The 57,671-nt window shown below is 29.2% G+C and carries 54 protein-coding genes (1 of these 54 running past the window's edge); 22 read left to right on the plus strand and 32 right to left on the minus strand.

Features of this window, described 5'->3' with window-relative positions; genetic code table 11:
• The 3 genes from IEW75_RS13540 to IEW75_RS13550 all read left to right on the plus strand — a co-directional run.
• Positions 1–441, plus strand: a 441-nt coding sequence (locus IEW75_RS13540) for a response regulator (protein WP_229714466.1), incomplete at its 5' end; no start/stop codon positions are given.
• A 503-nt stretch (positions 442–944) separates the two neighbouring features.
• Positions 945–4,508, plus strand: a complete 3,564-nt coding sequence (locus IEW75_RS13545) for a PAS domain S-box protein (RefSeq protein ID WP_134247165.1) — start codon at positions 945–947, stop codon at positions 4,506–4,508.
• Positions 4,509–4,893: 385 nt separating this feature from the next.
• Complete coding sequence (locus tag IEW75_RS13550; protein ID WP_262711417.1) at positions 4,894–8,238, plus strand: GAF domain-containing protein; 3,345 nt, start codon at positions 4,894–4,896, stop codon at positions 8,236–8,238.
• 367 nt (positions 8,239–8,605) lie between these two features.
• Here the strand turns inward: IEW75_RS13550 and IEW75_RS13555 are convergent, their stop codons facing one another.
• The 6 genes from IEW75_RS13555 to IEW75_RS13580 form a co-directional block, all read right to left on the minus strand.
• Positions 8,606–9,310, minus strand: a complete 705-nt coding sequence (locus IEW75_RS13555; RefSeq protein WP_134247163.1) for a hypothetical protein — start codon at positions 9,308–9,310, stop codon at positions 8,606–8,608.
• A gap of 52 nt (positions 9,311–9,362) precedes the next feature.
• Entirely contained in the window at positions 9,363–10,538 is a 1,176-nt protein-coding gene (locus IEW75_RS13560) for a serine hydrolase domain-containing protein (protein ID WP_134247162.1), read from the minus strand.
• Positions 10,539–10,625: 87 nt separating this feature from the next.
• Positions 10,626–11,420 carry a LytTR family transcriptional regulator DNA-binding domain-containing protein gene (locus IEW75_RS13565; RefSeq protein WP_134247161.1) on the minus strand — a complete coding sequence of 265 codons (795 nt, stop codon included), beginning with the start codon at positions 11,418–11,420 and terminating at the stop codon, positions 10,626–10,628.
• Positions 11,421–12,045: 625 nt separating this feature from the next.
• Positions 12,046–12,285, minus strand: a complete 240-nt coding sequence (locus IEW75_RS13570) for a hypothetical protein (RefSeq protein WP_134247160.1) — start codon at positions 12,283–12,285, stop codon at positions 12,046–12,048.
• Positions 12,286–12,288: 3 nt separating this feature from the next.
• Positions 12,289–12,684: a DUF5675 family protein gene (locus IEW75_RS13575; protein ID WP_134247159.1), complete on the minus strand. Its 396-nt coding sequence runs from the start codon at positions 12,682–12,684 to the stop codon at positions 12,289–12,291.
• Positions 12,684–13,439 carry a hypothetical protein gene (locus IEW75_RS13580; protein ID WP_134247158.1) on the minus strand — a complete coding sequence of 252 codons (756 nt, stop codon included), beginning with the start codon at positions 13,437–13,439 and terminating at the stop codon, positions 12,684–12,686. Before IEW75_RS13580 ends, IEW75_RS13575 begins: the two co-directional genes overlap by 1 nt.
• A 157-nt stretch (positions 13,440–13,596) precedes the next feature.
• Between IEW75_RS13580 and IEW75_RS13585 the strand changes: the two genes are divergently transcribed.
• The 3 genes from IEW75_RS13585 to IEW75_RS13595 all read left to right on the plus strand — a co-directional run bounded on the left by IEW75_RS13585 (position 13,597) and on the right by IEW75_RS13595 (position 14,540).
• Positions 13,597–13,800 carry a hypothetical protein gene (locus IEW75_RS13585; protein WP_134247157.1) on the plus strand — a complete coding sequence of 68 codons (204 nt, stop codon included), beginning with the start codon at positions 13,597–13,599 and terminating at the stop codon, positions 13,798–13,800.
• A 119-nt stretch (positions 13,801–13,919) separates the two neighbouring features.
• Entirely contained in the window at positions 13,920–14,138 is a 219-nt protein-coding gene (locus IEW75_RS13590; RefSeq protein WP_134247156.1) for a helix-turn-helix domain-containing protein, read from the plus strand.
• Positions 14,139–14,141: 3 nt separating this feature from the next.
• On the plus strand, positions 14,142–14,540 hold the full coding sequence (locus tag IEW75_RS13595) for a HipA domain-containing protein (protein ID WP_134247155.1): 399 nt from the start codon (positions 14,142–14,144) through the stop codon (positions 14,538–14,540).
• A 276-nt stretch (positions 14,541–14,816) separates the two neighbouring features.
• Here IEW75_RS13595 and IEW75_RS13600 read toward each other — a convergent pair whose 3' ends face one another.
• From IEW75_RS13600 to IEW75_RS13630, 7 genes are all read right to left on the minus strand, one after another.
• Positions 14,817–15,737 (minus strand): aldose 1-epimerase, encoded by a 921-nt coding sequence (locus IEW75_RS13600; protein ID WP_134247154.1) that lies wholly within the window; start codon positions 15,735–15,737, stop codon positions 14,817–14,819.
• Complete coding sequence (locus tag IEW75_RS13605) at positions 15,737–15,907, minus strand: type II toxin-antitoxin system antitoxin (protein ID WP_134247153.1); 171 nt, start codon at positions 15,905–15,907, stop codon at positions 15,737–15,739. Before IEW75_RS13605 ends, IEW75_RS13600 begins: the two co-directional genes overlap by 1 nt.
• Before the next feature lie 3 nt (positions 15,908–15,910).
• Complete coding sequence (locus tag IEW75_RS13610) at positions 15,911–16,858, minus strand: alpha/beta hydrolase (protein WP_134247152.1); 948 nt, start codon at positions 16,856–16,858, stop codon at positions 15,911–15,913.
• Positions 16,848–17,360: a hypothetical protein gene (locus tag IEW75_RS15835; protein ID WP_229714467.1), complete on the minus strand. Its 513-nt coding sequence runs from the start codon at positions 17,358–17,360 to the stop codon at positions 16,848–16,850. Before IEW75_RS15835 ends, IEW75_RS13610 begins: the two co-directional genes overlap by 11 nt.
• 23 nt (positions 17,361–17,383) lie before the next feature.
• Positions 17,384–17,536 (minus strand): glycine zipper domain-containing protein, encoded by a 153-nt coding sequence (locus IEW75_RS13620; protein WP_158283769.1) that lies wholly within the window; start codon positions 17,534–17,536, stop codon positions 17,384–17,386.
• Positions 17,536–17,706 (minus strand): DUF4177 domain-containing protein, encoded by a 171-nt coding sequence (locus IEW75_RS13625; RefSeq protein ID WP_134247151.1) that lies wholly within the window; start codon positions 17,704–17,706, stop codon positions 17,536–17,538. Before IEW75_RS13625 ends, IEW75_RS13620 begins: the two co-directional genes overlap by 1 nt.
• 80 nt (positions 17,707–17,786) lie before the next feature.
• Positions 17,787–18,647 carry an SPFH domain-containing protein gene (locus IEW75_RS13630; protein WP_134247150.1) on the minus strand — a complete coding sequence of 287 codons (861 nt, stop codon included), beginning with the start codon at positions 18,645–18,647 and terminating at the stop codon, positions 17,787–17,789.
• 113 nt (positions 18,648–18,760) lie between these two features.
• Between IEW75_RS13630 and IEW75_RS13635 the strand changes: the two genes are divergently transcribed.
• The gene (locus tag IEW75_RS13635) at positions 18,761–19,549 is read left to right on the plus strand and encodes a S1/P1 nuclease (RefSeq protein ID WP_134247149.1); all 789 of its coding nucleotides are present in this window, start codon (positions 18,761–18,763) and stop codon (positions 19,547–19,549) included.
• A gap of 6 nt (positions 19,550–19,555) precedes the next feature.
• Positions 19,556–21,247 (plus strand): PNGase F N-terminal domain-containing protein, encoded by a 1,692-nt coding sequence (locus tag IEW75_RS13640; protein ID WP_134247148.1) that lies wholly within the window; start codon positions 19,556–19,558, stop codon positions 21,245–21,247.
• Here IEW75_RS13640 and IEW75_RS13645 read toward each other — a convergent pair.
• The 4 genes from IEW75_RS13645 to htpG all read right to left on the minus strand — a co-directional run bounded on the left by IEW75_RS13645 (position 21,244) and on the right by htpG (position 25,344).
• The gene (locus tag IEW75_RS13645) at positions 21,244–22,170 is read right to left on the minus strand and encodes an RluA family pseudouridine synthase (protein WP_308423350.1); all 927 of its coding nucleotides are present in this window, start codon (positions 22,168–22,170) and stop codon (positions 21,244–21,246) included. The two genes, IEW75_RS13640 and IEW75_RS13645, sit on opposite strands and share 4 nt — an antisense overlap.
• A gap of 84 nt (positions 22,171–22,254) precedes the next feature.
• Positions 22,255–22,638 (minus strand): NUDIX hydrolase, encoded by a 384-nt coding sequence (locus IEW75_RS13650; protein ID WP_158283768.1) that lies wholly within the window; start codon positions 22,636–22,638, stop codon positions 22,255–22,257.
• A gap of 8 nt (positions 22,639–22,646) precedes the next feature.
• Positions 22,647–23,330 carry a hypothetical protein gene (locus IEW75_RS13655; RefSeq protein ID WP_134247145.1) on the minus strand — a complete coding sequence of 228 codons (684 nt, stop codon included), beginning with the start codon at positions 23,328–23,330 and terminating at the stop codon, positions 22,647–22,649.
• 124 nt (positions 23,331–23,454) lie between these two features.
• Entirely contained in the window at positions 23,455–25,344 is a 1,890-nt protein-coding gene (htpG, locus tag IEW75_RS13660) for a molecular chaperone HtpG (RefSeq protein WP_134247144.1), read from the minus strand.
• Between the two features lie 153 nt (positions 25,345–25,497).
• Here htpG and IEW75_RS13665 point away from each other — a divergent pair, with 153 nt between their 5' ends.
• Genes IEW75_RS13665 through IEW75_RS13675 form a run of 3 tightly spaced genes read left to right on the plus strand, consistent with a single transcriptional unit; the run spans position 25,498 to position 28,456 of the window.
• Complete coding sequence (locus tag IEW75_RS13665) at positions 25,498–26,106, plus strand: YkgJ family cysteine cluster protein (RefSeq protein WP_134247143.1); 609 nt, start codon at positions 25,498–25,500, stop codon at positions 26,104–26,106.
• Between the two features lie 49 nt (positions 26,107–26,155).
• Positions 26,156–27,721, plus strand: coding sequence for a GMC oxidoreductase (locus IEW75_RS13670; RefSeq protein WP_134247142.1), 1,566 nt, complete (start codon positions 26,156–26,158; stop codon positions 27,719–27,721).
• A 51-nt stretch (positions 27,722–27,772) separates the two neighbouring features.
• Complete coding sequence (locus IEW75_RS13675) at positions 27,773–28,456, plus strand: nitroreductase family protein (RefSeq protein ID WP_134247141.1); 684 nt, start codon at positions 27,773–27,775, stop codon at positions 28,454–28,456.
• A gap of 83 nt (positions 28,457–28,539) precedes the next feature.
• On the opposite strand, the gene IEW75_RS13680 is transcribed toward IEW75_RS13675, so the two are convergent.
• A complete protein-coding gene (locus tag IEW75_RS13680; protein WP_134247140.1) occupies positions 28,540–30,957 on the minus strand; it encodes an alpha/beta hydrolase family protein in 2,418 nt (805 codons plus the stop codon).
• Positions 30,958–31,223: 266 nt separating this feature from the next.
• Here IEW75_RS13680 and IEW75_RS13685 point away from each other — a divergent pair, with 266 nt between their 5' ends.
• Positions 31,224–32,231, plus strand: coding sequence for a 3-oxoacyl-ACP synthase III family protein (locus IEW75_RS13685; protein WP_134247139.1), 1,008 nt, complete (start codon positions 31,224–31,226; stop codon positions 32,229–32,231).
• 59 nt (positions 32,232–32,290) lie between these two features.
• Here the strand turns inward: IEW75_RS13685 and IEW75_RS13690 are convergent, their stop codons facing one another.
• The 3 genes from IEW75_RS13690 to IEW75_RS13700 all read right to left on the minus strand — a co-directional run bounded on the left by IEW75_RS13690 (position 32,291) and on the right by IEW75_RS13700 (position 36,869).
• Entirely contained in the window at positions 32,291–33,256 is a 966-nt protein-coding gene (locus IEW75_RS13690) for a glycogen-binding domain-containing protein (protein ID WP_134247138.1), read from the minus strand.
• Positions 33,253–34,215, minus strand: coding sequence for a pepsin/retropepsin-like aspartic protease family protein (locus tag IEW75_RS13695; RefSeq protein ID WP_134247137.1), 963 nt, complete (start codon positions 34,213–34,215; stop codon positions 33,253–33,255). The genes IEW75_RS13690 and IEW75_RS13695 overlap by 4 nt, the downstream gene beginning before the upstream one ends.
• Positions 34,216–34,409: 194 nt before the next feature.
• Positions 34,410–36,869, minus strand: a complete 2,460-nt coding sequence (locus IEW75_RS13700; RefSeq protein ID WP_134247136.1) for a TonB-dependent receptor — start codon at positions 36,867–36,869, stop codon at positions 34,410–34,412.
• A 246-nt stretch (positions 36,870–37,115) separates the two neighbouring features.
• On the opposite strand from IEW75_RS13700, the gene IEW75_RS13705 reads away from it, so the two are divergent.
• Positions 37,116–37,478: a CoA-binding protein gene (locus tag IEW75_RS13705; RefSeq protein ID WP_134247135.1), complete on the plus strand. Its 363-nt coding sequence runs from the start codon at positions 37,116–37,118 to the stop codon at positions 37,476–37,478.
• Here IEW75_RS13705 and IEW75_RS13710 read toward each other — a convergent pair.
• The 6 genes from IEW75_RS13710 to pyrR all read right to left on the minus strand — a co-directional run bounded on the left by IEW75_RS13710 (position 37,475) and on the right by pyrR (position 41,887).
• Positions 37,475–38,716 (minus strand): ATP-binding cassette domain-containing protein, encoded by a 1,242-nt coding sequence (locus IEW75_RS13710; protein ID WP_134247134.1) that lies wholly within the window; start codon positions 38,714–38,716, stop codon positions 37,475–37,477. The two genes, IEW75_RS13705 and IEW75_RS13710, sit on opposite strands and share 4 nt — an antisense overlap.
• A 68-nt stretch (positions 38,717–38,784) precedes the next feature.
• Positions 38,785–39,702 (minus strand): ribonuclease Z, encoded by a 918-nt coding sequence (locus tag IEW75_RS13715; protein ID WP_188704069.1) that lies wholly within the window; start codon positions 39,700–39,702, stop codon positions 38,785–38,787.
• Positions 39,699–40,058 (minus strand): T9SS type A sorting domain-containing protein, encoded by a 360-nt coding sequence (locus IEW75_RS13720; RefSeq protein ID WP_134247133.1) that lies wholly within the window; start codon positions 40,056–40,058, stop codon positions 39,699–39,701. The genes IEW75_RS13715 and IEW75_RS13720 overlap by 4 nt, the downstream gene beginning before the upstream one ends.
• Positions 40,059–40,075: 17 nt before the next feature.
• The gene (locus tag IEW75_RS13725) at positions 40,076–40,408 is read right to left on the minus strand and encodes a hypothetical protein (RefSeq protein ID WP_134247132.1); all 333 of its coding nucleotides are present in this window, start codon (positions 40,406–40,408) and stop codon (positions 40,076–40,078) included.
• Complete coding sequence (locus IEW75_RS13730; protein WP_134247131.1) at positions 40,405–41,343, minus strand: aspartate carbamoyltransferase catalytic subunit; 939 nt, start codon at positions 41,341–41,343, stop codon at positions 40,405–40,407. Before IEW75_RS13730 ends, IEW75_RS13725 begins: the two co-directional genes overlap by 4 nt.
• Before the next feature lie 4 nt (positions 41,344–41,347).
• On the minus strand, positions 41,348–41,887 hold the full coding sequence (pyrR, locus tag IEW75_RS13735) for a bifunctional pyr operon transcriptional regulator/uracil phosphoribosyltransferase PyrR (protein WP_134247208.1): 540 nt from the start codon (positions 41,885–41,887) through the stop codon (positions 41,348–41,350).
• A gap of 139 nt (positions 41,888–42,026) precedes the next feature.
• Here pyrR and IEW75_RS13740 point away from each other — a divergent pair, with 139 nt between their 5' ends.
• From IEW75_RS13740 to IEW75_RS13760, 5 genes are all read left to right on the plus strand, one after another.
• Positions 42,027–43,424 (plus strand): tetratricopeptide repeat protein, encoded by a 1,398-nt coding sequence (locus tag IEW75_RS13740; protein WP_134247130.1) that lies wholly within the window; start codon positions 42,027–42,029, stop codon positions 43,422–43,424.
• Between the two features lie 33 nt (positions 43,425–43,457).
• Positions 43,458–44,390 (plus strand): polyprenyl-phosphate transporter, encoded by a 933-nt coding sequence (locus IEW75_RS13745; RefSeq protein WP_134247129.1) that lies wholly within the window; start codon positions 43,458–43,460, stop codon positions 44,388–44,390.
• A gap of 3 nt (positions 44,391–44,393) precedes the next feature.
• Positions 44,394–45,416 (plus strand): DUF368 domain-containing protein, encoded by a 1,023-nt coding sequence (locus IEW75_RS13750; protein WP_134247128.1) that lies wholly within the window; start codon positions 44,394–44,396, stop codon positions 45,414–45,416.
• Positions 45,409–46,155, plus strand: coding sequence for a shikimate dehydrogenase family protein (locus IEW75_RS13755; protein ID WP_134247127.1), 747 nt, complete (start codon positions 45,409–45,411; stop codon positions 46,153–46,155). Before IEW75_RS13750 ends, IEW75_RS13755 begins: the two co-directional genes overlap by 8 nt.
• A 124-nt stretch (positions 46,156–46,279) precedes the next feature.
• A complete protein-coding gene (locus tag IEW75_RS13760) occupies positions 46,280–48,343 on the plus strand; it encodes a DUF349 domain-containing protein (RefSeq protein WP_134247126.1) in 2,064 nt (687 codons plus the stop codon).
• 165 nt (positions 48,344–48,508) lie between these two features.
• Here the strand turns inward: IEW75_RS13760 and IEW75_RS13765 are convergent, their stop codons facing one another.
• The gene (locus IEW75_RS13765) at positions 48,509–49,171 is read right to left on the minus strand and encodes a 3'-5' exonuclease (protein WP_134247125.1); all 663 of its coding nucleotides are present in this window, start codon (positions 49,169–49,171) and stop codon (positions 48,509–48,511) included.
• Positions 49,172–49,313: 142 nt separating this feature from the next.
• On the opposite strand from IEW75_RS13765, the gene IEW75_RS13770 reads away from it, so the two are divergent.
• The 4 genes from IEW75_RS13770 (at position 49,314) to IEW75_RS13785 (ending at position 54,610) form a co-directional block, all read left to right on the plus strand.
• Positions 49,314–50,162, plus strand: coding sequence for a PPK2 family polyphosphate kinase (locus IEW75_RS13770; protein WP_134247124.1), 849 nt, complete (start codon positions 49,314–49,316; stop codon positions 50,160–50,162).
• A 189-nt stretch (positions 50,163–50,351) separates the two neighbouring features.
• The gene (locus tag IEW75_RS13775) at positions 50,352–51,170 is read left to right on the plus strand and encodes a 3'-5' exonuclease (protein WP_134247123.1); all 819 of its coding nucleotides are present in this window, start codon (positions 50,352–50,354) and stop codon (positions 51,168–51,170) included.
• Positions 51,171–51,172: 2 nt separating this feature from the next.
• Positions 51,173–51,661: an ABC transporter ATPase gene (locus IEW75_RS13780; RefSeq protein ID WP_134247122.1), complete on the plus strand. Its 489-nt coding sequence runs from the start codon at positions 51,173–51,175 to the stop codon at positions 51,659–51,661.
• A gap of 30 nt (positions 51,662–51,691) precedes the next feature.
• Complete coding sequence (locus tag IEW75_RS13785) at positions 51,692–54,610, plus strand: serine hydrolase domain-containing protein (protein ID WP_134247121.1); 2,919 nt, start codon at positions 51,692–51,694, stop codon at positions 54,608–54,610.
• Here IEW75_RS13785 and IEW75_RS13790 read toward each other — a convergent pair.
• The 4 genes in view from IEW75_RS13790 to IEW75_RS13805 are tightly spaced (at most 1 nt apart) and all read right to left on the minus strand, a layout consistent with a single transcriptional unit that may run on beyond the window.
• Positions 54,600–55,652 carry a lysophospholipid acyltransferase family protein gene (locus IEW75_RS13790; RefSeq protein ID WP_134247120.1) on the minus strand — a complete coding sequence of 351 codons (1,053 nt, stop codon included), beginning with the start codon at positions 55,650–55,652 and terminating at the stop codon, positions 54,600–54,602. The genes IEW75_RS13785 and IEW75_RS13790 overlap by 11 nt on opposite strands.
• Position 55,653: 1 nt before the next feature.
• The gene (locus tag IEW75_RS13795) at positions 55,654–56,559 is read right to left on the minus strand and encodes a bile acid:sodium symporter family protein (protein WP_134247119.1); all 906 of its coding nucleotides are present in this window, start codon (positions 56,557–56,559) and stop codon (positions 55,654–55,656) included.
• 1 nt (position 56,560) lies between these two features.
• A complete protein-coding gene (locus IEW75_RS13800) occupies positions 56,561–57,256 on the minus strand; it encodes a DUF4159 domain-containing protein (protein WP_134247118.1) in 696 nt (231 codons plus the stop codon).
• On the minus strand, positions 57,257–57,671 hold the final stretch of the coding sequence (locus tag IEW75_RS13805; RefSeq protein WP_134247117.1) for a hypothetical protein. Its footprint extends 599 nt past the window's final position; only the last 415 of its 1,014 coding nucleotides appear in the window; the start codon falls outside the window, past its right edge; its stop codon occupies positions 57,257–57,259.

Raw genomic sequence — 57,671 nt, forward strand, 5'->3', positions numbered from 1 at the left:
ACGTTACCTTATAATGCTGAATTGAAAGAAAAAAATAGTGCCAAAGAAATCGAGGTTACTAACAACACAGAAAATCAAGGTAAAAATTTAAAAATACTAATTGCTGAAGATGATGAAGTATCAGAAATGTTGCTTTCTATAAACGTAAGTGAGTTTAGCTATGAAATTATGAAAGCAAGTACGGGTACTGAAGTTGTTGAAATTTGCCGTAACAACCCAGATATTGATTTAATTATGATGGATATTCGAATGCCTGAAATGAATGGACTTGAAGCTACACGTCAAATAAGGAAATTTAACAAAGATATTGTTATAATAGCACAAACAGCTTACGGATTAACTGGCGATAGAGAAAAATCTTTGGATGCGGGATGTAATGATTATATAACAAAACCCATTAATAAACTTGAATTAGATTCACTAATACAAAAGCATAAATAGTAAACTGCATCAAAACAACAACTGTATAAATAATATCCTTTGATTTTCTTCTGTACTAATTTTAGATGATGTCCTAAATTAAATATTTTAAGAGAGGAAGGGTCTAACACCTAAATCTCAACACCCTGATATCATTGACGTTACAGCACCTACAATTACAAGGGTAACGCATAGGGTAACTGAATTATACTTATTGATTTTAAAGAACTTTGCATATCAAATATAGCAATTATTTGATTTACTTAATTTATAGATTAATATCACGAATAAAACATTTAACTAACAATAAGCTAAGAACTTCCTATGTTTTGATTTAAAAATCAAATACACCAATACAAGATAAAATATATTTTAAAATTTTAGTGTTAAATAATTAAGGGGCTACCTAGATTATTACTGTTAGGAAATTGTATAGAATCAGTGCAATGATATTTATCAGCCATGTTTATTACTTTAATTATTAATTTTATTTCATATATGTTTCATTTTTAAACTTAATTATTATGGTGGCAAGGGATTTTTCAAGTTCAAAATATTCCTACAAGGAGCTTAAAGAGCAGCTTAAAAAAGCTAAAAATGAACTAATTATTGAAAAAAATAGAAGGAATGAAAATGAATTACTATTTACCGAAACTAGTTCAATTGCAAAAGTAGGTGGATGGAAGTTAGACCTAACAACGAATAAATTAACTTGGACAAGGGAAGTTTATAATATTCACGAAGTAAATAAAGATTTTAAACCTACAGTTAAAAAAGCGGTTGATTTTTATTACGAGTCATCCAAGCAGATTATTCAGAGCGCACTTGACAAGGCAATTAAAACAGGGAATAAATTTGATACAAATTTAAAAATAAAAACTGCCAAGGGCAACATTAAAGATGTTCAAGCAATTGGTAAAGTCATCTTCAACAATGAAGGAAAGCCAGATGTTGTTTTTGGTACATTTCAGGATATCACTGAAAAGAAACAAAATGAAGATAAGATAATAAAAAACCAGTATTATTTATCCAAGGCACAAGAAATAGGTAAAATTGGTACGTGGGAACTAGATATTATTAACAACAAATTAGTATGGACTAAAGAAAACTATATCAATTTTGGATTAAAAAATGGAACTCAACTTACCTACAGTGTATTTTTAAACTGTATTCACCCAGACGACAGGGATTACGTAAATAGTGAATGGAATGCAGCCATAAAAGGTAAACCGTATGACATTGAACACAGAATTATTTCTGATGGAAAAGTAAAATGGCTCAGGGAAAAAGCGGAAGTAAAATTCGATGAAAATGGAAAAGCAATTTCAGCCATTGGTTTCACACAAGACATTACCAAATTCAAAGAGTTTGAACAAAACCTTGAAGAAAGTGAGAAACAGTATAAAACATTATTTAAAAATATTATTGATGAAATTCATTATTGGAAAGTAATCAAAGGCAAAAACGGAGAAATAAAAACATGGGAATTAGTAGATGTTAACCCATCAGCTTTAAAGGCTTGGAACAAAACAAAACAACAAGTTATCGGGAAAACAGTCAACGAAATTTTTGATAATGATACACAGAAACTTTTCATGCCAATAGTAAAAAAGATTTTTGAAACGGGGAAATCTTGTAGTTGGGAAACTTATTTTCCAGCAACTAAGCAGTTTTTATCTATGGATAGCATTCCATTAGGTGAATTCTTTATTTCCACGGGCAGGGACATTACAATAAGAAAGAAAGAAGAACAAAAATTATTAAAAGCCGAAGAACAAGCAAATAGCAGTTTGCAACAAATTAAAGTAATTCAAGCAAACACTCCTAATATCACATGGAAATGGGATATTGATAAAGAGGAAAATTTTAAGAATTGTTATATCTCCGAGGGTGCAGATGAATTACTTGCATTACCAAATGGAACAATTGACAATTCAATGGATAAGTTTCTTTCTTACATTTTACCCGAATATTTACCTTTAGTTGACAATGCTATCAAAAATGCTTACGAAAATATTAACAAGCTGATTTCTGTCGAATATGAAGTTAAAAGAGCAGATGATAAACTTGTATGGTTTTTAGCAACGGGAAAGGTCATATCTAACAATGGAAAATTAACTATTTATGGTTCTACAATTGATATCACAGAGAAAAAACAAAATGAGCAAAAATTATTACAAAGTGACAGAGTATTTAATTTGACTCTTGACTTGTTTTGTATTGCTGGATTCGATGGATATTTTAAATATCTCAATCCCGCATGGGAAAAAACTCTTGGTTGGTCTATTGAAGAATTATTATCAAAGCCTTGGCTTGATTTTGTGCATCCTGATGATGCAAAGGATACTGATAATATCAAATCTGTTATTGTTGATGGCAAAGAAATATACAAATTTGAAAACAGATATATCTGTAAAGATGGTTCTACAAAATGGTTATCTTGGAACTCTCAACCATTCCCAGAAGAAAATATTATGATTGGGGCAGCAAGAGATATTACAGAAGCAAAAAGAATCGAAAATGCATTATTACAAGCCAAAGAAAAAGCAGAAGAAAGTAAAAAAGCCTTAAAACAGTCAGGCGATTTAATGAAATATATCATCGAACATAACCGAAGTGCTGTTGCTATTCATGATAAAGATTTCAAATATATCTATGTAAGTAAAAGATATTTAGAGGAATACAATTTAAAGGGAAAGAATATTATTGGGAAACATCATTACGATGTATTCCCAGATTTACCACAAAAATGGAGAGATGTTCATAAGAAAGCATTATTAGGCAATGTTTCGAGTGCAGATGAAGACCCATATTATAAAGATGATGGAACAGTTGTGTGGACAAGATGGGAATGCAGACCATGGTATGAAAATGACAATACAATTGGTGGTTTTATTATATATACAGAGGTAATTACTGAGCGTAAAAAAATGGAGTTAGAACTTATTAAAGCTAAGGAACAAGCCCAAGAAAGTGATAGACTAAAATCCGCATTCCTTGCTAATATGAGTCACGAAATCCGTACCCCAATGAATGGAATTCTTGGATTTTCAGAACTTCTAAAAACCCCTCACCTTTCAGATAGCCAGCAACAAAAATATCTAGGAATAATTGTAAAAAGTGGAAATAGACTGTTAAATATTATCAACGATATTGTTGATATTTCAAAGATAGAAGCTGGGTTAATGAAATTGGATATGAAAAAATCCAATATAAACGAGCAACTAGAATATATCTATACTTTCTTTAAACCTGAAGTTGAAACGAAAGGGATGCAACTTTTCTTAAAAAAGACCTTACCACCAAAAGAAGCTACCATTAAAACTGACCGTGAAAAATTGTTTGCAATTTTTACCAATTTGGTTAAAAATGCGATTAAATTCTCCAACGAAGGCTCTATAGAAATTTGTTATGAAAAAAATGGAGATTATCTGGAGTTTTATATAAAAGACACAGGTATTGGGATTCCAAAAGAGAGACAGGAAGCTATTTTTGAACGTTTCATTCAGGCTGATATAGATGATAAAATGGCAAGACAAGGCGCTGGTCTAGGGTTGTCAATTACCAAAGCATATGTAGAAATGCTGGGAGGCAAGATATGGGTAGAAAGCGAAGAAGGTATTGGCTCAACATTCTATTTCACGTTACCTTATACTACTATACAAAAAGAAAAAAATAGTGATATAGATTTTAAGATTACTGAAAGTATAGAAAATCAAATTAATCGTTTAAAAACATTAATTGTTGAAGATGATGAAATATCTGAGATGTTAATCACACTAAATATGGACGAGTTTAGCAGTGAAATTCTCAAAGCAAGAACAGGGACTGAAGCTGTTGAAGTATGTAAAAACAACCCTACTATTGATTTAATTCTAATGGATATTCAACTATCTGAAATCAACGGATATGAAGCAACACGTCAAATAAGACAGTTTAACAAAAAGGTTATTATTATTGCTCAAACAGCTTTTGGATTAACTGGTGATAGGGAAAAATCGTTGGATGCTGGTTGCAATGATTATATTACAAAACCTATTAACAAACATGAATTAAATTCACTAATTAAAAAGTGCTTCAAGAAATAATTAAGTATTATAATAATTCTTAAAGTTTAGAAATCACCTTGGGGCAACAAGGTCTTTATTTAAGGGTATGCCCTAAATTAGATAATTTTAAGAGAGGAAGGTCTAGAAACTTGCTCTCAACACCTTTATATCATTGATGTTACAGCACATCCAATTACAAGGGTAACGTATAGGGTAACTGAACTATTCTCTATCGATTTTGATGAACGTTGCTTAGCAAATATATGTTATTTCTTAAGTTGAAGGTATAGAGCTAATCTTAAAATGTTATCAATGATAATTATCACGTAATTAGTTATTAAAATTCATTAATTTCGACTTCAATATTTTTTAATTTTCCAAAAAAAAAATTATTAAAAAAATATATATTCTAATATTCTTCATTATTGCTTCAAACAATCTTTACTCTCAAAAGGTTGTTAAAGTTGGTGCGTTTAATTTTTATCCTGCAATTTTTCAAGACAATGATGGTGAGATTAAAGGTTTTTACGTTGATGCATTTCACGAAATTGAAGCTAAAGAAAATATACAATTCCAATATGTTTTTGGAACTTGGAACGAAGGCTTAGAGCGTATTCAAAATGATGAAATTGATGTGATGGTTAGTGTTGCTTATACTGATGAGCGTGCTACCTATATGGATTATTGCCCTACGCCTTTGCTAACTGTTTGGGGAGATGTATACGTGAAAGAAGCTGCTGAAATTCATGGCGTTTTAGACTTAGAGGGTAAAACAATTGCTATCATGAAATCTGACATAAACGGTGAGCAATTAAAAGTACTTGCCGAAAAATTGTCAATTAATTGCATTTTTATTGAAAAAGCAGATTTTCAGGAAGTATTTAAAAGTATTAATTCAAAGGAAGTAGATGCAGGAGTAGTAAATAACACTTTTGGAACTGGTAAATCGGAAGAATACGGTTTACGTTCAAGTGGCATTATTTTTAATCCATTCGATATTCATCTTACCGTACAAAAGAATAAAAATACCGAATTATTAAACTTATTTGATACATATCTTGATGACTGGACACATGATGCAAATTCAGTTTATAATATATCGAGACAAAAATGGTCACGTGGAAAAGTAGGAGTTATTCCAATTATTCCAAAATGGCTCAAAAACTCATTATTTTCAATTATTGGAATAACAATTTTATTAGTCGTATTTGTTGTATTGTTAAGAAACCGTGTAAAAAAAGCTACAATAAAAATCAAGGAAAGTGAAACAAAATTTAAGATTTTAGCCGATAATACAAATGACTGGGAATATTGGCTAGACGAAAACAATAAGTATATTTTCATTTCACCCTCATGTAAAGGAATTACTGGATATTCAGAAGAATATTTTTATAAAAAACCAGACTTATTTATTGATTTAGTAAGAGAAGATTATAAAAAAGAGGTTTCTAATCATTATCATGGCGAAAACAAAAGAGCGCCACATCATACTTTAGAATTCCCAATAATTAATAAAAATAATGAAGAAGTTTGGATTGAACATTCTTGTATTCCAATTTTTGATAAAGATGGCAAATTTTTAGGACGAAGAGGTAATAACCGTAATATTACAGATAGAATAATAACAAGTGAAAAGCAGCGTAGGGACAAACAAATATTAGATGAAACCGGACGTTTAGCTAAAATTGGTGGATGGGAATTAAATGTTGAAACAATGACTTCATATTATTCAGGTGAAACTAAAAAAATTTATGGTCTTTCATTAGATGACAAACCACCAAAAGGAATTGACGGAATAAAATTTTATCCTATACAAGCTCAGAAAAAAATATTTCAGTTGGTAAGGGATGCTATGGAGAATGGAATACCTTATGATGTGGAATTACCTTTTATAAATAAAAAGGGGCAACACCTATGGGTTAGAACAATTGGTACTGCTGAGAAAAACGATGGTAAAGTCACTAGATTATATGGAACAATTCAGGATATTACCGAAAAGAAGAAGAATGAAAGAAAGTTAAAGACAGCCAAAGAAAAAGCTGAAGAAAATGAACAAAAGCTAAAATTCCAAAAGGAAGAAATAGAATTTAATAATGCACGTTTGGAAAGCTTGCTTCGAGTTACCCAATTATCAACCAATTCTATTCAGGAACTGTTGGATTATGCACTTCACGAAGCAATTGAACTAACAAATAGTAAAATAGGATACATCTACTTTTACGATGAAAATAATAAGCAATTTTCGTTAAATACCTGGTCGAGAGATGTAATGAAAGAATGTGAAGTAATGAACCCACAAACAATTTATGATTTGGACAGTACTGGGTGTTGGGGCGAAGCTGTAAGACAAAAAAAGCCAATTGTCATTAATGATTATCAAGCAGAGAATCCTCTTAAAAAAGGAACGCCTCACGGGCATGTAAAACTTTCAAAATTTATGACCATACCTGTCATTTTTGATGGCCAAATTGTTGCAGTTTCGGGAGTTGGAAATAAACCAACAGATTACGACAATTCCGATATTCGTCAACTAACGCTTTTAATGGACAACGTATGGAAAATATCGGAACGCTTGTCTTTACAGGAAAACTTAAAATTAGCCAAAGAAAAAGCTGAAGAAAGTGATAAATTAAAATCAGCATTTCTTGCTAATATGAGTCACGAAATTCGTACTCCGATGAATGGAATTCTTGGATTTTCAGAACTTCTAAAAACACCGCATCTTTCTGATGAAGAGCAACAAAAGTACATAAGGGTTATTGAGAAAAGTGGAAATAGAATGCTAAATATCATTAACGATATTGTTGATATTTCTAAGATAGAAGCTGGTTTAATGGATGTTAATTTAAATGAATCAAATATAAACGAGCAGATTGAATACATTTATACATTTTTTAAACCAGAGGCTGAAGGCAAGGGAATGCAAATATTCTTCAAAAACGGATTACCAACTAAACAAGCTACCATTAAGACTGACCGTGAAAAAGTGTTTGCAATTCTGACAAACTTAATTAAAAACGCAATTAAATATTCTGATGAAGGTTCCATAGAATTTGGATATGTTTTAAAAACAGGGGGTGAAGTTGCTGAGCTTAGTAAAAAGGCCGAATTAGAGTTTTTTATAAAAGATACGGGAATCGGAGTTCCAAAAGACAGACAAGCAGCTATTTTTGAGCGTTTTATTCAGGCTGACGTCAAGGATAAAATGGCACGTCAAGGAGCTGGTCTTGGTTTGTCAATTACCAAAGCATACGTTGAAATACTTGGTGGTAAAATATGGTTAGAGAGTGAAGATGGTGTTGGCTCAACATTCTATTTTACCTTACCTTACACCAATGAATTGGAAGTAAAAAGCAATATCAAAGATATTAAGATTACTTACGATATGGTAAATCAAGTTAAAAATTTAAAAATACTCATTGCCGAAGATGATGAAGTATCATCAGAATTGTTATCGACAATAGTTGGTGAGTTTAGCAATAAAATTCTAATAGCAAAAAACGGAAATGAAGCTGTTGAAATTTGCCGTAATAATCCTGACATTGATGTAATTCTAATGGATATCCAAATGCCTGAAATCAATGGATATGAAGCTACACGTCAAATCCGACAATTCAACAAGAAGGTTATAATTATTGCACAAACCGCTTTTGGATTAGCTGGTGATAGGGAAAAATCGTTGGATGCTGGTTGCAATGATTATATTACAAAACCTATTAAGAATTACAAGTTGCTGACATCATTGCAAAAGAATTTCACTTTGAGTTAAGCGCAACTATTAAAGTAGTAAACTGTATCAAAACAACAACTGTATCATTTTAAATCTATAATAGAACTAATTTGATACAGTTTTTTGTATCACTATTATTCTTTGAATTTAAGGTATAATCTAAATTAAGTATTTTCATTTAGTTCATATTTAAAGCATACTTAAGAAACGAGCACGTCAAAAAGTTTAGCCTGTAGAGGATGAGTTTTAGGATTGTTTAGAATCAGGAATCATCCAATTATCGAATCTGAATGAGTTTGTCAATGATTTCCTCAAAGAGACTGATTTTGAGTTATGATATTCCAATCAAAATTTCAATGTTAACTATCATTTAGTCTATATAATTCCCTAATTTTATAGGGAGGGCTTAATTTTGTGGAAACTGGTGAATTCTTATAAAATTTCTTGAAACTATGCTATCAGTATTTAATAATTTTAATTTTAAAGTATTCTCATCAAAATCAATTTTCCAAAAATCTCTTTCAAATTGTTCTCCATACGGTATTAATTCAACTTCTGGTTTATGCCCATGTACATTATAAACACCATGAACTTTACCATTTTCTGTCCCAATTACAAAGCGTTTATCCCATCTAAAAAAAAGATAATCATTAGTTCCCATTGAAGTCGAGAAATAATTATCCGTTCCAACTGACTCATTCAATTTCCATAATCCAAGTAGTTTATCCCCTGATGTAGTAGGAAGCTGGATGATTCTTTCTAATTTAACTATAACAATCAGTCCTTCTTCCATTCTTTCCCAAATCATTTCATTGTTAGACATTTTTACTTTAAAAGGCTCATTAAGGTCATCTAAACCATTTTCATTAATAACGGTTAATTCATGATTGTCTGGTTCTAAACTCCACTCCCCAGTTGAATGTTGAAACCACCCATTACCTGATTCCTGTGTAAAGTCAGAGTTAAATCTCATCCATCTTCCATTTGGGGTCATTTCTTCTTCTCCAACTGTTACAGATTTAACAATCCATAGCCCCTCAATTGTTGGGTTATTTTCACAACTGAATAAAAATGTAATTCCTAATAGTACTAATAAATAATTTTTGTTCATTATATTTTTTCTAGTTATTTTGGTTAAATTAAGCTATTATTTTGAAAATAGTTCAATCGTTTTTTTTATCAATTAATATATTTATAATCTTTTGTGACAGTTGCATTTCCTGAGTTCGATTTCCGACATTACTTAAGAAGCTTATTACGTACTCTCCTTTATTTATATTAATAAGCATTGCTTTATATCCATCTGTACTGCCACCATGAATGATGTATTTTTTGTTAATTCCCAAATTACCGAATTCATTATTACTTTCTTTATTGAATACTACCCACCCATAACCATAGCCAACGATATTTGAAATTTGAGAAAGATGATTCTGTTGCATTAATTGCAAAGAGTTTTTCTTTAGATAACCTGGGTTATCCATAACCTGTGCCCATCTGTTAAGGTCAGAAGCTGTTGAAAATATCCTTCTCCCTAAGCTGAAATCAATGAACGGATTTTGATACCATTCCTGAGTAACTTCATCAAATAAATAAGCCTTCGCCAGTTCATTAATTGAAACTTCATTCTTACTCTCAGAAATTGTGTTTTTTAATCCCAATGGCTTGGTCAGTTTTAGTTTAAGAATCTCTGCAAAAGGTTTTTTGTAGGTTTTCTCGAGAATTATTGCCAGTAAATGATAGGCAAAGTTACTGTAATAAAATTGTTTACCAGGTTCACTTAACGGCTCAATCTTACTGATAAAATTAATATATTCCTCGTTAGAGAACCTAAACCTCTTAAATTTTAGGAAATTATTTAATTTAAACTCTTCAGGTATATTATTATAATCGGGTAGTCCCGAACTGTGACTGAGAAGGTGGTGTATGGTTATTTCAGGATGAAAGCTACCTTCAAAAGAATAATTGGATAGCAACTCAACAAGTTTGTTATTCAAATGAAGCTTATCTTCTTCAACTGCTTTTAAAATCAAAGCGGCTGTCATTGATTTATTAAGTGAGGCTATATCAAATTTAACATTTTTTTGAATAGGTATATTCCAAGTCCTGTCTGCTATACCTAAGTAATTCTCATAAATGGTCTCACCATATTTGGAAATCACTATTCCACCATGGAAAAGCTCTTGTTTATAATTGCTTTTTATAAGTGAGTCAATTTTTTGTGCTTGCTTTTCATTGTTTTGTAAAGATGCATCTGATTTCTCTGAGTAGCAACCTATGATAAGGCATAAACAAAAAACAGCTAATAATATTTTCTTTAATTTCTTCGTGGTATTCATTTTTGCAAATATTAAGATTGTAATCACATTAATCGTGTTTTCAAGGGGTTTTGTGATGAAACCAGGCAATGAGGGATGAAATGCTAGTTACGAAAGAAAGGAATCTTTATATTGTTTAGAAATAGGTATAATAGCAGAACCAATTTCAACATGTAATTTTGCTTTTGATTGCTTTATGCTTCGAATATTTAATCTATTTACTAAATAACTTCTATGGCTTCTTTCTATTTCTGGAATAGTTTTTAACTCCAATTCTAATACCTTAAGCCGTTTTCTAATAAGATGTTTATTGGATTTATTCTTTGTTAAGAAGACAACAGAAATATAATTCCCCAAAGATTCAGCATACAAAAAATCTCGTTTTCTAATTTTTAAATTGTCTTTCCCGTTTTCAGATTGAAATAATAAGTAATTTTCTTCCTGGCTCCTTGATTTTATAATTGATTTTAGACCTAAATAGAAAAATAGTGGAAATATCATCATTAGTGGAAATTCTAGTATAATAAGTAAATAGGATTTCATATTTAATTCTTGCCAATTCCAAAAGAAGTTGAACAGAATAAAAGTTAATTGACTCCCAAGAAAAATTAAACCGATATACCATATACACGAATATCCAAAACCTGTAACACTCAGCTTTGGTTTTAATAATATTTCAAAAATGGTTAAATATGTGAATGTTAATAAACCAAAACTAATACTTCTGAAAAGCAGTGAATGCCCTGAATACGACAATCCTTTTTGAATACCATATGCATTAAAAATGTATAGAAAGTAAAATATAGAAAAACCCGATATAAAACTAAAAATAAGTGGTAAGAATTTAAAATAACACTTATCATCAGAAAGTTTATTTAGTACTGTTCTAAAAAAACCTATCATCTAGTCTATATGTTTAGTTTATTCTCATGTCAAAAAGACAAGTTGGCTAAATATAGGAAAATTGAACGAAAAAATAATAATCAAATTACTCATAAACATTAAATAAGGAAGCTTCTTGTTTAGTAGTGACTAGTGTATTCGAACCTAGTATTATTGAACTTGTGATATTTATATATCATTTTACATTTGATTTTGTATGATGATAATATAGATTTTCTCTTAAACGTATTTTAAATGTTTTATCTTAGTCTAGTAAAGTTCATCAAAATCGAATTAGAATAATTCAGTTACCCTATATGTTACCCTATTTATTGCTGGTACTGTTACGTCAATTATATCAAGAAATTGAGAGCAAGTTTCTAGACCCTTCCTCTCTTAAAAAAGCCTAATTTAGGACATAACCCAAAACCAATAAATCAAAGCCTGGCTAAAAATAGCTAGGCTTTATTTCTTAGAAAACAACTTCCTCAACAAACAAGAAACAAAAAAACTAACTACCGCACTAATAACAGCCATTATCACCGTAAAAAACATGTCATCTAAGCTAATATTCAGTGCAGTAGAAAGCAAAGTACCTCCAGCAACACCACTTCTTACCTATAAATCATTCTGTAACATCAAAGATTTAGTTTTTTTCTATGTTTTCGTTCTGGTCTTGGTCATTGTCATATACCATCGCTTGACTTATAGCAGTCGCCACAGTTCCAGCAACAGTTAAGTAAGTTGCAATGGTAATCACCACAGTAGGCACTGAAATTGGAGCGGCAATAATAACTCCTCCAGTAGTAGCTAAAGCAATACCAATATTGCGTAGTTTTCTAAAAAATGAAGGTGTTTTTCTTTTATATCGTTCTGTAATTTTCATAATTTATGATTTAATTGTTAATGTGATTGTTTCTTTTCTTTCAAATGCCTGATGGCATAGTGAAACTATTTTTTGAAAAATTAATTTCGAAGAAAGTCCTTTTCCAATTCCTGTAAGTGAACTTACAGGCGCTAAACAACCTCTTAATTCTTTTTTTGCATCATTTGCTGGGTGTATCAAAATCAAATTTCTTCCAGGTACATTTTTAAGCAATAAATGGTGCTTAAACTTTTCAGAAAATCGAGGTTTTAATTCATAAACACCTTCTGGAATACAAGAAATAGATCTCTTGTTCTCTAACCAGGGCAATTCAATTATAAACCCCAAAAATGCCCCTTTATAAAAGAGGACACCGTTGGTGCCCTCTTTTAAATAAGTTCTGTGTAACAGTAAATTCATTAAACAGTGTCTACATCAATCACAGATAAGGCATTGTAAGAACCATTTTTCAAAGGATACATTGTACCATTCACTTCCTGATAAAACTCAATACCTAAAACCTGAATAACCGGTAATACTGAGTTTGCTGTTAACGCTGCCATTAAATCAATTTGAGCAGTGTCTGCACTGTCATAAGGTAATACAGCAGTTTCATCACTTTCAAAAACGGAAGTCTCAGTAGCAAAATCAATCTCAGCAGCACCCATAACAATTTTAAAATGTGTTGTTCCTGAAGGAGCTCCAATTCTAATTGTAGGTGCAAAAGGGGCAATACTCAAAATTGCCTCTCCAGTAGGTCTAGCAAATACTTCTGTAAAAGGAGTAAATAATGTAGCTCCTAATTTTCCATTAAGATTAAATTCAAAACCCTTTAAAAGAGCTAAATTTCCATCTTGAATAGTTCTTAATCCACGTTCATTTGTGGAGTCAGTTTTTACAATTTTCAAAAGATCAGTAGTTAATCTGCTAACCACTCTTTTATCTTTTGCATTTTGCAAAAGAATACGAATTGCATTTCTAACTAATTTCCCACCTTTACCAGCAGTTCCAAATTCGGCACCGTTTTCACGTGTTCTTTGAAACGCAGGATCGTTTGCAATTCTGGATTTATCCACACCGCCTTTTTCACGAGCAAGATGTCCATCTGCAGTTTTGTAAAAAGAAATACCTCCGATAGTTCCTTTTAGTTTAATAATACCATTTTGTCTAGCCATAATTCTATAAATTTTTAATTCTCAACAAATGAAGCTATCTTTAAATGGAATTTAAAAAATCAACATCCAACCATTCCGAAACAAACTTTTTGTTCCGAATTATCGCATATAGATAAAGTATAGATACTGGTAGGATAAAGTATGGATAGTGTATCAAATGAAAATAGTAAGAGCTTGTATATACCCAAAAGACATTCAGTGCATCACTGGCAGAAGTGAACGTTATGGACGTAAACTTCTTAATGTAATAAAAGAACATTTTGGAAAAGAGCCACATCAATTTGTAACTTCAGAAGAATTCGCAGAATATAGCGGTATCAAATTAGAAATTGTAACAGAGTATCTTCAAAAAGTATCATAATGCAACTCTAAACTTTTATTTTATATGTATTAACATATAAAAATTACATTTAACATTAAATTATACGTAATTACATATAATTTAGTATTTTTACCTTAAATTATACTTAAAAGCATATAATGAAAGAATTAGCACAGTTTGTAAAAGAGCGTAGGAAAGAAGTGAATTTAACTCAAGAAGAATTTACTGAAAGAACTGGGGTTGCTTTAACAGTTATCCGAAAAATTGAACAAGGAAAAACAAACCTTAATATGGAAAAAGTAAATTTGGTCCTAAAAATGTTTGGACACAAATTAGCTCCAGTAAGTTTAAAAGAAAATAAAGAACCTAATGATTAACCAATGAGAAGTGCTGAAATATTTTATGATACAATTCTTGCCGGAAAATTAGTAGAAACCAATGATATGCATTTAAAAAACTTTTCAATGATTGAAAGTGCACCTGGTTGGATATTGTCACCGGCTTATGATCTTTTAAATGTGGCTATTGCTGATCCCGAGGATAAAGAAGAATTAGCTTTAACACTATGTGGAAAAAAGAAAAAATTAACAAAAGAACATTTTGTAAATTTTGGAGAAGACCTGGGATTAAGTTATAAACAAATAGATCGTGTATTCAATCGTTTTCAAAAAAACAAAAGTAAAATGATAAAAATGATTCAAAATTCTTTCCTATCCCAAAAAATGGAATTAGCCTATATTAAGGTTTTAGAGGAACGTTTTATAAGACTTCACAGCTAGCAGAATCATAAAATTTGTATATTTATAGGATATACGAAACTCAAAAACTATTATCCAGTAATAGATTAAATGATAGCTAAAGAACTACCTGAATATCTTTGACAACTCTAAACTACTATAAACAATAGGATATTTGAAACAGGTATGAATCCTATCGAGGTCACAATTAATAAAAGCTCTTATAAAAATATAAGAGCTTTTTTATTCTTAATGTCACACTCTAACACCTATCTAAATTAGGTCACTTTTACTGGAATAGCTTTTAATTATGTTGTTTTAAAAGTAATATTCCAAATCAACTTTCCAGTTGTACTTTTCATTAGCCTCTAAAATTAGCAATCCACTTTTATTATTAAAACTATTTGGCGCACAAGTCATAGGTTCAATTGCTATACAGTCTCTTGATTCTGGCGTATATACTTGTAAAAAACTAGTTGGTTTTTTAGAAGAAAAATTAATATCAATAGTATATGAATCAGTTTTTAATGATGTAGTAGATTTTTCAGTGATAAAGCAATCATCTAAAAAAGTATCTCGTATTAGAATTGGAGTTTTAAATTTTAAGCGAGTTTCTTCAGTTGGAATCATTTTTTTGTTGACCAAATATTGTGTTTTAGCTTCAAAAGCTAAAGTACTATCTTTTAAATTAGGGACTTTAAAATATGGATGCCAACCAATTCCAAAAGGGAAAGCAGTTGTTCCTTCATTTAAAACTCCAAAATTTAAACTTACTTTGTTTTTTGTAAAAGTGTAGGTAAGTTCTAAGTTATATGGAAAAGGAAACCCCTCTGTGCTTCCTTTATATTTGTAATTAAAGACTATTTTGGCATTTTCTTTGGAAGTAGATTTTTCTTTTACAACAAAACTTTTATTAAAAACAAATCCGTGAAGGCGATTGTTTAAAGCAGGTTCGTTTATTTCTAAATTGTAATTGGTGTTGTTAAATTCAAATTTTCCATCAGAAATTCTATTAGGAAATGGAAATAAAATAGCAGAATTATACTTATTTTTATAAGTTTTCAGTCCATCATCATTGGCTGAAATGCCATCTATTATTTCAATTCCATTATAATCTAATTTTTGTAAGGATGCTCCAAGATTTGGAAAAATAGAACTTGTAAAATTTAACTCTTTGTTAAAAATAATAACTTCATTTAGAAGTGGATTTTCGTTTTTTGTGATTGTAATTTTATACATTATTTTTGGGTGTTGTTATTTTTAGATGCTCTTTTCGCTTCTTTTAGACATTTATTTAACATCCATTCTAGCTGTCCGTTAGTAGAACGAAATTCATCTGCAGCCCATTTTTCAATTGCTTTAAGCATGTCCTCATTTATTCTTAGTGCAAATGCTTTTTTCTTAGACATAATTTATTTAAGATCTTTTATAAAGGTGCTTATTTTATCTGAAAAATTTGACATAATTGGTAGATTTGGGTTGTTGTAAGATTGCATATTTTCAGTTAAATCGCCATTTATTTCTTTAAAAATATGATTCATATTTTCAACAATAAATAATTCAGAATTTTGTGCAGCTTTATGTAATAGTTCAGCATCTATATTTTTTATTTGAATATCTTTTGAACCATTAATTATTAATATTGGGATATTTAATTTTGCTATTTCTTCTTGCGGATTGTATTTGATCCACGAAATTAAAAAAGGTTGTACTTGTTTATTGAAAAGAGAAATCAACATTGGATTAAATTCTTCAACGGGATTGCCTTTTTTTAATTCAGCTAATATTTTTTGAGTTTCATCTTTTAAAAAAGGCGCTTGTAATTCAATTTGTTCAATTAGAATCTCATCTAAACTTCTTCCAGATCCTTCTAATGAAATAAATGCAGCTGCATTGTTTTTTGAGGCTAACATACCAACCAAACTTCCTTGACTATGGCCGGCAACTATAATTTTTGAATATTCCTTGGCGTTTTTAAAATATTTAATTATGCTTTTCACTTCCTTTATAAATGTTTCAAAAGTAAGGGCATCCACTTTTTCTTTGTCATGTTTTGCATAAGAAAGTACACTTTTGTCAAATCTATAAGTTGCTATATTTTTATTTGCTAAAGCTTCAGCTAAATATTTTAACGAATTATTTTTTAGCATTGCGCTATTTCCATCTCTATCAGTTGGACCAGATCCTGGAATTAAAATAACTAGTGGTATTTTTTCAGAATAAAAAGGTGTTATTAAATTACCATTTATTGAAACAGAATTAGTTGGAATACTAATGTTAGTTTCCGAATAACTTTTTTCTTGTGCTAAACTTACATATGAAATAAAAAGTATAAAAAGTGAAAATATTTTATGTATCATTATGTGTGTATTTGTGTTTATAAGTTTCTATAACTCGTTTAATTTCTTCGTTCTTTTGTGTTCCAATAAGAATTTTTTTACCATTTTTAAGCTTTAATTGTAAGCCTATAGATCCTTTTATTGTATAAGCTTTTCCCGTATCTCTTCGAAAACTACTTTTTATTCCCCATCCTCCAAATTCTGAAATTGGATTGTAGTTTCTAATATAACATTCCGAAATATTCGACCAATCAATATTTTTGTAAGAAACTTGAAAAGGGTAGAATTTAAACTTAATTCCGTTTTCATCAATTTTTGTTTGAAGTTTAAGAACTAAAAAAAGAATAATTACCAAAATTAGTATAAATAAACCTATAAAGGCAGCGATGTAATCACCAAAACTGTTATCAACATTTTTTTTCCATTGGCTTAAAATTGCAAAAATTACTACTATTAAGCTAATAGATAAGCCTAAATATACCAAGGATTGATTAAACTTCTGTTCTTCATAAAATACTTTCATAAAATAAATACGATTAAATGAATTTATTTTTTAGTTTTAGATTGATTCGCAAAAGCTGCGGAAAAAACAATTCCTATACCAATACCTATTGCAATATTGTTTAAAGCAACCCCTATGGCTGTTCCTATTGCAATTCCAATTGCTATTCCTTTTGAAGAATTAGTTAGTTTTTTCATTATCTATTTTTATCTCTTTCCAAAACCGCTTTGGAAATATTTCCAGTTTGTCCGTAGCCTACACTTTTAACTTCCCATCCTTGTGAAGCATATTTATTAAATAAATTTTCAAAAGTAGTGTCTTTGTAAGACCAAATACTTGCAGGCTTTATAATTTTGTACTCTTTCATTTTACGTACTTTTTATAAGAATAATTTTAATGTAAAAATTGTGACGATAATTATTAAATATGTTAAAAATGCTACCATAACTAATGATTTAATGTACCAGCATTTACTACGGGTTGTGCATCTTTATCTGAGCATAAAATAACCATTAAATTACTCACCATTGCAGCTTTTCTTTCTTCATCTAATGCTACAATTTCTTTTTTACTTAATTCTTCTAAGGCCATTTCAACCATACTAACCGCACCTTCCACAATTTTATGTCTAGCAGCAATTATAGCAGTTGCTTGCTGGCGTTTTAACATTGCGCTTGCAATTTCTTGAGCGTAAGCTAAATAACCAATTCTAGCTTCTAAAACTTCAATTCCTGCCATATCTAAACGTTCGGAAAGTTCTTTTTCTAAGGCTTCACTCACTTCATTTACGCTAGCTCTTAAAGTAATTTCTTCGGTTTTTCCGTCGTCTTCAAAATTATCATAAGGATATAAGCTAGCTAATTTCCTTACAGCAGCATCGGATTGTACTCTAACGAAATTCTCATAATTATCTACATCAAACGCAGCCTTAAAAGTATCTTTAACTTTCCATACAGCAATGGTGCTAATCATAATTGGATTTCCTAGTTTGTCATTTACTTTAACACGTTCGCTATCAAAGTTGCTAGCTCTTAGAGAAATACCTCTTTTTTTGTAAAATGGATTTGCCCAATAAAACCCATTTTCTTTTATGGTTCCAATGTATTTTCCAAATAGCAATAGCACTTTTGAAGTATTAGGATTTACAAGTATAAAACCAGGAATAATTGTAATACTAAAAACGATTGCAGGGATTATTAAAAATGGATTTTCTTGAGTAATTCCAAAAATAATAGCTGCTAAAAAAATAAATAGCATAATAAGCATTAAATAACCGCTGCGAACTTTTATTGTTTTTTCTTGTGTCATGATTGTTGATTTATAGTAATATTAAAATGATATCATAAAGATATGATTTTTATTTTGATATTTACAAGTTTTAAAGAAACTTTATTTTTATCTTTGCCGAAAAATGATAAGAAATGAAATCAATAAAATTTAATTGCATACTATTTGTGTTCTTTGTTACTTTTTCTTCTTTAAATGCTGCTAATCCAGAGTGGGGAGCAACAGGGCATAGAACAATTGGTAAAATTGCTGAAGATTATTTAACAGGTAAAACCAAAAGAAAAATTGCTGAATTATTAAATGGAGAAAGTTTAGCGCTGGTTTCAACTTTTGGAGATGATATAAAATCTGATGATCGTTATAAAAATTTTAATACTTGGCATTATGTAAATATGCCTTTTGGAGTTAAATATGAAGATTCTAAAAAAAATCCTGATGGAGATCTAGTTACAGGAATAGAAAAATGTAAAGAAGTTCTTTTAGACAAAGATGCAACTAAAGAAGATAAAGTTTTTTATTTAAAAATGTTAGTACATTTAATAGGTGATTTACATCAGCCAATGCACATTGGACGGAAAGAAGATAAAGGTGGTAACAATATACAAGTACAATGGTTTAATAGAGGTACAAACCTTCATAGAGTTTGGGATTCTGAAATGATCAACCATTTTAATATGACGTATTCAGAATTGGCGGACAATACTAAACCTATTTCTAAAGAGCAATTAAAGTTTTTGCAAAAGGGAACAATTGCAGATTGGGCAAATGAAACACAACAACATGCAATTAAAGCTTATGCATCTGTAAAAATAGGTGATAAATTAAGATACAGATATATGTATGATAATTTTGATTTAGCTCGAAATCAATTACAAATTGGAGGTATTAGATTGGCTAAAGTATTAAATGAGTTATTTAAATAATTTTTTATGAAAATATTTTTAGTTTTTACAACGGCTTTATTTTTAAGTTTTACAGCCATAGCACAAGAGGATACAACAAATAATATTACTAAAGTAGAATATAAAGAGTATAGAAATGGTAAATTAAATGAAAATTCTAATTTATCTTTTATATTTAAAAATGAGATAGCTTATTTATCAAAATCAAATGATAAGATTCAAAGTTTTATAGATTTTAAGAATCATCAAAATATTGATGTAATTCATTATAAAAATAGTGATTATAAAACAACTACTTCATTTAATAATTTGTTGAAACCAATTTATTTAGATCAAACAGAAACCATATTAGGCTATCAATGTTCAAAAGCAGAATTTTCATATTTCTCTAATAAAATTGAAGTTTGGTATACTAATAAAAGTGATGTAAAAGGCTCGCCTTATAAAAAATACCTGCCTTCAAAGTCAGCATTAGTTTTAAAAATTGTTATTAATGGAAATAGGGAAATTGTGGCAAGTAAAATTGTGAAAAATTCAGAATTAACGGGTGCTTATTATTCCATTGAGAGCTCAAAGGAAATTTCTGAACCTGAATTTGAAGAATTTAAAATTAAATCTAGATATACCACTTTATCAGTTTTTTCTGATGAACTAATAAATTTTGATCCTTCAATTAAAACCACTTCAATTGAGGATTTTAATAACAAAACATACCGTTTTTCAAATGGCTCAGTAATTTTAAAAAGGGTGAAGTTGCCAAATTCAATTAAAAAAAATGCTCAAGTGTATGCTACTTTAACAAACTCGTCTAATGGAGATGCTTATGATAGAACAGGTACTGTTTTTATGATTCCTGTTAATGATGAAAAGCAAAATATGCTTAACGGTTTTTTAAAAGGTGTAGATGAGTTGCCAAAATTAATTGATAATAAAGGAGGAGTTTACCAAGGTGTTATAAGTGATGAAAAGTATAATTCACCTATTGAATTAATGCGTTTTTTCACCTCTTTTGGTATTGGACATTTTAATAATCTAAGAGTAATTAACAATTATCCTTGGAGGAAAGAAGTTGTTTATAAGCAGGACGTTTCTGCATTAATACCTACAAATCAAAATGAGGTTTGGATTGGTGTTTTTATTGGTAATTATGATAAAGGCGGACATAAAGTAAGTTTAGATTTTGATATTTATCCTTCTTTTGAAGAAAATGAAATTGGAAATAGATGGATTCAGCCTATTTTTAATACTGTAAATATTTTAGAAATGTCTGGACAAAATTATGGACGATTGTTTAAAAATGACACATTAAAAGTTACTGTTACAATACCAGAAAATATTAAAAATAAAAAATTATTATTTACTTCAACAGGTCATGGAGGCTGGGGAGGAGGAGATGAGTTTAACCAAAAATTGAATGAAGTATATGTTGACGGAAAATTGGTTTATAGTGTTATTCCTTGGAGAACAGATTGCGCAACTTATAGGTTAAGTAATCCAGCTTCTGGTAATTTTGGGAATGGACAATCCTCTAGTGATTTTAGCAGATCTAATTGGTGTCCTGGAACATTAACACCTCCTTATATTATTCCTTTGTCAAATTTAGAACCCGGGAAACATATTATTGAAGTTGTAATAAAGCAAGGTGATGATGAGGGGTCAAGCTTTAATCATTGGGGTGTTTCAGGAGTTTTAATTGGTGATGAAAATAATTTGGATTAAAAATTATAAGTGTTCCAACGTCTTTTTTCTCTTGCTAAAAGCGAATTAAACTTTTGAGGTACATCAATTTTTATAGTTGTTTGTAAAAATGATTTTGGATGTAAAAATTTAATTTCTGAAGCACATAAAAATAGCCCTTTTCCTTTATGTATGGTTTCTGGATTACCATAAAGTTTATCTCCTAAGATAGGATGACCAATAGAGGACATATGAATTCTAATTTGATGCGTTCTTCCTGTTTTTGGGAAAGCTTTTAAGCAAGTTAATTCTTTGTATTTTAAAGATTTAACAACTTTAATAATTTCGAAGTTAGTTTCAGAAGGTTTGTTTTCTATTGGGGAGTTTATAATCCTACTTTTTAAGACTTCACCAATAACAATAGCACAATATTTTTTTTTAATAGTTTGATTTTTAAATTGTTTTCCAAGTTCTATTTGAGCTGTCTTTGTTTTAGCAATTAATAAAATTCCCGAAGTTTGATTGTCTAGCCTGTGCACAGGAGTTGGTTTAGAAAGGGCATCAGGTTGTGTACTTTTTCTTAAGTTATGAGGCAATGCGTTTGCAATGGTTTTAAATTTGTTACCACTAACCGTAATTCCAGCGGGCTTATTAACAATGGCAATATGGTCATCTTCAAAAATAATTTCTAAATTATACGCATACACTTTTTCCTGCTTGTTTGGATCTTCTATTAGTTCTAAAACCTGGCCAGCATTTATCCAAGTTGCTGTTTGTGCAATCTCTCCATCAGCCAAAACTCTTCCCAGTTTTATTGCTTTTTTTACGCCACTATTAGATGGGATGTAAACTTTAAAAACTTTTGGAGCATACTCTTGTAACCTGATTTTTTCGATACCTTGTGGGACAATATGTGAGTGCAGTGTATTAATAATTTTAAGTTTTAGTATATGATTCCCAATGATAAGATATAATAAAGACGCTATTAAAACTTAAAAGTTACATTAAACTTGTTTTAGAAGTATTAATTTAATGTTAAAAAAGGTTATTTACAATAGATTTTGATAGTAAAGAATTTCTAATATTTCTTTATAATCAAAAGATAATGGAAGTTTATTGGCTTCAGAAAAAGAAAACCAATCATAATTTGCCACTTCTTTTTCCTGAATTTTTATTTCACCAGACCAATTTCCTAAAAAACGATAATATTTTTTTTCCTGCCAAATACCTATTTTTAAAATCTTTGTTGGTGCAAAATCTAAATTACATTCTTCTTTTACTTCTCTAATTACATTTTGTTCAGCAGTTTCATTTTTTTCAGCTCTTCCACCAGGACAACCCCAAAAACCGGGGAATCTTTCTGTATAATTTGAACGTTTAAGTAAGAGTATTTTTTTGTTATGTAAAATAATACCTGAAGCTGCTAAAACCATAATTAAATTTAATAATGAAGCACTCCTAAAGTAGCATTTTGCCCTGTTCCAAGTGCCCATTCTTTTGAAGAAATAAGGTTTCCATTGGCATCATATAAATTTAGTTCTGCCGTATTTGGACCAGATAAACCTTGATTTATTGCTTGAAAATCTATTCTATTATATCCTTTTTCTAAGGTTATATAGTACACGTAATAGTTACCTTTTAATCCAATATTGTCACTTACAACTTGTTCGTTTACAAAAATTCTAATTCTATCACCATCAACATAACTATAATCTCTACACTCAACTTTTACAGTTTTTGTAGTGCTTTTTACAGTACCTAAACTATAATTACTTTTAAGTTTTGTATGTGTTACATCTTTATTATTCCAATATTTTTTTCCTATAATATCGCTATCTTCAGGTAAGGTTTCTAATAAAAAATTTGAATTAGAATTTGGTTTTGTTTCATTTAATTTTTTATTAATAGCAGCAGTATTTAATTGTTTATTTATGTTGAGGTCGAGCTGCGTACTTGGGTTTATAAGATTTTTTTTAGATACTGCTTTTAGCTGATTTGTACTTTGTGTAGTGTTAATCTCAGTATCAATTTTCTTGATTTTAGTAGTATCTGTTTGTGAAAAAACAGCATTGCTTAGGCTGCCAATTAACAAAAGATTAAAAAATATTTTTAATGAAATCTTCATATTTAGAATTTAACTCAACTACTAACAAATAAAATGCCAATAATTATAATTAGTTAGTTAAAAGTCAAAAATAACAAAAAAAGCCTCAACAAATGTTAAGGCTTTTCTAAAGTTTATACAACTTTTATTTTACCATTTGGAAACTACGTTTAATAAATTTAGTTAATTCTTCACCGTGTAAAAGTCCTTGAGATAGTTTTGCTAAATCAAAAGCTTGTTGAATTAAACGTTCTTGTTTCTTTTTAGTTTTGGTATTTAAAATTTCACCAACCAATTCGTTATTTGTATTTACAACCAAATTGTACATTTCTGGGAAATTACCCATTCCCATCATTCCACCACCTCCTGTAGCTTGCATTTCTTTCATTCTACGCATAAATTCTGGTTGTGTAATCATAAACGGATTTGCATTAGAATCCATCGCTTCCAATTGAACTGTGTAGGTTTCTTTTGGAATAGCGCCTTCAATAATTGGTTTTAAAGTTTCTTTTTCTTCATCAGAAAGTTTACTTATTTGTTCTTCATCCTTTTTAATAAGGTTGTCAATATGATCTCCATCAACTCGTGTAAACTGAATATTCTCTTTGCTACCTTCTAATTTTTGAATTAAATGTGAAACTATTGGAGAATCTAACAATAAAACTTGATATCCTTTTTCTTTTGCAGCATCAATATAACTGTGTTGTGATTTTACATCTGAAGCATATAAAATTACAGTTTTATTGTCTTTATCAGTTTGTGATGGCTTTATTTCTTCCAATAATTCTTCAAAAGTAAAGTACTCTTTATCTACTGTTGGGTATAATGCAAATTTGTCAGACTTTTCGAAGAATTTTTCTTCTGAAAGCATTCCGTATTCAATAATAACTTTAATATCGTCCCATTTTTCTTCAAAAGCTTTACGGTCGTTTTTAAATAAACTTATTAGTTTATCGGCAACTTTACGTGTAATATAACTTGCTATTTTTTTAACGGCACCATCTGCTTGTAAATAAGATCTAGAAACATTTAAGGGAATGTCTGGAGAGTCTATAACTCCACGAAGCATTTGTAAAAAGTCTGGAACAATTCCTTCAACATTATCAGTTACAAATACTTGATTTTGATATAGTTGTATTTTGTCTTTTGTTGGATCTACACTTTTACTTAACTTAGGAAAATATAAAATACCTGTTAAATTAAATGGATAATCTACATTTAAGTGAATGTTAAATAAAGGCTCTTCAAATTGCATTGGGTACAATTCTCTGTAAAAAGATTTATAATCTTCATCCGTTAAATCACTTGGGCTTTTTGTCCAAGCTGGAGTAGGATTATTTACAATGTTATCTACTGTAATTGTTTCTGGTTTTGCATCTTCAGCAGCATCTTCAGGTAATGGTAAATTTTCTTCGCGAGTTCCAAATTTAATTGGAATTGGCATAAATTTATTGTACTTATTTAAAAGTTCGTTTATTTTACTTTCTTCTAAAAATTCTAACGAATCATCGTCAATGTGAAGTACAATTTCAGTCCCTCTTTCGGTTCTATCGGTTTCTTCTAAAGTATATTTAGGACTTCCATCACATTCCCATCTTACAGCTTTTGATCCTTCGGCAAAAGATTTAGTGAAAATTTCAACTTTGCTCGCTACCATAAAAGAGGAATAGAAACCTAATCCAAAATGACCAATAATTCCAGAGTCTTCAACTTTGTCCTTGTATTTTTCAACAAATTCTTCAGCTCCAGAGAATGCGACTTGGTTAATGTATTTTTCAACTTCTTCACCAGTCATACCAACTCCTTGGTCAATAATTCTAATTTCTTTTTTCTCTTTATCAACTTTTATTTCAATAATTGGATTTCCAATATCTCCTTTAATTTCTCCTAAAGTTGATAAATGTTTTAATTTTAAAGTTGCATCCGTTGCATTTGAAATTAATTCACGTAAAAATATTTCGTGATCCGAATACAAGAATTTTTTAATGATAGGAAAAATGTTCTCCGCAGTTACATTAATATTTCCAGTTGCCATATTTTTTTATTTTATTAAATTTAATTTTATAGTATTGTAGTAGTCAAAAAAAATACCAAACTAGCTAGTGTGACAAACTGGCACTTTCTTTAATTTTTTTTAAAATAGTTGCGTTATGATTTTTTTAAGGTTTATTAGCGTACATTGGCAGTAATGTCTATAGAATATAAAGTAAGATTGATTGAAGAGTTATTCAATTGTCTTGAAAATGAAATTTCTATATTTAAACAGCAATTTGATATAAACTGCATTTCTGGCTGTGGAAAATGTTGTACAAAATTAGATGTTGAAGCTTCACCTTTAGAGTTTTTACCTTGGGCCTTTCATTTATTTTTAAACGGTACAGCTGAAGAAGTTTTAGCGGAATTAAAAGTTAAAACAAGTTCAATTTGTACTATTTATCAGCCATTATCTTTAATAGATAGCAATAGTGGATCTTGTGGAGATTATAAATATAGAGGTTTAATTTGTCGTCTTTTTGGTCATGCTGCGACTAAAGATAAATATGGAAAATTAAGATTGGCTACCTGTAAAATCATAAAAGAGGCTAAGCCAAATTCTTATAAAAGTAGTGTTGAAGCTATTGAAAAAGGTACCTACATTCCTATTTTTACGGATTATTATATGCAACTTTCTCAAATTGATTTTAATTTAGGTAACATAATTTTACCAATTAATAAGGCTTTAGAAAGAGCATTGATAGAAGTTTTGAGTTACTACGCTTACCGACCGGTACCAAGAGGATTTAAAAAACCAGCATAACAATAGATTAGTAATAATTACTTATTTTTATAGAAAGTTTCAACTAAAAATGAATAATCTAAATTATGATTATGTAATTATTGGAAGTGGTTTTGGAGGCTCAGTAAGTGCATTGCGATTGTCTGAAAAAGGCTATAAAGTGTTGGTAATTGAAAAAGGAAGATGGTTTAAAAGTGAAGATTTTCCGAATACGAACTGGAATATAAAAAATTGGATTTGGGAACCTAAATTAGGTTTAAAAGGTTTTTTTAAAATGACTTTTTTAAATCACGTTTCCGTACTTTCTGGTGTTGGAGTAGGAGGTGGATCTTTGACATATGCAAATACCTTACCTATACCAAAGCAACATTTTTTTAAATCTGGGAGTTGGGCAAATTTAAATAATTGGGAAGAGGTTTTAAAACCATTTTATACTACTGCTTACAAAATGTTAGGTGCAGCAACCAATCCAAAATTATATGCAGCAGATTTAGAAGTCCAAACACTTGCGAAAAATATTGGAAAAGAAAAGCACTTTGAAGCAACAAAAGTAGCTGTATATTTTGGGGAGGCGGGAAATACAGTAGAGGACCCTTATTTTAAAGGAAAAGGACCTACACGAACTGGATGCACGCATTGTGGCGCATGTATGACAGGTTGTAGGTTTAATGCAAAAAATACCTTAGATAAAAATTACTTGTATTTAGCACAACAATTAGGTGCTGAAATTTTGGCAGAAAAGGAAGTTTTTAATGTAACAACTTTAATTGTAAAAGATGGTTCTAAAGGTTATAAAGTTGAATACAATTCTAGTATTGGAAAAAGAATAAAAGGAAGTGCAACTACCAAAGGAATTATTTTTGCTGGAGGAGTTATGGGAACTGTTCCATTATTGTTAAAATTAAAGCAACAATCGCTTCCAAATTTATCAGATAGAGTGGGTTGTAATATTAGAACAAATAATGAATCGTTATTGTTGGTTACTTCAACGGATAAAAAAAACAAAGATTTTTCTAAAGGAATTGCAATTGGTTCTATTTTACATACCGACAAAAACAGCCATTTAGAGCCTGTTCGTTATGGTAAAGGCTCTGGTTTTTTTAGATTATTAACCATTCCTATGGTATATAGTAAAAGTTTTATATTTCGTTTTTTAGGTATTTTTAGTTTGTTTTTAAAACGGCCAAAAAAATTGTTTAAAACTATTTTTACTAAAAATTATGCAAAAAGAACAACTGTACTATTATTTATGCAAACGCTAGATAGTACGCTTCAACTTAAGTTAGGAAAAATTACTAAGATGAAATCTAAAACTGAAGTTGGTAAAAAACCTTCAGCTTTTATATATGAAGCCTTAGAATTAGGAAAGCTATTTGGAAAACAGGTAAACGGAATTCCATATGCTAATTTTACAGATGTTTTATTGGGTAGCCCAACAACTGCACATATTTTAGGAGGTTCAGTTATGGCAGAAAATATAAAAGAAGGGGTTATTGATAAAAACAATAAAGTATTTAGTTATAAAAACATGTTAGTTTGTGATGGATCTGCAATTTCAGCTAATCCAGGTGTAAATCCATCCTTAACAATTACTGCAATTACGGAACATGCAATGAGTAAAATTGCTGTAAAATAAAATTTTAATTAATTAAAAAAAAGTAGGTTTCTAAACCTAATAATAAATAATATGGACGATTATATTTTAATTGAAGGTTACAAACATATTAGATACAAGCAAGAAATTTTTTCTGAAAGTGAAATCCTGAAGAAATCTAAAGATTTTTTTGAATGGGCTGATAAAAGAAGATCCGTGCGTCATTTTTCTAATAAAGAAGTGCCAATTGAAATTATAGAAAACATTATAAAAACTGCTTCAACGGCACCTTCAGGAGCAAATAAGCAGCCTTGGACTTTTTGCGTTGTGAAAAGTGACGAAATTAAAAAAGAAATTAGACTGGCAGCCGAAACGGAAGAGCGTAAAAGTTATAATGAACGAATGAGTGATGTATGGTTGCAAGATTTAGAACATCTAGGAACAGATGCTAATAAACCTTTTTTAGAAACTGCACCTTATTTAATAATTGCGTTTAAGCGTATTTTTGAATATGATGCAGAAGAAAAAAAGCATCAAAATTATTATGTAAACGAATCGGTAGGTTTGGCTTGTGGATTTTTAATTTCAGCAATTCATAATGCTGGGTTGGTAACGCTAACTCATACACCAAGTCCAATGCGGTTTTTAGAAAAAATATTGAAACGTCCAGATAATGAACGTGCTTTTTTGTTATTGCCTGTAGGCTATCAAGCCGAAAAAGCTTATGTTCCGAATATTAAAAGAAAACCTTTAGAAGATATTATGAAATTTTATTAAAAAAAGGCTGTTTGAAAAGTGAAATTTTCAAACAGCCTTCTAAAAAAGTTAATTTTTTAAGCTACTTTCTTTTTATAACAACATTATTCAATAATTCTATTTTTAACATATTTTTCTAGCCACTGATCTTGTTCCCAAAGCATGTGTAACACAGATTCTTTGGCACTATATCCATGACTTTCTTTTGGCAGCATAACTAAACGAACTGGAGCTCCAAGACCTTTTAAGGCGTTAAAATAACGTTCACTTTGCAAAGGATAGGTTCCAGAATTATTATCAGCTTGACCGTGTATTAATAGTAGAGGTGTTTTCATAGTATGTGCGTGCATAAAAGGCGACATAGTATTGTAAACCTCTGGAGCTTCCCAGTAACTGCGTTCTTCACTTTGAAACCCAAAAGGAGTTAAAGTTCTGTTGTATGCACCACTTCTGGCAATTCCAGCAGCAAATAAGTTAGAATGTGCTAATAAATTGGCAGTCATAAAAGCACCATAAGAATGTCCTCCAACAGCTACTTTGTTTCTGTCTATATATCCTAAATTATCAACAGCATCAATTGCAGCCTTACCATTGGCAACCAATTGTTTAATAAAAGTGTCGTTTGGCTGTTCATCACCTTCACCAACTATTGGGAAAGATGCGTCATCTAACACAACATAACCTCTAGTTACCCAATAAACCATAGAACCATAATAAGGATATGTAAATTCATTTGAGTTTGAAGTACTTTGTCCGGCACTACTTTTATCTTTATATTCTCGTGGATATGCCCACATTATCATTGGATATTTTTTTCCTTCTTGATAATTTGTTGGTAAATATAAAACACCAGAGAGCTCTAATCCATCGTTACGTTTATATTTAATTACTTCTTTATGAACATTTTGAATACTTCTAAAAGGGTTTTCGAAAGTTGTTAAAGCAACAGGATTCGAATTTCTTTTAATATTTCTAATATAATAATTTGGGTATTCGTTTTTAGATTCTATACGAACAATAATTTCACCCTTTTTTATATCTAAAGCACCTGTAATTCCTTCAACTTTATCAGTTAATTTAGACTGATACAATCTTTTAGTTTTTAAATTCTTTAAACTAAATTCATCTACAAAAGGAAATTTACCATTTTTGCTATAGCCATCTCCAATTAAATAGGCTTTATCTTTATTTAAAGAAAGAGTATATCTTCCAAATTCATTTCTTTTTGTTATAAAATTTCCTGGATCGCTATAAGTATCTTGGTAATTTCTATCTGAAATGATTTTAGGTTTAACACTGTTATTTGAAGGATTAAAAATATAGGTTTTTGTGTTTCTTGTGTTCCACCAATAATCGTATGCAATTGCAGTAGAATTATTTCCCCATTGAATACCTGAAAATCTGCCAATTGTTTTAAGTATTGAAGCTGCATTTCCATTAAATGGCGCGCTTAATTCAAAGACTTCATCTCTAAAATCAACTTCTTTTGCAGGATCACCTTCATCTAATGCCTCACACCAATAAAGTGTAGCAGGTTTGTCAGCTCTCCAAGAAAGGTTTCTTATACCCGTTCTTACCGCCATAAAACCTTTAGGTAAATCTTCAATTAAAGGAATTTCTAGCATTGTTTTTATAAGAGCTCCATCAGTATTATAAATGGTTGTTTTTGAAGGAAACCTCCTGTATGGTACTAAATATGAAAAAGGTTTTTCTATGGTAGTTATTAAAATATAATTTCCATCTGGAGAAAATGACATACCTCGGTACATATCATTTCCTTTCCATAAGGTTTTGTTTCCTTTTAAGTCAACTTTATGCAATTCTGCCAAGGCAAGTTGTTCAAAGTTATGTTCGTCACTTTTATTTTTTAAAAGATCCTGATAAGTTCTGTTTTGGGCTTTAACTCCTTGTTCACTTACCGATATAGTTGGTCCAGTTGGAATAGCAGTTTTTGTATCTATTAATGGTTTTTTATCTTTTGAAATAACTTTTATAAGAAGAGAGTTACTATCTTTAAACCAAGAAAAAGGCATTCCAGTATTTGCATTTAAATTTGCATCTGAAATTTTTTTAACTGATTTTGCTTCAATATCTAATATCCAAAGTTCAACACCATTAAAAACAGTATTTGTAAAAGCCATCATTTTTTGGTTTGGTGACCAAGAGAAGTTAGAATAACGTCCGTTTTCTGGTAAGCCGGTAGGGATTTCTTCTTTAGAAGTTCTTCCAACACGTACTTTAATATCTGTGTAATAGCGTTGTCTACTGCTAATGTTGGTTTTAGGATTAATTCTAAGTCCACCAAGTCGCATTTCAGTTTCTGAAAGTTCTTCAATATTTTTGAAATTAGAGCGGTATAAAAAGACAAAATTCTCACCATTTTCATCCATTCGCATAGACGGAGCTAATGGAGCTTCAGCAAGTTCTAAAATTTCTTGAGGAGGATTTTGATAGGTGAGTGCCTCTTGAGCAAACATAAAAGTTCCCCAAAATAAAATTACGGTAAATAGTATTTTCTTCATATTAAATTTGTTTTAAAGTATTGCTCTCAAAACTACTAAAACAATTATGGGAAACTTATTAATAAAATGTTAAAAGCTAAACTTATGTTAAACTATTTATTGACTTTGAGAAATTGAAATCTTTAAAATGAATATTTCGTGGGTAAAGTCAAAAAAAATAGTGATAAATCTGTTTAATTTTAATGAATATTTAGTTACTATTGTAGTAGTTGTAAAAACACGAAGATTTTACTAAGTTTGAAAACACCATAACAAAAAACAAAAATATGTATAATTCTAAAATTACAGGACTTGGATATTATGTACCTGATAACGTTGTAACGAATGAAGATTTGTCGAAAATGATGGATACTAATGACGCGTGGATACAAGAGAGAACTGGTATAAAAGAGCGAAGATGGATACAAGAAGGAAGTGAAGATACTTCAGCTGTAATGGGTGCAAAAGCATCAAGAATAGCGATTGAACGTGCTGGATTAACACCAAAAGATATCGATTTTATAGTATTTGCTACGTTAAGTCCAGATTATTATTTTCCTGGTTGTGGTGTACAAATTCAAGAAATGTTGGAAATGAGAACCGTTGGGGCTGTTGATATTAGAAATCAATGTTCTGGGTTTGTTTATGCAATGTCTGTGGCAGACCAGTTTATAAAAACCGGAATGTATAAAAATATTTTAGTTATTGGTTCAGAATTTCATTCTGGAGGTTTAGACAAAACAACTAGAGGAAGAGGTGTTTCTGTAATTTTTGGAGATGGAGCAGGAGCTGCTGTATTGTCTAGAACTGAAGATAATACTAAAGGAATTTTATCCTCTCATTTGCATTCCGAAGGAAAACATGCAGAAGAGTTAACGGTTTTAGCACCAAGTATTAGACATTGGGTTCCAAAAATTTTGGAAGAAAATGATGAAAATGATGAATCTTATTTTCCATATATGAATGGTACATTTGTATTTAAGCATGCAGTTGTACGATTTTCTGAAGCAATTGTGGAAGGACTAAAAACAAACAATTTACAAGCTGCAGACATTAATATGTTAATTCCGCATCAGGCAAATTTAAGAATTTCACAATTTGTTCAAAAGAAATTTAAATTAACTGACGATCAGGTTTTTAATAATATTCAAAAGTATGGTAATACTACAGCAGCCTCAGTAATTATAGCTTTAACTGAAGCCTGGGAAAAAGGAAAAATTAAAGATAATGATTTAGTTGTTTTAGCTGCCTTTGGGAGTGGATTTACTTGGGGAAGTGTTATTATGCGTTGGTAGAAACCAATTAAAATTATGTTAATTAGATAAAATAAAAAAAGCACTTTTAAGTGCTTTTTTTATTTTACAATGCAAACAGAATTGATGTTGCCATCATAATCAAATTCTTTAACAGGATTGTATGGGTCTGTAATCCAATAATCATCAACAATAAATTTGTAGTGATATTTTCCTCCATAAAGTTTTAAGGTATATTCCCAACCATTTTTAGTTCTAATCATTTTATAATTATTCTCATCCCAATTATTAAATGATCCAGTTAAAATTACTTTTTTAGCATCTGAATTGGTATTTAAATGAAATGTAACCCATTTATAAATTTTAATAACAGAGTTATAACCATCAAATTCATTTCTGTTTTTTAGATTATTTGTTGGGTCTTCCATCCATTTTCCATCAACAATAAATTTGTATTCATATTCTCCTGGTTTTAGTTGTAAGGTTAGCTTCCAACCATCAATAGTTGGTATCATTTTAAAATAATCTTCATTCCATCTATTAAAAGTTCCTGATAAAATTACTTTATCGGCCTCTTTAAAACCGTTTAAATTAAATGTTGCATTTCCATTTTCATCAACATAAGCGGTTGTGAAATTAAGATTATAGACATTTAAATTTTTTTCATTTTTTGTGGCTTTGCTAATATTTATAGCATCTCTGCTAGGCTCTGCCCAATAATAATTATTAATTACGAATTTGAATTCCCAAGAAAATTCATCAGTAAAATCTTCAATTTTTTTTCTTAATTCATAGTTGTTTTCATTTAGCTTAACCATTCGCCATTTTTTTAACGACCAATTGTTAAATTCTCCAGCAACCACAACATTATTTATATCAATATCTTTAAAATCTTTTTCAGCACCAAAATTATTTTTTGTTACTTTTTTATAATCTCTTTTATCAAAAGAAAATACTATTTCATCTCCTTCAATTCTGTAACCTTTTACTTTACTGTTTTGAGCAAAAGTTGTTGTAGTTATAAAAACTATTAATAAAGTGATAATATGAACTATAATTTTACTCATTGATTGTTTAAAGGGTAATTTATGAAATAAAGTTTTTCTTTTTGGTAATTTATAATGGTTCTTTTGTACTTGAAAAATTCATAGCCTAAAATTCCATCTAATTGAACTCCAAAAACTTCATGCATTTTTGGAAGATTTATTAAAAAGGTTTTCATAGGTCCTAAATAAACTGTTTCACTTAGTTTTAAGCGGTGCAAATTTCCTGCCAAAACTTCAACTTGTTTGTTGCTTGCGCCAGCTAAATTAATTCGTTTTTTTGGAACAAAATGCTTTAAAACTTTTTTATTGACACTTTTATTTATTTGATTAAATTCTGCAGCTGTATCTAATCCTAGTTTTAATTTTTGGTTGTTGATGACACCATTTACAACAATAGTATGTTTTTTTAGATTAAAATTAATGCTATCAACAATTTCTTCTAAGTATACTTTAGGATCAAGTTTATTTCCATTCTTATCAACTTTTGTTAAAGTAATTTGATTTAAGTAAAGGTCAATAAAAATCTCATAATCTTTCAAAATACTGTAACCAATAATACCTAACAGGTGCATTTTTTTAATTTTTTCAATATGTGATAAATCAATTATATCTGAGTTTTTATCTTTTAAAGAAAAATGCAATAAATTAAATTCACTTATTTTTTTTTGAAGAGGATTGTCAAGGCTGTTCAAAACACCTGTTGTTTCAACTCTTTTCTTGTTGTGTTCATATTGGGAAGGGAAATGTACTTTATTTAATATTAAATTCTGTGACCCCGTATCAATAATGAAATTTCCTTTTTTGTTTAATAAATTAGCTTCAACAACAATTAAATGATCAATTAATTTAAAAGGAATACGAGCAGTATATTTATTTAGAATTTCTGCTTTTGGAAAAACCAACTTATTAATTTCATTTGCAAAAACAGTTTTGTTTATAAATGACAAAAACAGAATTAATATGATTTTTGTTTTGAGCATAATTTCAAAATAAATTCGAATATAATATTTTTAGAAATGTAAAAAGCCTCTAAAATGCAAGTTTAGAGGCTTTGTAAAAGGTTATTAGTTAACTAATTCAAATAATTATAATATCCTTTTAAGAGTGTTCAAAACTTTTTTCACAATGCTATATTTAAGAACGATCTAAAGTATGTTTTGTGACAGTTTATTTGTTAAATAAAGCCTCCACCATTTTGAGCTTCATTTTTATCTCGGGATTTACGCCCTTTTGCTTTATTTTTTCCTCCACCAAATCTATACATAAATCCAATATAGGCTGTTCTGCTTTCCCAATTAAATTGTCCGGTAGAAGGGTATGGGTTTTCAGATTTAAACTTAAATTTCATACTTTCAAAAATGTCATTAACACGTAAACTTACAGTCCCTTTTCCTTTTAATACATTTAAACTTGCACCCGTATTAATCATCCACATTGGGTCTACCTTAAATTGAATTGATTCTCCACCACCTCGATACATTGTAAATAATTGAAATCTAAGATTTTTTGTTGCCGTAAAATTATTACTTAATCTAAAGTTTATTGAATTATTTGTAACTTCTAATTGCTCCCCATTTGCAATTCCACTTTCTTTTTGAGTGTATAAATCGAAACTTGCATTTGTTCTCCACCATTTTGCAATTCTATAGTTTGAAGATATTTCAAAACCGTATCTATTATTACTTTCTGTATTGTTAAATGAAAGTTCAACTTTATCTTCATCTAAAGGGTCAACATTTAATATTCTATCAATATTATCATTAACTCTTCTATAAAAAGTTCCTAAAGTAAATGAGCCTTTTTCGTGTTGTTTTGTATAGTTAAATTCGTATGAATTTGTGAATTGAGGTTTTAAATTAGGGTTACCTACAGAAGTAATTAATGGTGTACTCCATTCTCTAATTGGATTTACTTGTCCAATTGAAGGACGATCAACTCTGCGACTATAACTTAATTGAAATTGATTTTTATCACTAGGATTATACGTAAAAAAAGCTGAAGGATATATTGAAAATATATCATCGGTATAATTAATAGTTTCATTTCCTTTTACAAAAGTTCCATCAACTTCATATTGCTCAAATCTTGCTCCCAATTGCATAGATAGTTTGTTAAATTTTTGATTGTAATTAACATATGCCGAGTAAATATCGCGATTGTATTCAAAAAAAGTATAATCTTTTAGTTTAGTTTCAAACCAATCATTACCGTCATCAATTAAATTACCATTTGAGTCGTAAATAAATTCATGCTGCGTTGTAACATTAGTGTTTCTAGTTTCATTAAAACGTGCTTCTAGACCAAGTTCTAGTTTTGAATTTTCAGATAAGGGATTTGTATAATCTATATTAAACAATCTTGTTCCTCTTTCATTCTTAACAATATCATTGTAGTTACTAGTTAAGTCATAAGGACGAATTAATTCTTGATAGTCTGCTAGTTCTGGGCTCTCTGAATCTGAAAAATTAGCTTCAAGTTCTAAATTATGACCTTTCTTTTCAAAGTCTAATGTGTAATTAAAATTATATGCTTTTGTGTCAGATTCTCCATCAACAACCATTTGGCTATTACTGTTTAACACATTGTTAAATGTAACTTTTGTATTGCCATTAAATATGTTGTCTCTGCTATTTTGAGTTGTATAAAATGAAAAAGTGTTTTTATCATTAAAATAAATGTCTGCTCCTACTTTTAGCAAATAAGAATTTGAATCGTCTTGCATATCGAAGTTTTGAACAGAATTATTATCAAAACGCTCAACAACTCCGTAATTATCATTTTTTCCATCATTTACACCATAATTAGCGAAGAAATTAACTTTACCTGTTTTAAAATTCATATTAGCAGATCCGTTAAATCTGTTATTTTCTCCCATAGTCAATCCTGTGTTTATAGATGCATTAAAGCCAATATTTGCATTTTTATGAAGTACAATATTTATAATTCCGCTCATACCTTCAGGATTGTATTTTGCAGAAGGGTTTGTAATTAATTCAACACTTTTAATAGAAGTTGAAGGAATTTGTTTTAGTAAATCAGCAACATTAATATTTGTTGGTTTTCCATCAACTAATACACGTACATTTTCGTTACCTCTTAGACTAATATTTCCTGTTTGGCTATCAACAGAAACAGATTGTACATTATTTAATAATTCAGAAGCGGTAGTTCCAGCCGATGTTAAATCTTTTCCAACATTTATAACTTTTCTATCAATTTTCTGTGTTATTGTAGAGGTTTCTGCAACTACAAGCACTTCATCTAATTGTGAAGTTTCTTCTTTAAGTTCAATTATTCCTAAATCAATTTTTGAATTTACACGAGAAATGGTAATTTTTTTTACTTCAGTTTTATAACCAATAAATTGAATTTCAACAATACTTTCTCCTTCCGGAATTTGTTTAATAGTAAAACTTCCCTCGTCATCAGTAATTCCTCCAGTTTGTATTTTGTCTTCGGCATTTTTAATTATAATACTTACATATGGTATTGCAGTATTTGTAATTTTATCTACAATTATTCCTGATATAACTCCAGTTTTTAAATTATTTTCAATTGGATTAGACTCAGAAGGAATTTGTGCTATTGCAGTTAGTGTAAAAATAAAACTACATATAAAGATTAATTTTTTCATTGTTTGTTTTTTTATTTTGATTAGTAGATTAAAATCATTTTAGGGTAATTTTTTAAATAGTTTTTCATTTATTAATTATAAGTCTATACATAGAACCTTGTAATGCATAAGACTATGTTGTAATTTGTTTTAGCTTCTTTAGTTTTTTAAATTTTTATAAGGTTTTTTTGGATTGTGTTATGCTTAAAAGACGTCGTATTTCAAATAATGTTACGTAGAATATTATATTTTAACTAATTTTAACATATGAATAAAAAAATATTAGTACTTGGTGCTACAATAAAACCAAACAGGTATTCAAATATGGCTGTAAGAAAATTGTTGGAGAACGGGTTTGAAGTGAAGGCTTTAGGAAATAAAAAAGGAGAAATTTTAGAAGTTGCCATTTATACTTCTAAAGAATTGTTTAAAAACATACATACAGTTACACTTTATTTAAATGCAAAAAATCAGAAAAGTTATTACGATTATATTTTAAGTTTAAAGCCAAAGCGCGTAATCTTTAATCCAGGAGCTGAAAACGTAGAATTGGAAAAAATATTGACTAAGAATAATATTAAATTTGAAAGGGCTTGCACGCTAGTTTTATTAAGTATGGAAGAATATTAGTCTTTAATTCTTATAATTCTTCCTAAAGAACCATTGATACTTGGTGTAAGTTCAAAAATTGTAGTCGGCACTAACCTTGGTTCTACTCTGTGCGATACATATAATATGGTAATTTCTGTTTTTAATATAAGTAGGTTTATTAATTGTGTCACCAATGTTGTATTTTCATCATCTAAACCTTCTAAAGGTTCGTCTAAAATTAAAAGAGGTGGTTGTTTAATTATAGCTCTAATTATTAATGCTAAACGCTGTTGACCTAAAGAAAGTTTAAGAAATGGTGTGTTTTTATAAGCTGCCATGTGGATTATTTTAAGCCATTGTTCCACTACATAAAATTGCATTTTTTGAGGTTTTTTGTAGAGCCCGATGGAGTCAAAATATCCTGATAAGATTAGATGCTCAAGTGTTTGGCTTCTACTAAATAATTCCGTTAATGTTGTTGAAAAAAAGCCAATCCTTTTTTTTAAGTCCCAAATACTTTCTCCGCTACCTTTTTTATGACCAAAAATGCGAATATCTTGTCCGTATGCCTTTGGATTTTCGCCTGTAATTAACGACAGCAATGTGCTTTTCCCAGAACCATTTGGTCCAATTAGTTGCCAAAATTCTCCTTTTTTAACAGTCCAATTAATGTTTTTTACTATAGGCTTTGAATTATAATTTACACAAACATTGCTGAATTTTACAAGAGTATTACCTTCGTAATCAATTTTTTTTAAGGTGTCTGGAATTTTATTTTTAAAATGAGATGAATAACTTTTTTGTTTATTTTGAAGTTTTTGTATTTGAAATGTATTGTCTTTTATTTCATACTTGTGTTCAATAAAATTTAAAATATCCGTTGTTCTGTTTGCCAATTGAATAATTTGAATAGTATTTGATATATTTTTAATATTTTGAGAGAGTTCTGATTGAGAATCCGTATCTAAATGATCAAAGATGCTGTCAAATATTATAAAGTCTGGTTGTTGATTTAAACAATATTTTAAAAAAACCTTTCTTCGTTCACCTGTTGAAAAATCACTTAATTTTTTATTACTTGTTGATGCAACTTTAACAATATCATACCTATATTCTTCTTCAATAAATTTTTCAATGGCAATATCAGAAAATAAAAATCCTTTTAGATTATTAAAATGTTTTAGAATATCGGGAGCTTTTTTAGATAAAATAGTTGAAACAAAACCCGTTTTATCCACGTTGTTTTTTAGTAGGATTGCAATAGGCTTTTTGATCATTATATAAACTCAGTTTTGAATAAAATTACGTAAAAATAGATAAAATACTTGAAGCTAAAATAAGAGTATTAGTTAATTTCAAAAACTTTTCCAGTTTCTGCCAAATGTGTGTTTTTAAATATTTCTTGCGCCTCGGTTTTAAAAACTTCAATATTTTTATAACGTCCACTATAATGTCCAATAATTAGTTGTTGCACATTTGCTTGTAATGCAATTTTAGCAGCTTGTTCTGCAGTTGAATGTTTCGTTGTTGTAGCAAGAGCCACTTTATCTTTTAAAAATGTTGTTTCATGATATAAACAAGTAGCTTCTTTTATTATTGGTACAATTGCAGGTAAGTAGGAAGTATCACTACAAAATGCATAGCTTTTTGGAGCAGGAGGGTCTAATGTTAAATCTTTATTTTTTATGATTGTGCCATTTTCTAATTTAAAATCTCTACCGATTTTTAAATTTTGATAATCGCAAATTTCAATTTCTTTATAATTTTTAATTGCACTTATGTTTAACTTACGCTCACCTAACTTTTCTTTAAATAAAAAACCGTTAGTGTAAATTCTATGTTCTAAAGGAATTGTATGTACTTCAACTTTATCATCTTCAAAAATTAATTCACTTCCAGTAGCAGTTAATTCATGAAAATATAAGGGATAATGTGTCCACGAATTAGAAAGTTTTAACTGTAATGTAATTACCTCTTTAATACCTTTAGGTCCGTATATATGTAATTCCGTTTCTCTATTTAAGAGTCTGAAAGTTGAAATTAAACCAACTAAACCAAAAAAATGATCACCATGTAAGTGAGAAATAAATATGTATTTAATTTTTGAAAATTTTACACCATATTTACGCAATTGAACTTGAGTTCCTTCACCACAATCAATTAAAAAATGATGGTTTTTAATTTCTAAATATTGCGCGGTAGGATGTGAGTTTACCCGTGGTGTAGCAGAGTGACAACCTAAAATTGTGAGTTTTATACTCATCTAATAACCAATCTTTTTGATACAATTTCAGAATCTGATTGTAATGAGTAGATATACATTCCGTTATTTAAGTTATTACGATTAAATAACAAGGAATTAGTACCAGGTTTTGCATTAATTCTTTTGCCAAAGACTGTTTTTCCTACAAGATTTTTAACTGTAAATTCAACTAATTGATTTTTTGTAGATTTAAAATTAATACGAGTTCTAATAGTTAATGGATTTGGAGATGCGGAAACAGCTGTAAGTGTAGTTGTGGTAGGTTTATCTTTTTTAAGAACATCACGTTTGTCTTTTTCTTGAGCATAAGAAAAAGTAAAAAAAAGTAAAAATGTTATTAAAAGTAATTTTTTCATCAATAAGCCTATTGTTTTTAAAATCCTAAATCTCGTTCAATCGCATCCATTTCTATAATGTCTAGCGCTTCTGTAAATGTTGGTACAACATTAATGTCATCTGGAATTTCATCTATTTCAACTCCTTCAAAAACAATAACAAAACTTGTGCCATTTTGTTTATGCTCCACACTTAACTTCAAAAATAATAATAATTCTTTTAAAGTTGTGTTAATTTTTTCTGAAAAATCTAAAATTAAATGTTCTCCGTTAAAATTAAATATGTTTTTCTCAAGATTATTTAGAAATATATTTATAGATTCTTCAGCTGGTTTTATTAATGTATAGTTTTCAGTTTTGGTTATTTTCATAGTTTGTGTCTTTCAATTTGCTGCGCCAATAAATAAATTACTGCCATTCTAATAGCAACACCGTTTTCAACTTGATTTAGTATAATAGATTGATCTGCATCTGCAACATCACTTGTTATTTCAACACCTCTATTTATTGGGCCAGGGTGCATTATAACAATTTTCTTGCTAAGTGAATTTAAAAGCTGTTTATTTATTCCAAATAATTGAGTATATTCTCTAGTTGACGGAAAATAATTAATGGCCATACGTTCGTTCTGTACTCTTAAAACATTCGCAACATCACACCATTCTAATGCCTTTTTTAGGTCGTATTCTACACCCACTTCTAAACTTTCTATATACTTTGGAATTAACGTTTTTGGACCGCATACTTTTACTTGCGCACCTTGTAATTTTAAAGCATAAATATTAGACAAGGCAACTCTAGAATGCAAAATATCTCCAATAATCACCACTTTTTTACCTGTTACACTTCCTAATTTTTCTCTAATAGAGTAGGAGTCTAAAAGTGCTTGTGTTGGATGTTCGTGTGTGCCATCTCCTGCATTTACAATTTTTGCATCTACGTGTTTAGATAAAAAGTCGCACGCACCAACACTTGGATGACGCATTACGATTAAATCAACCTTCATTGATAAAATATTGTTTGCAGTATCTATTAATGTTTCTCCTTTTTTTACTGAAGATTGACTTGCAGAAAAGTTAATAACATCGGCAGACAATCGTTTTTCAGCTAATTCAAAAGATAATTTTGTTCTGGTGCTGTTCTCAAAAAATAAATTTGCAATGGTAATATCTCTTAGTGATGGTACTTTTTTAATAGGACGATTAATTACTTCTTTAAAATGATCTGCTGTTTCAAAAATTAAATCAATATCACCTCTTTTTAAATGCTTTATTCCTAAAAGATGTTGTACGCTTAACTGACTCATGTAATTAATTATTTAAAATATAAACGGCATCTTTACCGTCTTTTTCTTTCCAATTTACGGTAACTCTTTCTTCATTTATAACATCAACTTGTCTTCCTCTATAATTTGGTTGAATTGGTAAATGTCTACTAAATCTTCTATCTATTAAAACTAGTAATTCAATATCAATAGGTCTTCCAAAGGACTGTATTGCAGTTAATGCAGCTCTAATACTTCTGCCAGAAAATAAAACATCATCTATAAAAACAACATTTTTATCTTCAACAATAAAATTAATATTGGTTTTGTTGGCTTCAATTGGTTCACCACGTCTTCTAAAATCATCTCTGTAAAAAGTAATATCTAGTTGTCCTAGTTTTACTTCAGGAATATTATAATCTTCTTTTAAAATTGAAACCAATCTTTCTGCCAAATAAACTCCTCTTGGTTGAATACCGATTAAAACAGTATTTTCAAAATTATTATGATTTTCAATTAACTGACACGCTAATCGATGTAATATTATGTGAATTTCTTTAGAGTTAAGTAGAATTTTTTTGCCCATTGCAATACCAAACATTGTTTGGAATACAAATATAATGCATTTTGTTAATTAATTTGTTAAAAACATTTAGAACTTACTATTAAATTAAGCATTTGTTCTTGTACTTTTATTTTTGTAGTATTTAATTATATTTTAATATATGTCTTTAACTCCAAAAGAAAATAATTTACCTTTAACTAAGTTCGAATCAATGCTAAAAACCAATAGTGTTTATTTTTTCGATTCTATTGAGTTCGAGGAAATTATACATTTTTATATAGATTCAGGAAAAATTTCTTTAGCAAAAAAAGCAATAGTTTTGGGTTTAAAACAACATCCAAACTCAATTTTGCTAAAATTATTAAGGGCTGAGTTAATGATTTTTGATGGTGAATTTGATAAGGCTGCTAGTTTATTAAAAGATTTACAAGCCATAGAACCTACTAATGAAGAGATTTATGTGCAGCAAGCTAGTATTTTTTCTAAAAAAGACAAACATCAGCAAGCTATAGACGCTTTGAAAATTGCTTTATTATACACAGATGATGAAGCCGATATTTTAGCCATGATTGGTATGGAATATTTGTTTTTAGATAATTTTGATGAAGCTAGATTAAATTTTGCAAAATGTTTAAAGGTAGATTTTGATGATTATTCTTCACTTTACAATGTTATTTATTGTTTTGATATGCAAAGCCAACATGCAGAAGCTATTGAATATTTGAATGAATATATTGATAAAGATCCTTACAGCGAAGTTGCTTGGCATCAATTAGGAAGACAATATTTTATTTTAGAAAATTATACAGAAGCATTAAGAGCTTTTGATTATGCCGTATTAATTGATGAATTTTTTGTTGGTGCATATTTAGAAAAAGCTAAAACCTTAGAGCAGCTTAAAGAATATAATGAAGCTATAGAAAATTATAAAATTACAATAGATTTAGATGATCCAACATCTTTTGTTTACTTGAGAATTGGGGAATGTTACGAAAAGCTAAATCGTTCTTCTTTAGCAATACAGTATTATAAAAAGGCCGTGCATGAAGACCCATTGCTAGATAAAGCGTGGTTGGCAATAGCAGAAATTAGTATTGTAAATAAAAACTATTACAAGGCACTTTTTTACATTAATAAGGCTATAGAAATAGACGAAAAAAATAGTTTATATTGGAGAAAATATGCTGAAATTAATCTAAAGTTAAGCTTTTTTGAAGAAGCTGTAAGAGCATTTCAAAATTGTATCTTATTGCAAGATTTTGATATTGCAATTTGGGTTGGTTTAAGCGATGTACTTTGTTACTTAGGTGATTATAAAGATGCGTTAATTAATTTACAAAAAGCATCAAAAGTTTTTAAAGATTTTGCAGAATTGGAATATAGACTTAGTGGTATTTATTTTAAAATTAGCAATTTTTCAAAAGGAAAAGAACATTTAATTAATGCCTTAATTATTGATTTTGAATACCATAATGAAATTAAAGATTTATTTCCAGAAGTTTATAAAATGCAAGAGGTTTTAGATATAATAAACGATTTCAAAAATACTTCATTTTAAAATATTACATTTGTCTTTTAAGATAAAAGACAGATGCAACAAAGAAATTTAATTCATTATTTAGTAATTACACTTAAGGGAATGGCTATGGGAGCTGCCGATGTAGTTCCAGGAGTTTCTGGAGGAACAATAGCATTTATTTCTGGTATTTACGAAGAATTACTAACCTCAATAAGTGGTATTAAATTTTCTTCAATTAGATTAATAAAGGAGAGAGGGTTTAAAGTTTTCTGGAAAACTATAAATGGCAATTTTTTAGTGGCACTTGTAATCGGTATTTTTATAAGTATTCTTTCATTAGCAAAGTTAATTTCTTGGTTATTGGAAAACGAACCAATACTTGTATGGTCTTTCTTTTTTGGATTGGTTTTAGCAAGTATTTTATTTATAGGAAAACAAATAACAAAATGGAGTATTTTAGCAGTATTGTTGTTTTTAATTGGTGCTGTAATTGCTTATTATATTACAACATTGCAGCCATTGGTATCTGAGAATTCATCACCTTTATTTTTGTTTATTGCAGGTGCTTTGGCAATTTGTGCAATGATTTTACCAGGAATATCGGGTTCATTTATTTTAGTGTTATTAGGCGCATATAAACCAGTATTAGACGCTATTCATGACAGAGATTTTAAACTGCTTGCAATTTTAGGAGCTGGAGCAATTATTGGATTGTTATCCTTTTCTAAAGTACTGAAATGGCTGTTTAATCATTATAAAAATTTAACGTTGGCGCTTTTAACAGGTTTTATTTTAGGTTCTTTAAATAAAATTTGGCCATGGAAAGAAACATTAACTTGGCGCACAAATTCTCATGGCGTAAAAGTGCCTTTCAACGAACAGAGTATTTCTCCTTTCTCGTTTCAAGGAGATGCAGAATTAACAATGGCAATTGTATTAGCAATAATTGGGTTTGCAGTAATTATTATTTTAGAAAAAGTAGCAAAAATATCGGCATCACATTAATTTATGACAAGAGAACGTAGTTTACTAGATAAATTTTTCCTTTTTTTAAAAGGACTTTCAATGGGAGCAGCCAATAAAGTTCCCGGCGTATCTGGTGGTACAGTTTCTTTTGTGTTAGGTTTTTATGAAGAAATGATTTATTCTTTTAGAAAAATCAACTACAAAGCCCTTTTACTACTTATAAATGGCAGATTTAAAGGTTTTTATAATTATACAAATACAACCTTCTTAATTTTGGTTTTTGGAGGAAGTATGTTTAGTTACTTTACGGTTTCTTTAGCTTTAGATTATCTTTTAGAAGTATATGAATTGTATGTGTGGAGCGCATTTTTTGGAATGATATTGGGATCAATATTTTATATTTCAAAAGACTTTAATGATTGGAATACTAAAAATATAGTTGTAATGATTATTGGTGTATTACTAGGTATTGCAATTAGTTTTATGAGTCCTGCAAAAGAAAATGACAACCTTTGGTTCGTTTTTGTTTGTGGAATAATTGGTGTTTCGGGAATGACACTTCCTGGTTTATCTGGTTCTTTTATCCTTATTCTAATGGGTAATTATGTGTTACTCCTTGTAGATTCTGTTGCTGTTTTATTTAAAACACTAACCGAGGTTTTTACGGGAGATTTTAGCTTTATGGATAGTGAAGAAAGAATCCGTTACCTAAAAATAATAGCTACTTTTACTGGTGGTTCAGCGTTTGGATTGATTGTTACCTCACATATTTTAGGATATGTTTTAAAACGTTGGCATCAAATTGTAACAGCAATAATTATTGGATTTATTGCGGGTTCTTTAGGTATAGTTTGGCCTTGGAAAAAAGAGGTTTATAAAATTGAAAATGGTGTAAATTTGTTAGACGCCAAAGGAAATAAAGTAATTGAAAATTTTGAAAGGTATTTTCCAGATTTTTATAATAACGAAACTTGGATAGCTATATTTTTTATAGTTGTTGGAGCGGTAATTATTTTACTTATTGATAAATATGGTGCAGAACGTAAAGAATATATAGATGAATAACCGTACAAAGTTTGGTTTATTAGGAAAAGATATTTCCTATTCTTTTTCAAGAAAATATTTTTCTGAAAAGTTTAAAAAATTAGGTTTAACTACTTTAGAGTATAGTAATATGGACATTCCTGAGATTGAAGAATTTCCATTTCTTTTGTACCATAGAGAGCATGAATATAGAGGTATAAACGTAACCATTCCTTACAAAGAATCTGTAATGCGTTATTTAAATGAAATAGATTCTAATGCTAAAAAAATTGGAGCAGTAAATACCATTAAAGTAACGGATGATAACAAGTTAGTAGGGTATAATACAGATTATTATGGTTTTTTAAACTCATTAAAACCATTATTAAAACCACATCATAAAAAAGCATTAATATTAGGAACTGGAGGAGCTTCAAAAGCAATTGCTTATGCTTTACAAGAATTAAATATTGAGTATAAATTTGTTTCTAGAAGGTTAGGAGATAGCAATTTTATTTACTCAGTTTTAAATCAGCAGATAATTGAAGAATATCCTATAATTATCAATTGTACACCTATTGGAACCCATCCCAATATTGAGGATGCTCCAGAGATTCCATACCAATTCATTTCAAAAAAACATTTATTGTTTGATTTAATCTACAATCCGTCTGAAAGTAAATTTTTACAAAAAGGAAAAAGTCAAGGAGCTATAATTAAGAATGGTTATGAAATGCTTGAGCTTCAAGCTGAAAAATCGTGGGAGATATGGAATACATAGAAAAAAACACGAAAATTTAACGCAACTTTTAGAGTTTCTTTGAATCTTGTATAAAATAGTATTTTGTCATACTATTATTTAAAATTATTAATGAATATAATTAGTGAACCTTAAACATTATAATATGTTAGACCAAGAAGAAAAATTACCAGTACAAGAAAGCAATTCAACAGATTCAAAAGATCAGTCTAAAGATTCTAAAACAGAAATTAATGCTGAAACAACAGCTAAAATTGAAGATAAATTAGAGGTTGAAATAAAGGAAGAAGCAGAAACTACAGAAGTGACAACATCAAAAGCAACTGTCGTAGATGAAGCGAAGCCTGAAATAAGCGAAGAAACTAAAGCAGAAATCACGCCTGAAACACCTGTTAAACCTGAAATTAAAGAAGGCAGTAATTCAGATAAAGCTATAGATGAAATTGATAATAAGATTGCTGAAAGTTCTGAGAAAAGCGAGCATCAGGAAATTGAAATGGAAGATTATGAGAGTTTGAGTTTAGATGAATTAGTTGCAGAATTAGGTAAACTTGTTAAAGAAGGTCAGGTTCAAAGTATAAACAGTAATGTAAATAAAATTAAAAGTATTTTTAACCTAAAGTTTGGTAAACTTTTAAAAGCTGAAAAGGAGAAATTTTTAGCTGAAGGTGGAAATATCATAGATTTTCAATATAACAATCCAATAAAATCTACATACAATAGCTTTCTTTATGATTTTAAAATTAAAAGAAACGAATTTTATGCAAATCAAGATGCTAAATTAAATTCTAATTTAGAAGAAAAGTTAGAGCTTATAGAAAATTTAAAACATTTAATAGATAATGCAGAGGGTGCAACTATGTATAAAATGTTTAAAGATATTCAAACTAAATGGGTGGCTATTGGTCCAATTCCAAGAGCTAAATACAACGATACTTGGAGAACTTATCAACACCACGTAGAACGTTTTTACGATTTATTACATTTAAGCAACGATTTAAGAGATTTAGATTTTAAGCATAATCTAGAAGAAAAACTAAAACTAATTGATAGAGCTGAAGCATTGTTGGAGTTAGAAGATGTAAATACAGCATTTAAAGAATTGCAGGTTTTGCATAAACTGTGGAAAGAAGATATTGGGCCTGTTGCTAGAGAAAATAGAGAAGAGGTTTGGGAGCGTTTTAGCGAAGTGACAAAAAAAATACATGACAATCGTCATGAATTTTTTAAGGATATGAAATCTAAGTTTGAAGGAAATATAGATAAAAAATTAGAAGTAATTACTGCAATTGAGGCGATTGCTATTTCTAAGAACAATTCGAGAGCAGATTGGCAAAAAAGTATAAAAGAGTTAGAGGTTTTACGAAATAAATTTTTCAGTATTGGTCAGGTACCAAGAGCAAAAAGCGATCAGATTTGGTCTAAATTTAAAGATGCAACACGTAAATTTAATGTTGAAAAAAATAAATTCTTTAAAAATATAAAGAAAGAGCATTTAGAAAATTTAAACCTAAAAAAGGCATTAATTGAAAAGGCGGTTGCTTTAAAAGATAGCGAAGATTGGGATACTACAACTGAGGTAATGAAAAGAATTCAGTCTGACTGGAAAAAGATTGGACACGTTCCTAGAAAATATTCAGATAAGCTTTGGAAAGAATTTAAAGATGCTTGTAATCATTATTTTGATCGATTACACAAAAATCAAGATATTGGTAACAAAGAACAAATTGAAGTTTTAAATAAGAAGAAAGATCTTTTAAGTACTATTAAAGAAGCTATTGGAGATTCATCTGAAATTTCTATTGATACTTTAAATGGATATGTTAGTGATTGGCGTGAGCTAGGAAGAGTGCCTTATGAAATGCGACATATTGAAGTTAAATTCAATAAATTATTAGATAAAGTTGTTGACAATAGTGATGCTATTGAAAAACAAGATATTGAAATGATTAAATTTAAGAACTTAGTCAATAGTTATTTAGAACAAAAAAATTATAGAAAATTAGATTCTGAACAATTATTTATTAGAAAGAAAATTGATGAAACAATACGTGAAATTCAACAATTAGAAAATAATATTGGTTTTATTTCAAATGTATCGGAGGATAATCCTTTAGTGCAGAACGTACGTAAACAAATAGATGTTTATAAAGAAAAATTAGAAATTTGGAAAGATAAATTGAACTATTTAAAAGAACTTGAAAGTTAAAAAGGTATTTATAATTAGTTTTATTATAAAGAATTATAAAGTTAATTAGAAGTTATAAATGGTGTTATTAGAAAGTCAATTGAAATTAATTTCAATTGACTTTTTTTGTTACTAAAATTTTCAGAAACTTAATTGTAAAAGCTTATAAATTGTATGAATAAAAAGTTATATCAACCCTTTATTATTAGAGTTTCTAAACAAATCTGAATAATAAACAGTACGTTCTTGTTTTAATTTAGATATAATTTTTAAGAATAATAATGCAGTAATATAGGCATCACCAGCTGCGGTATGTCTGTCGTGTTTTGGAATGTTAAACTCTTTAGATAAAACATCTAAATTAAAATGATTGTCCTTTTTACCTGCTAGTTTTTTGTATAAAATACCAGTATCAATACTTTTATTTTTAAGTTTTGGTAAGTTCATTCTTTTTAAAGCAGCATTAACCATCTCAATATCAAAGGCAGCGTGGTGCGCTACTAAAACAGCATTCCCTATATAATTTACAAACTGCTGAATAGCATCTTTTTCAGAAAGCTTTTCAAGAAGCCCTTCTTTTAATATTCCATGGATTTCCACAGACTCTATTTTAAATTCGTCTTGTTTTAAGTAGATTTCAAAACTATCTGAAACATTAATTGTATTATTAAAAATCGCAACAGCTCCAATGGATAAGATTCTATCGTTTACAAAATCTAATCCAGTAGTTTCGGTGTCAAAAACTACAAAACGAGTAGTGTAAATAGTTTTTGTTGATTTTTGTTTTAAGGTTTGTAAATATTCCTTCCAAAAAACAGGGAGTTTTTTATTTTTAAAAAAGTTGAACATTAATTGCTGAAAATTTTTAATAAGTTGTTCTATAAAATTACAGAATCCATATTAAATAAAGCGTTGTAATAAAAAATAATTTTTAGTGGAATTAGATAAAAAATGTATATTTAGTAAATACTTTTAATTTAAAATAAATTCAATGAACACATACAAAGTAATTGCTTCCATAAAACTTAGTGAGAAAAGCACTAAGGAAATTGATAAAAAAGCTAAAAAGAGACTTAAAGAGCTTAGAAAAGAAATTAGCAAAATTCAAGAAGCAATGTATGCAGAAGGAAAATATGCAGTTTTAATTTGTTTACAAGGAATGGATACGTCTGGAAAAGATAGTTTAATTCGAGAAGTTTTTAAAAATGTAAATGCACAAGGTGTTGTGGTACATAGTTTTAAAGTTCCTACGGAATTAGAATTAAAACACGATTATTTATGGAGGCATTATATTGCATTACCAACAAAAGGTAAAATAGGTGTTTTTAACAGAACCCATTACGAAAATGTGTTGGTAACTAGAGTGCATCCCGAATATGTATTAGGAGAAAATATTCCTTCAGTAAAAAGTATAGATGATTTGAATGATGATTTTTACAACAAAAGAATGGAAGAAATCAATAATTTTGAAAAGCATATAGCTGAGAATGGAACAATTGTTTTGAAATTCTTTTTAAATCTTTCAAAGGAAGAACAGAAAAATAGATTGTTGCGCAGATTGCGCTTAAAAGAAAAAAACTGGAAATTTTCACCAGGAGATTTAAAAGAACGCAAACTTTGGGATAAATATCAGTTTTGTTATCAAGAATTATTGAATAAAACTTCTAAAGAATATGCACCTTGGTTTGTAATTCCAGCAGACGATAAACCAACAGCGCGTTTATTGGTTGCAGAGACTATTTTAAATGTGTTGAAAAAATATAAATTTAAAGCTCCAGAATTACCTGAGAAGTATAAAGTTGAGATTGAAAATTATAAGGCACAATTGGAAACCGAGTAACCGTTAAGAATACCATTTTTAAATTGTTAAATTAAAATTGGATTAATAGTTTTAGAGGTCATAAACTTAAATTATTTTAAAGCTTCAATCATTAAATATTTGTTAAAAAGTTTAAAAAAACGATAGGGATATTCCTAAAATCGTAAATTACAAATTGTATATTTACAACTTAATATTTTTTAAATAACTATGGAATTAAAGTTAACAAAACCCATCATTTTTTTCGATTTAGAAACAACAGGAATCAACATTGCTAAAGATAGAATTGTAGAAATTTCTGTATTAAAAGTATTTCCAAACGGAAATAAAGAAAGTAAAACTTGGTTGGTAAACCCTGAAATGGAAATACCAAAAGAGGCGTCAGATATCCACGGAATTACAAACGAAAGAGTAGTTACAGAACCTACTTTTAATGAGTTGGCAGCTGAAGTAAGTAAAATAATTGATGGTTGCGATTTGGCAGGTTTTAATTCTAACAGATTCGATATACCACTACTTGCTGAAGAAATGTTGAGAGCTAAAGTTAATTTTGATATGACAAATAGAGTTGCGATTGATGTACAAGTAATTTTTCATAAAAAAGAGGAAAGAACATTAAGCGCCGGTTATAAATTTTATTGTGATAAAGATTTAGAAAACGCACATTCTGCTGAAGCTGATACGTTAGCAACGTATGAAATTTTAAAAGCGCAGTTAGATAAGTACGATGATTTAGAAAATGATGTCAATTTTTTAAATGAATATTCAACGCATAACAAAAGAGCCGATTTTGCTGGTTTTATTATGTTTAATGAGGGTGATGAAGAAATATTTACCTTCGGAAAGTACAAAGGGCAAAAAGTTGCTGATATTTTAAAGAAAGATAAAGGATATTATTCTTGGATACAAAATGCTGATTTTCCACTTTATACAAAAAAAGTTTTGACTCAAATTAAAGAAAAGACATTCTTTAATAAAAAAGAAAATACTTTGGAGGATTTGCAAAATAAATTCAATAAAAAATTATAAATATGTTTGTTAATTTTGAAGATTTAGATAATAATGCTAGAGTTTGGATCTACCAATCTAACAGAGAGTTTTCTAATAATGAAGTTGAAATAATTAAAGAAAAAATAACTAGTTTTATTGAAAATTGGCTGCGTCATGGAGACCAATTAAAGGCTTCATTTTTTATTAAATATAACCAGTTTATTATTTTGGCAGTTGATGAAAATTTTAATGAAGTTTCGGGTTGTTCTATAGACGCATCTGTAAATTTAATAAAGGGCTTAGAAAAAGATTTTTCAGTAGATTTAACAAATAAATTAAATATTTCATTTAAAGATAATAACAATATTAATATTGTATCTATGGCAGATTTTCAAAAATATGCGAAAGAACAAAAGATTACTGCAAATACTATTGTCTTTAATAATATGGTTTCTACCAAAGGTGAATTTGAAAATAATTGGGAAGTAACGGCGGACTTTAGCTGGCACAAACGCTTTTTGGCACATTAGTTTCATAATATATTATATCTAATTTTTTAAATGATAAAAAAAACAGTTTTAATAGCTTTAATTTTTTGTGGCACTTTTTTAAATGCTCAAAGTACTGATCCTTTGTTGGTTAAAGATACTTTAGCGCAACAAAAATGGGTGGATACCTTATTAAATAACATGACAATTGATGAAAAAATTGGACAGTTGTTTATGGTTGCTGCGTATTCAAATAAAGATGCAAATCACGAAAGGTTTATTTCAGGATTGATTGAAAAATATCATATTGGTGCGCTTATTTTTTTTCAAGATATTCCATTAAAACAAGCAGAATTAACAAATAAATACCAATCGCAGTCAAAAATTCCATTACTCATTGGAATTGATGGAGAGTGGGGGTTAAATATGAGACTAAAAGATACCTATCGTTTTCCTTGGAATATGACTTTGGGTGCTGTTAAAGATAATTCTCTAATTACCGCATTTGGTGTTCAAGTTGGTAAACATTGCAATCGATTAGGAATTCATATGAATTTTGCTCCTGTGGTAGATGTAAATACAAACCCAGATAATCCAATAATTGGAAACCGTTCTTTTGGCGAAAATCATATAAATGTGGCTGATAAAAGTACAGCTTTTACATTAGGGCTTCAAAGTAAACATGTGTTGGCAAGTGCAAAACATTTTCCAGGACACGGAGATACAGCAACAGATTCGCATCATACTTTACCAGCAGTAGATTTTACAAAACAACGTCTAGACTCCGTTGAATTGTATCCTTATAGAAAAAATTTTGCTGCCGGTTTAGGAAGTGTAATGGTAGCACATTTAAGTGTGCCAGAATTAGAATCGAATGAGAGTTTACCTTCATCTTTGTCTAAAAAGATAGTTACTGGTTTGTTAAAAGAAGAAATGGGTTTTAAAGGATTAATTATTACGGATGCATTAAATATGAAAGCTTCTGCTAATTTTGATTCTCCTCAAGAAATAAATTTAGCTGCCATAATTGCTGGAAACGATTTGTTAGATGTTCCTTTAAATATTCCTGAAACTGTAACTAGATTTAAAAGAGCATTAGAAACCGGAGAGCTGACAGAAGAGCGTTTAGATGAATCGGTTCGAAAAATATTAAAAACAAAGTATTGGGCAGGTTTACATAATTATAAGCCAATAGACACTACAAATTTAATAGAAGATTTAAATTCTGTAGAAAATGAATTAATTCATAGAAAACTGGTTGAAAACTCTGTTACATTATTAAAAAATGAGTCACTTGTTTTCCCAATTCAAAATTTGGATAAAAAGCGAATAGCCTATGTGAAATTAGGTGATAGTGATAATAAACCTTTTGTTGAAATGCTGCAAAACTACACAAATATTGATGTGGTTTCAGCCTCTAATTTATTTGAGTTAATTACAAAGCTTAAAAGATACAATTTGGTGATTATTGGTTATCATAAGTCAAACACTAACCCTTGGAAAAGTTTCAAGTTTAAAGATACGGAGTTGGTTTGGCTTCAAGAAATAGCACGTACAAATACAGTAATTTTGGATGTTTTTGCAAGTCCATATAGTTTATTGCAACTAAAATCCTTTGAAAATATTAATGGTCTTCTATTGTCTTATCAAAACAGTAAACTATCACAAGAAATTTCAGCTCAAATGATTTTTGGTGCATTAGAAACAAGAGGAAAATTACCTGTTGCAATAAAAAATATTTTTTCTGAAGGTCACGGTTTAATGTCTAGTTCTTTAAAAAGGTTGTCATATTCCATTCCAGAAGAAGTTGGTTTAAATAGTAGTAAATTAAATAAAATAGATTCAATTGCTAACGCTGTCATTAAAGAAAAAATGGCGCCTGGTTTACAAGTTTTAGTTGCTAGAAAGGGAAAAGTAGTTTATAATAAAAGTTTTGGTCATCATACCGATAAAATTAAAACAGTAGTAAAAAATAGCGATGTTTATGATATTGCCTCTATAACAAAAATATTGGCTTCTTTACCGTTAATAATGGAGTTGGAAGAACAAAATGTGTTGCAATTAGAAAGTACTTTGGGTTCTTTATTGCCAAAATTAAAGGGAACCAATAAAGATACATTAACAGTAAAAGAAGTATTGTCGCACTATGGAAGGCTTAAGGCTTGGATTCCATTCTATGTTAATACGTTAGATAGTATTACAAAAAAACCTTCAGCTGAATATTATAGAGATAAATGGTCTAATAAATTTCCGATCGAGGTTGCAAAAGATTTGTATTTGACTAGAAGTTATAAAGATTCCATTTTTGATAGAATTGCAATGGCAGAACAGCGAGAGAAACCTGGTTATAAATATAGCGATTTGTCTTTTTTTCTGTTTAAAGAATTTATAGAAAATTATTATAAGAAAAATTTAGATGAATTAACCCAAGAGCGGTTTTATAAAAATATAGGTGCAAATAATACAGGCTATTTACCACTGCATAAATTTCCAAAAAATAAAATAGTACCTACCGAAAAAGATGAGTATTATCGTAATCAGTTAGTACAAGGTTATGTTCATGATATGGGTGCTGCAATGCAAGGTGGTATTGGTGGACATGCGGGTTTGTTTTCTAATGCGAATGATGTCGCCAAGTTAATGCAACTTTATCTCCAAAAAGGTTTTTACGGTGGAAGACGCTATTTTAAATCTGAAACTATCGATAAATTTAATCATAGATATTATCCAGAAGATGAAGTTAGAAAAGGAGTAGGATTTGATAAGCCTCAAATTAATGAAGATGAAAAAGCCACTTGTGGTTGTGTTTCAGATGCAAGTTTTGGACATAGTGGATTTACGGGTACTTTTACATGGGCAGATCCAGAAACTGAAATTGTGTATGTGTTTTTATCAAATAGAGTGTATCCTACAATGGATAATAAAGGTTTAGTAAGAAATAATGTTAGAACTGAAATTCAACAATTAATTCAAGATGCAATTATGCAGTAACGGTTGCTGTTTTTGTTGTTATAATACCTGTTGCAATACAAATTACTAAATAAATCAATCCGTATTTATAGTTAAAAATAGCACTTATAATAATTGCCTGAATTAAATAAAAAATTGGAAAAACAGTTAAAATTAAAGCGAAACGATAGGTGTTTGTAAAAATTATATCCTTTATTTTTGGTTTTAAATATTTCCAAATTAATAAAGGAAAGAAACTATTTAATCTTGTAAATAAGTGAATAGGAGTAAACCAATTAATTTTTTGTTTTTTAATTTTTTTTGAAGTTTTGGTGTCTAAATTTTCTAGAATTTTATTTGTTTCTATCGGATCTAAAAAATCAACATTTAAATTTTTTAATTTTTCAATAATTACATCATGTTCCTCTAAATTATCTATATGAGTTGTCAGTTTTTTTAATTCTGATGAAACTTTAGTTTTAATAGATTTGTAAGAAGTATCTGGTTTTTCAATATTAAAATAAGGATTAGCTAAAATAGGTTCTCCGTAATATATAGATACGCTAGAAGGAAAATTCAGATGCGAATCATAATTAATTCCAACAGGAATAATTTTAATATCTAATTCAGGATATTTTTGCAACGTACCTAAAATTATACGTGCAAATCCTTTTTTTAAAGGTAATAAGCTTCTAAAGTTATGATGCTCACCTTCTGCAAATATTTGAATGGCTTTTTTATCTTTTAAAAACTCAAAACATTGCTCAAAAATTGCAATATTTTTATTCATACTATCTTTTCCGTCTCTAAGTCTATAAACCGGAATCATATTTATAGACCTTAGAATTTTGTTGGCTATTTTAGTTTTAAAGGCACTCGCCCTAGTTAAAAAATGTATATTTCTTGAATTAGTTGTTGGAATTAAAATGGCATCTAATAAGGCATTTTGGTGATTGCCAATAAAAATAGTAGCTCCTTCTTTAGGAATGTTTTTCTTACCAAATACTTTAATTTTTTTATGTGTAAAAAAAAGACCGATTTTAACAATATATTTTACGGTATTGTACCAAATATTTTTCAACATATTATACTTTATCGTTTTGCTTAGACCAATAACTTGCAAGTGCTAAACCTGAAACAATATCCCAAATAGCCCAAAATGCTACTAATAATGCCATTCCACCTAATCCATGAAAAAAGCTAAAAATTAGCAGTAAACCAAGTCCCGAATTTTGAATTCCAGTTTCTATAGAAAGTGTTTTTTGATCTCTATGTGAAAGTCGCATTGCTTTTGCAAAATAAAAACCAGTTATCAAGGCTATTACATTATGCGCAATAACTAAGATTAATACATAATGTATATAGTTAATAAAAATATCAAAATTATCGTAAAAAGCAATTACAATAAATAACAGAAATATAATTAGAGAGATGGGTTTTAATATTTTTGAAAGTTTAGTGGCCAAAATTGGTTTTCGATTTCTAACCCACATACCTAAAAATAACGGTACTCCTAAAATTAGTGTTACAAGTTTTACCAATTCTAAAGGGTCTAATGCAACAGTTTGAAGAATTGCTGCCGTTGGTGCATATAAATTTCCCCAAAAATGTAAGTTAAAAGGCGTCATAACCATAGAAAGTAACGTTGCAAAAGCGGTTAAACTAACAGATAATGCGGCGTTTCCTTTTGCCATTTGAGTTAAGAAATTTGAAATATTACCACCGGGACAGGCGGCAACCATCATTAAACCCAACGCAATACTTGGCATTGGATTTACTAATTTTATAAAAATAAAAGTAATAAGAGGTAGAATAAAAAATTGAGAAATAATTCCAGTTAATAAAATTTTAGGTTTTTTAAATAAACGTTTAAAATCATTAATAGAAATACCAAGTGCAACACCAAACATAATAATGGCAAGTGTAATATTTAGAATCCAAAGACCCTCCGTGTCAAAGTTTATTTCTAGCGAATCTAAGTTTTCAATCATATTAGTTTTTAAAAGCGTATTCAATAATGTTAGAACCCATTTGCAATGCTTTTTCTCTTATTTCTAGAGGATCATTATGCATTTCTTCATCTTCCCAGCCATCGCTTAAATCCGCTTCATAATCGTAAAAGCAAATCAGTCTTCCTTCATAAAATAACCCAAAACCTTGTGGTGGTTTGTTGTCGTGTTCGTGAATTTTTGGCACACCTTCCTCAAAATCAAATGTTTGATGGTAAATTGGGTGGTTAAATGGAATTTCTTGAAAATCTAAAGTAGGAAAAATTCTTTTAAATTCCCTTCTTATAAATTTATCAAGACCATAATTATCTGAAATATGTAAAAATCCACCTGAAATTAAATAGGTTTTTAAATTAGTAATAGCGTCTTTAGAAAAAATCACATTTCCGTGTCCGGTCATAAATAAAATTGGGTAATTAAAAACATCAATACTATTGGCTTCAACAGTTTCTAGATTGGTTTTTATAGTTGTATTTATAGCGTTATTACAGAATTCAATAAGGTTTGGCAATGCGGTTGGATTAGCATACCAATCTCCACTACCGTTGTATTTTAAAATAGCAATTTGTTGGGCGTTTATTGAGGCAATAGGCAGCAGACAAAAGGCAATGGTAAGAATTATGACTTTTAACTTTTGTGAATTAAATATTATAAGTTGTGCTTTTTGAAGCTTTTTCATTTAGTTAATGTGTTTGCTTATATGATTCTTAAAATCAACTTTATCATCTACATATATTGCTAAATTTTTGTATTTTCTTTTAACTCCATAAAGCCCAATTAGTTCGTACTCTTTTTTTAAATGAATAATAACATTGTGACTTTCTAATTCCCCTAAAAATGAAAGTTTTCGAGTTTCATTATCCAGTTCAATATCTTTCGAAGAAATTTTTATACAAATTATATTTTTTAAATCAATGGTAGTTTCGGTCATAATTCCATATCGAATAAATAGTTTGTTATTTTCAATTGATATTGGTCTTTTAGACATTGATTTTAAAAATCCAAAAATTTGAATTCCAGAATAAATACTTAAAAAAGTTAATATCCAGGCAGCAAGATTGCTCCATTTTGTGAGTAGAATATGTAATACGAAT

It is taken from the genome of Lutibacter litoralis, from assembly GCF_014646675.1.
Taxonomy (GTDB): Bacteria; Bacteroidota; Bacteroidia; order Flavobacteriales; family Flavobacteriaceae; genus Lutibacter; species Lutibacter litoralis.

What these genes read in the sequence shown, in the direction of transcription:
- IEW75_RS13545 (WP_134247165.1), top strand. Translation starts at nt 945, where the DNA reads ATGGTGGCAAGGGATTTTTCAAGTTCAAAATATTCCTACAAGGAGCTT.
- IEW75_RS13555 (WP_134247163.1), bottom strand. Translation starts at nt 9,310, where the DNA reads ATGAACAAAAATTATTTATTAGTACTATTAGGAATTACATTTTTATTC.
- IEW75_RS13560 (WP_134247162.1), bottom strand. Translation starts at nt 10,538, where the DNA reads ATGAATACCACGAAGAAATTAAAGAAAATATTATTAGCTGTTTTTTGT.
- IEW75_RS13565 (WP_134247161.1), bottom strand. Translation starts at nt 11,420, where the DNA reads ATGATAGGTTTTTTTAGAACAGTACTAAATAAACTTTCTGATGATAAG.
- IEW75_RS13570 (WP_134247160.1), bottom strand. Translation starts at nt 12,285, where the DNA reads ATGAAAATTACAGAACGATATAAAAGAAAAACACCTTCATTTTTTAGA.
- IEW75_RS13575 (WP_134247159.1), bottom strand. Translation starts at nt 12,684, where the DNA reads ATGAATTTACTGTTACACAGAACTTATTTAAAAGAGGGCACCAACGGT.
- IEW75_RS13580 (WP_134247158.1), bottom strand. Translation starts at nt 13,439, where the DNA reads ATGGCTAGACAAAATGGTATTATTAAACTAAAAGGAACTATCGGAGGT.
- IEW75_RS13585 (WP_134247157.1), top strand. Translation starts at nt 13,597, where the DNA reads ATGAAAATAGTAAGAGCTTGTATATACCCAAAAGACATTCAGTGCATC.
- IEW75_RS13590 (WP_134247156.1), top strand. Translation starts at nt 13,920, where the DNA reads ATGAAAGAATTAGCACAGTTTGTAAAAGAGCGTAGGAAAGAAGTGAAT.
- IEW75_RS13595 (WP_134247155.1), top strand. Translation starts at nt 14,142, where the DNA reads ATGAGAAGTGCTGAAATATTTTATGATACAATTCTTGCCGGAAAATTA.
- IEW75_RS13600 (WP_134247154.1), bottom strand. Translation starts at nt 15,737, where the DNA reads ATGTATAAAATTACAATCACAAAAAACGAAAATCCACTTCTAAATGAA.
- IEW75_RS13605 (WP_134247153.1), bottom strand. Translation starts at nt 15,907, where the DNA reads ATGTCTAAGAAAAAAGCATTTGCACTAAGAATAAATGAGGACATGCTT.
- IEW75_RS13610 (WP_134247152.1), bottom strand. Translation starts at nt 16,858, where the DNA reads ATGATACATAAAATATTTTCACTTTTTATACTTTTTATTTCATATGTA.
- IEW75_RS15835 (WP_229714467.1), bottom strand. Translation starts at nt 17,360, where the DNA reads ATGAAAGTATTTTATGAAGAACAGAAGTTTAATCAATCCTTGGTATAT.
- IEW75_RS13620 (WP_158283769.1), bottom strand. Translation starts at nt 17,536, where the DNA reads ATGAAAAAACTAACTAATTCTTCAAAAGGAATAGCAATTGGAATTGCA.
- IEW75_RS13625 (WP_134247151.1), bottom strand. Translation starts at nt 17,706, where the DNA reads ATGAAAGAGTACAAAATTATAAAGCCTGCAAGTATTTGGTCTTACAAA.
- IEW75_RS13630 (WP_134247150.1), bottom strand. Translation starts at nt 18,647, where the DNA reads ATGACACAAGAAAAAACAATAAAAGTTCGCAGCGGTTATTTAATGCTT.
- IEW75_RS13635 (WP_134247149.1), top strand. Translation starts at nt 18,761, where the DNA reads ATGAAATCAATAAAATTTAATTGCATACTATTTGTGTTCTTTGTTACT.
- IEW75_RS13640 (WP_134247148.1), top strand. Translation starts at nt 19,556, where the DNA reads ATGAAAATATTTTTAGTTTTTACAACGGCTTTATTTTTAAGTTTTACA.
- IEW75_RS13650 (WP_158283768.1), bottom strand. Translation starts at nt 22,638, where the DNA reads ATGGTTTTAGCAGCTTCAGGTATTATTTTACATAACAAAAAAATACTC.
- IEW75_RS13655 (WP_134247145.1), bottom strand. Translation starts at nt 23,330, where the DNA reads ATGAAGATTTCATTAAAAATATTTTTTAATCTTTTGTTAATTGGCAGC.
- htpG (WP_134247144.1), bottom strand. Translation starts at nt 25,344, where the DNA reads ATGGCAACTGGAAATATTAATGTAACTGCGGAGAACATTTTTCCTATC.
- IEW75_RS13665 (WP_134247143.1), top strand. Translation starts at nt 25,498, where the DNA reads ATGTCTATAGAATATAAAGTAAGATTGATTGAAGAGTTATTCAATTGT.
- IEW75_RS13670 (WP_134247142.1), top strand. Translation starts at nt 26,156, where the DNA reads ATGAATAATCTAAATTATGATTATGTAATTATTGGAAGTGGTTTTGGA.
- IEW75_RS13675 (WP_134247141.1), top strand. Translation starts at nt 27,773, where the DNA reads ATGGACGATTATATTTTAATTGAAGGTTACAAACATATTAGATACAAG.
- IEW75_RS13680 (WP_134247140.1), bottom strand. Translation starts at nt 30,957, where the DNA reads ATGAAGAAAATACTATTTACCGTAATTTTATTTTGGGGAACTTTTATG.
- IEW75_RS13685 (WP_134247139.1), top strand. Translation starts at nt 31,224, where the DNA reads ATGTATAATTCTAAAATTACAGGACTTGGATATTATGTACCTGATAAC.
- IEW75_RS13690 (WP_134247138.1), bottom strand. Translation starts at nt 33,256, where the DNA reads ATGAGTAAAATTATAGTTCATATTATCACTTTATTAATAGTTTTTATA.
- IEW75_RS13695 (WP_134247137.1), bottom strand. Translation starts at nt 34,215, where the DNA reads ATGCTCAAAACAAAAATCATATTAATTCTGTTTTTGTCATTTATAAAC.
- IEW75_RS13700 (WP_134247136.1), bottom strand. Translation starts at nt 36,869, where the DNA reads ATGAAAAAATTAATCTTTATATGTAGTTTTATTTTTACACTAACTGCA.
- IEW75_RS13705 (WP_134247135.1), top strand. Translation starts at nt 37,116, where the DNA reads ATGAATAAAAAAATATTAGTACTTGGTGCTACAATAAAACCAAACAGG.
- IEW75_RS13710 (WP_134247134.1), bottom strand. Translation starts at nt 38,716, where the DNA reads ATGATCAAAAAGCCTATTGCAATCCTACTAAAAAACAACGTGGATAAA.
- IEW75_RS13715 (WP_188704069.1), bottom strand. Translation starts at nt 39,702, where the DNA reads ATGAGTATAAAACTCACAATTTTAGGTTGTCACTCTGCTACACCACGG.
- IEW75_RS13720 (WP_134247133.1), bottom strand. Translation starts at nt 40,058, where the DNA reads ATGAAAAAATTACTTTTAATAACATTTTTACTTTTTTTTACTTTTTCT.
- IEW75_RS13725 (WP_134247132.1), bottom strand. Translation starts at nt 40,408, where the DNA reads ATGAAAATAACCAAAACTGAAAACTATACATTAATAAAACCAGCTGAA.
- IEW75_RS13730 (WP_134247131.1), bottom strand. Translation starts at nt 41,343, where the DNA reads ATGAGTCAGTTAAGCGTACAACATCTTTTAGGAATAAAGCATTTAAAA.
- pyrR (WP_134247208.1), bottom strand. Translation starts at nt 41,887, where the DNA reads ATGGGCAAAAAAATTCTACTTAACTCTAAAGAAATTCACATAATATTA.
- IEW75_RS13740 (WP_134247130.1), top strand. Translation starts at nt 42,027, where the DNA reads ATGTCTTTAACTCCAAAAGAAAATAATTTACCTTTAACTAAGTTCGAA.
- IEW75_RS13745 (WP_134247129.1), top strand. Translation starts at nt 43,458, where the DNA reads ATGCAACAAAGAAATTTAATTCATTATTTAGTAATTACACTTAAGGGA.
- IEW75_RS13750 (WP_134247128.1), top strand. Translation starts at nt 44,394, where the DNA reads ATGACAAGAGAACGTAGTTTACTAGATAAATTTTTCCTTTTTTTAAAA.
- IEW75_RS13755 (WP_134247127.1), top strand. Translation starts at nt 45,409, where the DNA reads ATGAATAACCGTACAAAGTTTGGTTTATTAGGAAAAGATATTTCCTAT.
- IEW75_RS13760 (WP_134247126.1), top strand. Translation starts at nt 46,280, where the DNA reads ATGTTAGACCAAGAAGAAAAATTACCAGTACAAGAAAGCAATTCAACA.
- IEW75_RS13765 (WP_134247125.1), bottom strand. Translation starts at nt 49,171, where the DNA reads ATGTTCAACTTTTTTAAAAATAAAAAACTCCCTGTTTTTTGGAAGGAA.
- IEW75_RS13770 (WP_134247124.1), top strand. Translation starts at nt 49,314, where the DNA reads ATGAACACATACAAAGTAATTGCTTCCATAAAACTTAGTGAGAAAAGC.
- IEW75_RS13775 (WP_134247123.1), top strand. Translation starts at nt 50,352, where the DNA reads ATGGAATTAAAGTTAACAAAACCCATCATTTTTTTCGATTTAGAAACA.
- IEW75_RS13780 (WP_134247122.1), top strand. Translation starts at nt 51,173, where the DNA reads ATGTTTGTTAATTTTGAAGATTTAGATAATAATGCTAGAGTTTGGATC.
- IEW75_RS13785 (WP_134247121.1), top strand. Translation starts at nt 51,692, where the DNA reads ATGATAAAAAAAACAGTTTTAATAGCTTTAATTTTTTGTGGCACTTTT.
- IEW75_RS13790 (WP_134247120.1), bottom strand. Translation starts at nt 55,652, where the DNA reads ATGTTGAAAAATATTTGGTACAATACCGTAAAATATATTGTTAAAATC.
- IEW75_RS13795 (WP_134247119.1), bottom strand. Translation starts at nt 56,559, where the DNA reads ATGATTGAAAACTTAGATTCGCTAGAAATAAACTTTGACACGGAGGGT.
- IEW75_RS13800 (WP_134247118.1), bottom strand. Translation starts at nt 57,256, where the DNA reads ATGAAAAAGCTTCAAAAAGCACAACTTATAATATTTAATTCACAAAAG.